The 50,676-nt window shown below is 60.9% G+C and carries 38 protein-coding genes and 1 tRNA gene; 21 read left to right on the top strand and 18 right to left on the bottom strand.

Going from position 1 to position 50,676, the window contains the following annotated elements; all coding sequences use genetic code 11:
- The first annotated feature begins 277 nt into the window (after positions 1 to 277).
- The 3 genes from IG627_RS06820 to IG627_RS06810 all read left to right on the top strand — a co-directional run bounded on the left by IG627_RS06820 (position 278) and on the right by IG627_RS06810 (position 3,259).
- Complete coding sequence (locus IG627_RS06820) at positions 278 to 979, top strand: YEATS-associated helix-containing protein (protein ID WP_193191495.1); 702 nt, start codon at positions 278 to 280, stop codon at positions 977 to 979.
- Between the two features lie 134 nt (positions 980 to 1,113).
- The gene (locus IG627_RS06815; protein ID WP_193191493.1) at positions 1,114 to 1,959 is read left to right on the top strand and encodes an AAA family ATPase; all 846 of its coding nucleotides are present in this window, start codon (positions 1,114 to 1,116) and stop codon (positions 1,957 to 1,959) included.
- A gap of 118 nt (positions 1,960 to 2,077) precedes the next feature.
- Positions 2,078 to 3,259: a vWA domain-containing protein gene (locus IG627_RS06810; protein ID WP_193191491.1), complete on the top strand. Its 1,182-nt coding sequence runs from the start codon at positions 2,078 to 2,080 to the stop codon at positions 3,257 to 3,259.
- A 142-nt stretch (positions 3,260 to 3,401) separates the two neighbouring features.
- On the opposite strand, the gene IG627_RS06805 is transcribed toward IG627_RS06810, so the two are convergent.
- Positions 3,402 to 4,880, bottom strand: coding sequence for a peptide MFS transporter (locus tag IG627_RS06805; protein WP_193191490.1), 1,479 nt, complete (start codon positions 4,878 to 4,880; stop codon positions 3,402 to 3,404).
- 304 nt (positions 4,881 to 5,184) lie between these two features.
- Between IG627_RS06805 and hrpA the strand changes: the two genes are divergently transcribed.
- The 7 genes from hrpA to IG627_RS06770 all read left to right on the top strand — a co-directional run bounded on the left by hrpA (position 5,185) and on the right by IG627_RS06770 (position 14,645).
- Positions 5,185 to 9,114: an ATP-dependent RNA helicase HrpA gene (hrpA, locus tag IG627_RS06800; protein ID WP_193191488.1), complete on the top strand. Its 3,930-nt coding sequence runs from the start codon at positions 5,185 to 5,187 to the stop codon at positions 9,112 to 9,114.
- Positions 9,115 to 9,334: 220 nt separating this feature from the next.
- Positions 9,335 to 9,667: an HvfA family oxazolone/thioamide-modified RiPP metallophore gene (locus tag IG627_RS06795; RefSeq protein ID WP_193191476.1), complete on the top strand. Its 333-nt coding sequence runs from the start codon at positions 9,335 to 9,337 to the stop codon at positions 9,665 to 9,667.
- Positions 9,668 to 9,738: 71 nt separating this feature from the next.
- The gene (locus IG627_RS06790; RefSeq protein ID WP_193191473.1) at positions 9,739 to 10,611 is read left to right on the top strand and encodes an HvfB family MNIO-type RiPP peptide maturase; all 873 of its coding nucleotides are present in this window, start codon (positions 9,739 to 9,741) and stop codon (positions 10,609 to 10,611) included.
- Positions 10,592 to 11,380 carry an HvfC family RiPP maturation protein gene (locus tag IG627_RS06785; RefSeq protein WP_193191471.1) on the top strand — a complete coding sequence of 263 codons (789 nt, stop codon included), beginning with the start codon at positions 10,592 to 10,594 and terminating at the stop codon, positions 11,378 to 11,380. Before IG627_RS06790 ends, IG627_RS06785 begins: the two co-directional genes overlap by 20 nt.
- A gap of 279 nt (positions 11,381 to 11,659) precedes the next feature.
- Positions 11,660 to 12,622: an MlaA family lipoprotein gene (locus IG627_RS06780; protein ID WP_226864800.1), complete on the top strand. Its 963-nt coding sequence runs from the start codon at positions 11,660 to 11,662 to the stop codon at positions 12,620 to 12,622.
- A gap of 39 nt (positions 12,623 to 12,661) precedes the next feature.
- Positions 12,662 to 13,843 carry a PP2C family protein-serine/threonine phosphatase gene (locus IG627_RS06775; protein WP_193191459.1) on the top strand — a complete coding sequence of 394 codons (1,182 nt, stop codon included), beginning with the start codon at positions 12,662 to 12,664 and terminating at the stop codon, positions 13,841 to 13,843.
- Between the two features lie 283 nt (positions 13,844 to 14,126).
- Positions 14,127 to 14,645 (top strand): STAS domain-containing protein, encoded by a 519-nt coding sequence (locus IG627_RS06770; protein WP_193191457.1) that lies wholly within the window; start codon positions 14,127 to 14,129, stop codon positions 14,643 to 14,645.
- A 64-nt stretch (positions 14,646 to 14,709) separates the two neighbouring features.
- On the opposite strand, the gene pelG is transcribed toward IG627_RS06770, so the two are convergent.
- From pelG to IG627_RS06710, 12 genes are all read right to left on the bottom strand, one after another.
- Complete coding sequence (gene pelG, locus IG627_RS06765) at positions 14,710 to 16,083, bottom strand: exopolysaccharide Pel transporter PelG (RefSeq protein WP_193191455.1); 1,374 nt, start codon at positions 16,081 to 16,083, stop codon at positions 14,710 to 14,712.
- A complete protein-coding gene (gene pelF, locus IG627_RS06760) occupies positions 16,071 to 17,588 on the bottom strand; it encodes a GT4 family glycosyltransferase PelF (RefSeq protein WP_319024515.1) in 1,518 nt (505 codons plus the stop codon). Before pelF ends, pelG begins: the two co-directional genes overlap by 13 nt.
- A 32-nt stretch (positions 17,589 to 17,620) precedes the next feature.
- The gene (locus IG627_RS06755; RefSeq protein ID WP_193191452.1) at positions 17,621 to 18,616 is read right to left on the bottom strand and encodes a tetratricopeptide repeat protein; all 996 of its coding nucleotides are present in this window, start codon (positions 18,614 to 18,616) and stop codon (positions 17,621 to 17,623) included.
- Positions 18,576 to 19,937, bottom strand: coding sequence for a PelD GGDEF domain-containing protein (locus tag IG627_RS06750; protein ID WP_226864799.1), 1,362 nt, complete (start codon positions 19,935 to 19,937; stop codon positions 18,576 to 18,578). The genes IG627_RS06755 and IG627_RS06750 overlap by 41 nt, the downstream gene beginning before the upstream one ends.
- A 9-nt stretch (positions 19,938 to 19,946) precedes the next feature.
- Positions 19,947 to 20,480: a hypothetical protein gene (locus IG627_RS06745; RefSeq protein WP_193191448.1), complete on the bottom strand. Its 534-nt coding sequence runs from the start codon at positions 20,478 to 20,480 to the stop codon at positions 19,947 to 19,949.
- Positions 20,481 to 20,495: 15 nt separating this feature from the next.
- Entirely contained in the window at positions 20,496 to 24,092 is a 3,597-nt protein-coding gene (locus IG627_RS06740; RefSeq protein ID WP_193191446.1) for a tetratricopeptide repeat protein, read from the bottom strand.
- Positions 24,070 to 26,829 carry an endo alpha-1,4 polygalactosaminidase gene (locus tag IG627_RS06735; RefSeq protein WP_226864798.1) on the bottom strand — a complete coding sequence of 920 codons (2,760 nt, stop codon included), beginning with the start codon at positions 26,827 to 26,829 and terminating at the stop codon, positions 24,070 to 24,072. Before IG627_RS06735 ends, IG627_RS06740 begins: the two co-directional genes overlap by 23 nt.
- Positions 26,830 to 27,309: 480 nt before the next feature.
- Positions 27,310 to 27,774 carry a tellurite resistance TerB family protein gene (locus IG627_RS06730; RefSeq protein ID WP_193191443.1) on the bottom strand — a complete coding sequence of 155 codons (465 nt, stop codon included), beginning with the start codon at positions 27,772 to 27,774 and terminating at the stop codon, positions 27,310 to 27,312.
- Complete coding sequence (gene tal, locus IG627_RS06725) at positions 27,755 to 28,750, bottom strand: transaldolase (protein WP_193191441.1); 996 nt, start codon at positions 28,748 to 28,750, stop codon at positions 27,755 to 27,757. The genes IG627_RS06730 and tal overlap by 20 nt, the downstream gene beginning before the upstream one ends.
- Positions 28,751 to 28,918: 168 nt before the next feature.
- Positions 28,919 to 29,896 carry a tRNA dihydrouridine(20/20a) synthase DusA gene (dusA, locus tag IG627_RS06720; RefSeq protein WP_193191439.1) on the bottom strand — a complete coding sequence of 326 codons (978 nt, stop codon included), beginning with the start codon at positions 29,894 to 29,896 and terminating at the stop codon, positions 28,919 to 28,921.
- A 292-nt stretch (positions 29,897 to 30,188) separates the two neighbouring features.
- Positions 30,189 to 31,397, bottom strand: a complete 1,209-nt coding sequence (locus IG627_RS06715; RefSeq protein WP_193191427.1) for a glycerol-3-phosphate dehydrogenase/oxidase — start codon at positions 31,395 to 31,397, stop codon at positions 30,189 to 30,191.
- Positions 31,381 to 32,070 carry a glycerophosphodiester phosphodiesterase family protein gene (locus IG627_RS06710; protein WP_193191425.1) on the bottom strand — a complete coding sequence of 230 codons (690 nt, stop codon included), beginning with the start codon at positions 32,068 to 32,070 and terminating at the stop codon, positions 31,381 to 31,383. Before IG627_RS06710 ends, IG627_RS06715 begins: the two co-directional genes overlap by 17 nt.
- Before the next feature lie 356 nt (positions 32,071 to 32,426).
- On the opposite strand from IG627_RS06710, the gene IG627_RS06705 reads away from it, so the two are divergent.
- Together IG627_RS06705 and IG627_RS06700 are read left to right on the top strand one after the other, a co-directional pair.
- Entirely contained in the window at positions 32,427 to 32,750 is a 324-nt protein-coding gene (locus IG627_RS06705; protein ID WP_193191423.1) for a hypothetical protein, read from the top strand.
- A 59-nt stretch (positions 32,751 to 32,809) separates the two neighbouring features.
- A complete protein-coding gene (locus tag IG627_RS06700) occupies positions 32,810 to 33,490 on the top strand; it encodes a fimbrial biogenesis chaperone (RefSeq protein WP_193191421.1) in 681 nt (226 codons plus the stop codon).
- Between the two features lie 43 nt (positions 33,491 to 33,533).
- Here the strand turns inward: IG627_RS06700 and IG627_RS06695 are convergent, their stop codons facing one another.
- From IG627_RS06695 to IG627_RS06675, 5 genes are all read right to left on the bottom strand, one after another.
- On the bottom strand, positions 33,534 to 34,568 hold the full coding sequence (locus IG627_RS06695) for a hypothetical protein (RefSeq protein ID WP_193191420.1): 1,035 nt from the start codon (positions 34,566 to 34,568) through the stop codon (positions 33,534 to 33,536).
- Positions 34,569 to 34,607: 39 nt separating this feature from the next.
- Positions 34,608 to 35,621, bottom strand: a complete 1,014-nt coding sequence (locus IG627_RS06690) for a hypothetical protein (RefSeq protein WP_193191418.1) — start codon at positions 35,619 to 35,621, stop codon at positions 34,608 to 34,610.
- A gap of 214 nt (positions 35,622 to 35,835) precedes the next feature.
- On the bottom strand, positions 35,836 to 36,861 hold the full coding sequence (locus IG627_RS06685; protein ID WP_193191416.1) for a hypothetical protein: 1,026 nt from the start codon (positions 36,859 to 36,861) through the stop codon (positions 35,836 to 35,838).
- Complete coding sequence (locus tag IG627_RS06680; protein WP_226864797.1) at positions 36,858 to 39,368, bottom strand: TcfC E-set like domain-containing protein; 2,511 nt, start codon at positions 39,366 to 39,368, stop codon at positions 36,858 to 36,860. Before IG627_RS06680 ends, IG627_RS06685 begins: the two co-directional genes overlap by 4 nt.
- 38 nt (positions 39,369 to 39,406) lie before the next feature.
- Positions 39,407 to 39,955 (bottom strand): hypothetical protein, encoded by a 549-nt coding sequence (locus IG627_RS06675; RefSeq protein ID WP_193191414.1) that lies wholly within the window; start codon positions 39,953 to 39,955, stop codon positions 39,407 to 39,409.
- Positions 39,956 to 40,263: 308 nt separating this feature from the next.
- Here IG627_RS06675 and gltX point away from each other — a divergent pair, with 308 nt between their 5' ends.
- From gltX to rfbD, 9 genes are all read left to right on the top strand, one after another.
- A complete protein-coding gene (gene gltX, locus IG627_RS06670) occupies positions 40,264 to 41,739 on the top strand; it encodes a glutamate--tRNA ligase (protein ID WP_193191412.1) in 1,476 nt (491 codons plus the stop codon).
- Positions 41,740 to 42,134: 395 nt separating this feature from the next.
- A tRNA-Ala gene (locus IG627_RS06665) sits at positions 42,135 to 42,210 on the top strand.
- A gap of 523 nt (positions 42,211 to 42,733) precedes the next feature.
- Entirely contained in the window at positions 42,734 to 43,525 is a 792-nt protein-coding gene (locus tag IG627_RS06660) for an ABC transporter permease (protein ID WP_193191410.1), read from the top strand.
- On the top strand, positions 43,522 to 44,232 hold the full coding sequence (locus IG627_RS06655; RefSeq protein WP_193191408.1) for an ABC transporter ATP-binding protein: 711 nt from the start codon (positions 43,522 to 43,524) through the stop codon (positions 44,230 to 44,232). The genes IG627_RS06660 and IG627_RS06655 overlap by 4 nt, the downstream gene beginning before the upstream one ends.
- A gap of 6 nt (positions 44,233 to 44,238) precedes the next feature.
- Positions 44,239 to 45,477, top strand: a complete 1,239-nt coding sequence (locus IG627_RS06650; protein ID WP_193191406.1) for a sugar transporter — start codon at positions 44,239 to 44,241, stop codon at positions 45,475 to 45,477.
- Positions 45,478 to 45,763: 286 nt separating this feature from the next.
- Complete coding sequence (locus IG627_RS06645; RefSeq protein WP_193191404.1) at positions 45,764 to 47,398, top strand: polysaccharide biosynthesis/export family protein; 1,635 nt, start codon at positions 45,764 to 45,766, stop codon at positions 47,396 to 47,398.
- Positions 47,399 to 47,630: 232 nt separating this feature from the next.
- The gene (gene rfbA / locus IG627_RS06640) at positions 47,631 to 48,569 is read left to right on the top strand and encodes a glucose-1-phosphate thymidylyltransferase RfbA (protein ID WP_193191403.1); all 939 of its coding nucleotides are present in this window, start codon (positions 47,631 to 47,633) and stop codon (positions 48,567 to 48,569) included.
- A 231-nt stretch (positions 48,570 to 48,800) separates the two neighbouring features.
- Positions 48,801 to 49,349, top strand: coding sequence for a dTDP-4-dehydrorhamnose 3,5-epimerase (rfbC, locus tag IG627_RS06635; protein ID WP_193191401.1), 549 nt, complete (start codon positions 48,801 to 48,803; stop codon positions 49,347 to 49,349).
- Between the two features lie 188 nt (positions 49,350 to 49,537).
- Entirely contained in the window at positions 49,538 to 50,410 is an 873-nt protein-coding gene (rfbD, locus tag IG627_RS06630; protein ID WP_193191398.1) for a dTDP-4-dehydrorhamnose reductase, read from the top strand.
- Positions 50,411 to 50,676 lie beyond the last annotated feature (266 nt).

The raw sequence follows: 50,676 nt of genomic DNA, 5'->3' as shown, positions 1-50,676 counted from the left end.
AATCGGGCCATGCCGCGTTGCTCGTCGTTCATTTAGCCAGCTAAACCACGCTCCTCGCGCCTTGCCTGGCCCGATTTGGGGCGGCAACGCGGCTATCGAATCTAATGTGAACAGGCCCTGAATCTCATTTCCTGATCAATGGCGCCGCATCCCCTCTCCGCTGTCGCTGCCAATCGTGACAGCTGCTATATCTATAAGGCTGGCTCCGCCATTGGCGCGGAGTTGATCAGAATAGATAGTTGCCAGTGCCAGGGCTGCGCATGGCAGAGGAACACGGATGCTCGACCATCTGCTTATTTTGACCGCGGTAATGCTGGTTTCCGGCGTTCTCGGCGGCCTGGTGAACTATTACCAGATGCTGTTTACCGAGGAGGACCCGGCCGGCCTGGCGCGCTGCCTGATCATGGGGCTGTGTGGCGCGCTGATGGTGCCGATTTTCCTTAAGTTCACCCAGAGCGACCTGCTGATCGAGATCCAGGGTGACCCCTCGCGCCTGCTGATTTTCACCGGCTACTGCCTGCTCGCCGCCATCGCCTCGCGCATGTTCGTTTTTAATGCGGCGCGCCGCCAGCTGCGCGATGCCAGCATCGCCCGCGCGCGGGTGGAGAACCTGGAGCAGGAGCTGCGGGCCATGCAGTTAGAGATGATGCCACTGCTGGAGCATGAGATAGAGGGCGATCCGGAGCAGGGGCCGACACTGGATTTCAACCAGATCCGTAAGCTGGATGAAAATGCGCTGCATGTGCTCAAGCTGTTGAACGATGGTGACTGCGTATTCCGCTCCCTGTCCGGCATGGTGCAGGAGGGGGGCATGGAGACCAACTCCGCCGCCCGCGCCCTCAACAGCCTGCTGGTGCTGGAGATGGTGGGCAAGATCCACAGCCACCTGGGTATCCGCTGGTATATCACCGACAAGGGCCGCCAGGTGGTGCATCGCCGCAGCACCCAGGCGGCCGATGGCCGCGTCGTGAGTGGTTAGTGGTCGGTGCGGGTGGTTGCTGGATAGAATACCGACTACCCACTGATCACTGAAAATGGTCGTTTCCGCCTTTGGCTCCCTTCCCTTAATCACTTACTATTTGCGTTTTCCCATACGCAAATACGAGAGTGACGATGAAATTTACCGGCACCGACAGCTATGTAGCCACCGAGGATCTGCAGATGGCGGTGAACGCTGCGGTCACCCTGCAGCGACCGCTGCTGATCAAGGGAGAGCCGGGCACCGGCAAGACACTGCTGGCTGAGGAAGTGGCACAGAGCCTCGGTCTGCCGCTGATCCAGTGGCATATCAAGTCCACCACCAAGGCGCAGCAGGGCCTGTACGAATACGACGCGGTATCGCGGTTGCGGGATTCCCAGCTGGGGGTGGACAAGGTTCACGATATCCGCAATTACATCAAGCGCGGCAAGTTGTGGGAGGCCTTCGCTTACGAAGAGCGCGCTGTATTGCTGATCGACGAGATTGACAAGGCGGATATCGAGTTCCCCAACGACCTGCTGGTGGAGCTGGATCGCATGGAATTCTTCGTCTACGAGACCGGCGAGACGGTCAAGGCGAAGCAGCGCCCGGTGGTTATCATTACCTCCAACAACGAGAAGGAACTGCCGGATGCCTTCCTGCGCCGCTGCTTCTTCCACTACATCAGCTTCCCCGACCGAGACACCATGCACAAGATCGTCGATGTGCACTACCCGGATATCAAGGACAGGCTTGTGGCCGAGGCGATGGATATTTTCTTCCAGCTGCGCGAGGTGCCGGGCCTGAAGAAAAAACCCTCCACCTCCGAGCTGATCGACTGGCTGAAGCTGCTGCTGGCCGACGATATTCCCGAAGAGGTTCTGAAAAACCGCGACGGCAGCAGCGCGATTCCGCCGCTCTACGGTGCCCTGCTGAAGAACGAGCAGGATGTGCATATGCTCGAGCGCCTGGCCTTTATGGCGCGCCGGGAAAACCGCTGATCGGGCACCGTTCCCCCTGTGGGAGCCAGCCCTGCTGGCGATTTATTACCGCCGACAGGCACTGTTATCGCCAGCAGGGCTGGCTCCCACAAAAATCTGCAAATATCTGTTCGTAACTATGCTGATCGGATTTTTCCTCAACCTGCGCCGCTACAAACTGCCGGTCGCAATCACCGAGCTGCTGGCCCTGATCGAGGCGCTACAGCAGCGCCTGGTGTTTGCGAATCTGGAGGAATTCTATTTCCTCGCCCGCACCTGCCTGGTCAAGGACGAAAAGCACTTCGACAAGTTCGACCGCGCTTTCGATGCCTACTTCAAGGACCTGGAAACCCTCGACGATATCCTCGAGCAGATGATTCCCGAGGACTGGCTGCGCGCGGAATTTATGAAGCAGCTCTCCGATGAGGAAAAGGCAAAAATCGAGAGTCTCGGCGGCCTGGAAAAGCTGCTGGAGGAATTCCAGAAGCGCCTCGAGGAACAGAAGAAGCGCCACAGCGGTGGCAACCGCTGGATAGGTACCGGCGGCACCAGTCCCTTCGGCAACAGCGGTTATCACCCCGAGGGTATCCGTGTCGGCGGCAGCAGCAAGAACCGCTCGGCGGTCAAGGTGTGGCAGAAGCGCCAGTTCAAGAATCTGGACGACAGTATTACCCTGGGCACGCGTAATATCCAGGTGGCGCTGCGCAAACTGCGCAAGTTCGCCCGCACCGGCGCCGCCGAGGAGCTGGACCTGGACGACACCATTTCCTCCACTGCGCGCAACGCCGGCCTGCTGGATATCAAGATGGTGCCGGAGCGGCACAATGCGGTGAAGGTGCTGATATTTTTCGATGTGGGCGGTTCCATGGACCCCTATGTGCGCGTGTGCGAGGAGCTCTTCTCCGCCTGTCGCTCCGAGTTCAAGCACCTGGAGTATTTCTACTTCCACAACTTCGTTTACGAGCATGTGTGGAAGGACAACCAGCGCCGCTATTCGGAATCGACACCGCTGCTGGAAGTGCTGCGCACCTATGGCAAGGACTACAAGGTGATTTTTGTCGGCGATGCCTCCATGGCGCCCTACGAAATTACCAGCCGTTACGGCAGCGTCGAGCATATGAACGAGGAGCCGGGCTCCGCCTGGATGGAAAGGATCACCGACACTTACGGCAAACTGATCTGGCTAAACCCCATCGGCGAGGAATACTGGCAGTACACCCCCAGTATCGGCCTCACTCAGCGCCTGGTGGACGGGCATATGTACCCGATGACGCTGGAGGGGTTGGATAGGGCTATTGCCTATCTGATTAAAGGCCGCTGAACTTGATTTCCGGTTTCGTCATACCGGCGCAGAGCCTGTGCCGGACTTGATCCGGTACCGGTATCCAGTATTGTGGCACTTCGCTGTCTGCAGGTTCCGCAGCTGGATCCCGGAACGAGTCCGGGATGACGAATACGGGATGTTACTCACTAAAGTGCCGCGGCGGCGTGCCCTCGTGATCGGCGGTGATGCTGATCTCTTCCCTGGTGGTATCGGCCAACTTCACGTGGATCTCTTCGGCTCCGTGCATCCAGTCCACCAGCTTGTTGCGCAGGAAGAACAGGATGATGCCGGCCAATATCGCCGCGATGGCCACGCCACCGAAGGTGGCCAGGGGACCGGATTCGCCCACCAGCTTACCGATTTCCGCCGCACCCTTGTTGGCGATACCGATAAACGCAAACCACAGCCCCATCATCAGTGACAGGTAGCGCAGCGGCGACAGTTTGGTGACCATCGACAGGCCGATGGGGGACAGGCACAGCTCGCCGATGGTGTGGAAGATATAGGCGAAGATCAGCCACCAGGGACTGGCCTTGATGGTCTCCGAGTCGCCGATCTGTATCGCCGCGCCGCACATGGCGACAAAACCCAGGCCGAGGAAAATCAGGCCCATGCTGAATTTCGCCGGCGAGTTGGGCTCGCGGTCGCCGAGGCCGATCCAGATGCTGGCGATGATCGGCGCCAGGATGATGATAAACAGCGGGTTGACCATCTGTAGCCAGCTGGCGGGAATCTCCCAGCCGAATACGTTCAGGTCGGTGTTGTACTTGGCAAACAGGTTCATCGAGCCCGCCGCCTGCTCGAAGCCGGCCCAGAAGATCACCGTGAAGACACCGAGAATCAGGATTACCTTGATGCGGTCGCGCTCCTCCGGTGTCAGCGGTTTGTGCTTATCCTCCTCGCTCAGTTTTTTCAGGCCCAGCTGTGCCGAGGGCTTGTTGCCTATCTCGCCCAGGTAGTGCCTGGCCTGGGTCATCTGCAGTATCAGGCCCAGTAGCATGCCGAGGCCGGCGACAAAGAAGGCCAGCTGGTAGTTCACCTTCTCACCGATCCAGCCGATTACCAGGTAGCCGAGGATCGAGCCCAGGTTGATACCCATATAAAAGATCGTAAAGGCGGTATCGCGGCGCTTGTCGCCCTCGTCGTAGAGGTCGCCGACCATGGTGGAGATATTCGGTTTGAAGAAGCCGTTGCCGACGATCATCAGCGCCAGGCCCAGCCACAGCATATAAATCTCGCTGCCGTCCGGTAGCCACTTGTGGGGGAAGCCGAGGGCAAACTGGCCCAGCATCATCAAAACGCCGCCGAACATGATGCAGCGGCGCTGGCCCCAGATATTGTCCGCCATCCAGCCGCCGATGATCGGCGTCAGGTATACCAGCATCGCGTACCAACCCAGGTAGCTCAGGGCCTTGGACTGCAGCTCCGTATCGGACAGCTGTTCCCAGCCGAACACCGCCGCGGTTGCGGCGGAGGTGAGATAGAAGACGAAAATACCCCGCATACCGTAGTAGCTGAGCCGCTCCCACATCTCGGTGCCAAACAGCAGAAACAATCCCTTGGGGTGGCCGAGCATTTCGCCGGCACTTGCCGGGGGCTTGGGTTTCAGATCTTGCATAGATACAGCTCGCAAGTGGTGGGGTGTCCGCTGCCGGTTTACTTTTCCTTAGTAGGAGCGGCCCATGGCCGCGATCAATCTATCCGGGAACGCCGATGCACCGATCGCGGCAACCGCCATGGATGGCGGGAATGCCGATTGTGCATGGAGCACACAATCGGCCATGGGCGGATGGCCGCCCCGCCGCTCCTACAGGCACTGGGCAGGGCAGTCGACCTCAGTATAGTTCAGCGCCAGATTGTTCAAGCCTGCGCCAACGCGATGGGGCGGGTATAATCGCCCGTTTGCAGTTTTCTCCCGAACCATGAGTCATACCGATACCGACAGCTCCGTGAGCGCCCTGGAACAGCAGATCACCCGGTGTATGGGCGGCGATCGCTATCGCCTGCGCAAAACGCTGAACAACCTGCGCCGACGGCTGAAGGAGGGCAAGCCGGCGGACCGCATGCTCGGGCAGCTAGTGGAGCAGGTGGACGCGTCCCAGGCCCTGGCGGAGGCACGCCGGCAGAAGCTGCCGCAGGTGCACTGGCCGGAAGGGCTGCCGGTGGTGGCGCGGCGCGAAGAGATCGCCGAGTTGATTGCCGAACACCAGGTGGTGGTGGTCGCCGGCGAGACGGGCTCCGGCAAGACTACCCAGTTGCCGAAGATCTGCCTGGAACTGGGGCGCGGTATATTCGGCCAGATTGGCCACACCCAGCCGCGCCGTATCGCCGCACGCACCGTGGCTAATCGCATCGCCGAGGAACTGCAGCAGCCCCTCGGTGAATCCGTGGGCTACCAGGTGCGCTTTACCGATCATAGCACCGAGCACACCCATATCAAGCTGATGACCGACGGCATACTGCTGGCGGAAATTCAGCGCGATCCGCTGCTGAACAAATACGACACGCTGATTATCGATGAGGCCCACGAGCGCAGCCTCAATATCGATTTCCTACTGGGCTACCTGAAAACCGTGCTGCCAAAGCGCCCGGACCTGAAGCTGATTATCACCTCGGCCACCATCGACCTGGAGAAGTTCTCCCGGCACTTCGGCGATGCACCGATTATCGAGGTGTCCGGGCGCACCTACCCGGTGGATATCCACTACCGCCCGCCGCTCGATAGCGACCAGGACCTGAACGAGCAGGTAGTGGCCGCGGTGGAGGAGTTGCTGCGCGAAGAAAAGTCCAGTGGAAAGCGTGGTGGCGATATCCTGGTATTTATGAGCGGCGAGCGCGAGATCCGCGAGTGCCACAAGGCGCTGCGCGATGCCCAGCTGCCGCAGCTGGAAGTGCTGCCGCTCTACGCGCGCCTGAGCCTCGCCGAGCAGGCCAGGGTGTTTCACGGCCACAAGGGGCGGCGTATCGTGCTCGCCACCAACGTGGCCGAGACCTCGATCACCGTGCCCGGTATCCGCTACGTCATAGATCCGGGTACCGCGCGTATCAGCCGTTACAGCTACCGCAGCAAGATACAGCGGCTGCCGGTGGAGGCCATCTCCCAGGCCAGCGCCAACCAGCGCGCCGGTCGCTGCGGTCGCGTCAGCGCCGGCGTCTGTGTGCGCCTCTACGATGAAAAAGATTTCGCGCAGCGGCCGGAATTTACCGATGCGGAGATACTGCGCACCAATTTAGCCGCAGTGATACTGCAGATGTTGCAGATGCGTATCGGCGATATCCGCGATTTTCCCTTCGTGGATCCACCGGACGAGCGCCTGATCAATGACGGCTACAAGCTGCTGCAGGAGCTGCAGGCGGTGGATGCGGGCGGCAAGGTGACCCAGCAGGGCCGCGCCCTGTCGCGCCTGCCGCTGGACCCGCGCCTGGGCCGCATGCTGATGGCCGCCGCCACTAGCGGCAGCCTGAGGGAAATGCTGATCATCGTCAGTGCCCTGGCGGTGCAGGACCCGCGCGAGCGCCCGGCGGAAAAGCGCCAGGCCGCGGATGAGAAGCACAAACAGTGGCAGCACGAGCAGTCGGACTTCCTCAGCCTGGTGCAGCTGTGGGATGCCTTCGAGACCCAGCGCCAGGAGCTGAGCCAGAACCAACTGCGCAAATGGTGCCAGAAAAACTTCCTCTCCTGGCTGCGCATGCGCGAGTGGCGGGACATACACCACCAGCTGCGCGTCGCCTGCCGCGAACTGAAATTGAAAGAAAATGCCGAGGTCGCCGACGATTCGTCAAAAAACTATGCCGCCGTGCACAGCGCCATAGTGCCGGGTCTGCTCGGCAATATCGGCGTGCGCGATGAAAACAAGGAATTTATCGGCTGCCGCAATCGCCGTTTCCATATCTTCCCCGGCTCCGGCCAGTTCAAGAAGCCGCCGCGCTGGGTGGTGGCGGGTCAGCTGCTGGAGACCAGTCGCCTGTTCGCGCACACGGTGGCGAAGATAGAGCCGGACTGGGTGCTGGCCGCCGCCGAACACCTGGTAAAGCGCAACTATTCCGAACCCCACTACGACGCCCGCGGCGGCCGGGTGATGGCGTTTGAGAAGATCTCCCTCTATGGACTGGTGCTGGTGGAGAAGCGCCGTATCCACTACGGCAAGCTGGATCCGCAAACCTCGCGCGAGGTGTTTATTCGCCAGGCCCTGGTGGAGCAGCGCTACCGCGGCAAAGGAAAGTTCTTTAAACACTACACCGACCTGCTGAAAGATCTCGAAGACCTGGAGGCCAAATCCCGTCGCCGCGATATCGTCGTCGACGACCAGGTGATCTTCCAGTTCTTCGATGAGCGGCTGCCGCGAGATATCGTCAATCTGGCCGGCTTCGAACACTGGCGCAAGCAGGTCGAGGCGAAGGACCCGCAGCTGCTGTTTATCCCCCGCGACCTGCTGATGCTCTCGAGCGCCGAGCACGTGGGCGAGGCGCAGTTCCCGGATGAGTTGCGGGCGGGGGGTATCGAGTTCCCGCTCGGTTACCATTTCGAGCCGGGAGCCATCGACGACGGCGTCAGCCTGCAGGTGCCGGTGGGCGCCCTGCACCAGGTGCCGGCAGCGCGCCTGTCCTGGCTGGTGCCGGGACTGTTGCGCGACAAATGCATAGCGCTGGTCAAGGCTCTGCCGAAACAGTGGCGCAAACATTTTGTGCCGGTGCCGGCGGCGGTCGACGGGGCGCTGCCGCGGCTGCAGCCGGACAAAGTGCCCCTGTGGCAGTCGCTGGCAAAAGAGCTCAAGCGGCAGACGGCCCAGGAGCTGCCGGATGCCGCCTGGGAATCGGCGGAGCAGTCCCTGGAGGATTTCTACCGCTTCAATATTCAGGTGCTGGACGAGGAGGGCAAACTGCTCGACCAGGGCCGCGACCTGCCCGGGCTGCAGACCCGCTACAAGGACCGGGTGCAGAAGGAACTGGCCAGTGCCGGCGATGACTTCGAGCGCGATGGTATCACCCGCTGGGATATCGGCGACCTGCCCGAGACCCACACGCTGCAGCAGGGCGCGCTCAAGGTGCGCGCCTATCCGGCGCTGGTCGAGGAGAGAGAGAGCGTCTCCCTGAAGTTGCTCGACAACCCTGCAGAGGCGCAGAGGCTCAGCCGCGCAGGTATCTGCAGACTGGCGCTGCTGCACCTGCCGGAGCCGGTCAAATACCTGCGCAAGGAGCTGCTGCGGGGCAAGGAGCTGGGCCTCTCCGCCGCCGACCTGGGCGGGCGCGAGGAGGTGGCCGACGATATCCTGCTGGCGGCCGCGCGCGAGGTCTTCTGGCCCGACGAACAGTGGCCGCGCACCGAGGCGGAATTTCTCGCCGCGCTGGAGAAGAGCGCTGAGCTGGTGGGGGTGGCCCAGGACATCGCCGAACTGCTGGTGAAGGCGCTGGCGCAGCTGGTGCCGCTGCGCAAGCAGATCAAACAGCAGAAAAGCCTCACTGTCGCCATGGCCGTGGGGGATATTCAGCAACAACTGGCCGGCCTCTTCTATCGCGGCTTCCTGTTCGATACGGGGCTTCTGTGGCTGCGCCAGTACGGCCGCTACCTGAAGGGCATAGTGTTGCGTCTGGAAAAGGCCGCGCTGGACCCGAACCGCGACCGCCGCCTGCAGGCGGAATTCCACCAGGCCGCCGAGCCCTACCTGGCGCTGGCGGAGCGCCGGGACTCCAGAAGCCTCGCCGCCGAGCCACAGCTGGCGCAATACCGTTGGTCACTGGAGGAATTCCGCGTCTCGCTCTTCGCCCAGACCCTGAAGACCCAGATGCCGGTATCCGCCAAGCGGTTGCGCAAGCTCTGGAGCGAGGTAGAGCAGTCCATCGCCCTGGGCTGAGTCACAGGGCATTGGGCCGGGGCTCTCCTCCTCCAAATAAACTGCTCTGGCGCTGTAACAATCCCGTCCCTACGGCGACGAACAGGGAGAGAAGGGCGCCGACCCTGGTCCCGTCTCAACTTTGTGACTGATTCCCTCTCTGGAGCGCTATACTCCTGCGGAAGATTGTCACGTCTTGACGTGTTTTTCATTACACAGGGTTTTTATCAGGAGAATTTTTATGAGCAAGAAGAATCTTTCCCCGGTAGCTGCGGCCGTTGGTGCTGCATTCCTGGCGTCGGCTGCGATGAATGTTTCCGCCTCTATGGACAGTGGCGCTAATCCATTCGCCGCCGAGGAATTGTCCTCCGGTTACAATCTGGCCATGCAGGATGATGAGGGCAAGAAAAAAGAAGGCAAGTGCGGCGAGGGCAAGTGCGGCGAAGACAAGAAGAAAAAAGAAGGTAAATGCGGCGAAGGCAAATGCGGCGAAGACAAGAAGAAAAAAGAAGGTAAATGTGGCGAAGGCAAGTGCGGCGAAGGCAAGAAGAAAGAGGGCAGCTGCGGTAATTAAACCGTTACCGGTGGGGGCGCTGTCTGCTGTATGACTGCGCCCCTGCCAATAAATTTACCTGAATATAATCTATGACGACTCCCGCCATACCCCATCATCCGGTCACAGGTGCCGGCCTCGGACTGCGCCGCTCGATGATGGGCGAAGACCTTGCCGACGACGCGGTGGATTTTCTCGAAGTGGCGCCGGAAAACTGGATAGGTGTCGGCGGGCGCCTGGGGCGCTGGTTTCGTCAACACACCGAGCGCTTTCCGTTTGTGATTCACGGCCTCTCCCTGTCGATCGGTTCACCGGCGCCACTGGACCTGGAGCTGGTCAGGTCCATCAATCGGTTTATCCGTGAGCACGATATTCGCTGCTACAGCGAACACCTCAGTTACTGCTCCGACCACGGCCACCTGTACGACCTGCTGCCGATTCCGTTTACTGCCGAGGCGGTGACCTATGTGGCCGGGCGTATTCGCAGGGTACAGGATATTCTCGAGCAGCGTATCGCCATGGAGAATGTCTCCTACTACGCCGCCCCAAGGGTTGACGGCCGGCAGGAAATGACCGAACTGGAATTTCTGAACGCGGTGCTGTGCGAAGCCGACTGCGACCTGCTGCTCGATATCAACAATATCTATGTCAATACCATCAACCATCGCTACGATCCGCTGGAGTTCCTGCGCGGCCTGCCGACGGAGCGCATCCGTTACGCCCATGTGGCCGGCCACTACGATGAGGCAGAGGACCTGAAGGTGGATACCCACGGCGCACCGGTGATAGACCCCGTGTGGCAACTGCTGGCGCAGGCCTACGCCACACACGGCCCGCTGCCGACGCTGCTGGAGCGGGATTTCAATATTCCGCCGCTGCCGGAACTGCTGGGGGAAGTGGACAGGATCCGGAGCCTGCAGGTCGATCAAACGGCGGAGGTGCTGCATGTCGGCAGCCGCCGATAAGACGATGCGCTTCCAGCGGCTACAGCAGGCCTTTGCCGCTCATTTGCGCGCCCCGGATCAATGCGAACCGCCGCCACATATCGAAGACAGGCGCATGGGCATCTACCGCGACCTGATCTACAACAATATCGAATCCTTTATCGCCGGCGGCTTCCCGGTACTGCGCAGTCTCTACAGCGACGAGCGCTGGCACCGGTTGGTACGGGACTTTGTCGGGCGCCACGTCTCCCGCAGCCCCTATTTCCTGCAGATCAGCGAAGAATTCCTGGCTTACCTGCAGAATGAGCGCGGTCTGGTGGCCGGCGATCCGCCTTTCCTGCTGGAACTGGCCCACTACGAGTGGGTGGAGCTGGCGTTGGATGTGCACGAGGCGGAGTTTCCCGCGGGCCTGGAAACTGAGGGCGATCCGCTGGCGCAGATCCCGGTGGTGTCGCCGCTGGTGTGGAGCCTCAGCTACCGCTATCCGGTGCATCGCATAGGTCCGGCGTTCCAGCCCCAGGAGCCGCCGCAAACCCCCACCTTCCTACTCGTTTACCGCGATCGTGACTATGAAGTCGGATTTATGGAAATCAATGCGGTCACCGCTCGGCTGCTGCAGCTGGCGGAGGGGGGGGAGCTCTGCGGGCGCCGGTTGCTGGAAAACCTGGCGGCGGAGATGCCCCAGGCCGACAGTAAAGCCCTGGTGGAATTCGGCCGCGGGCTGCTGCAGAAGCTGCTGCGCGCCGGTGTTATCGCCGGCCTGCGCCCCGAGTGTGGTGTAACGTACTAAATGTGGTTATCAGAGCCCCCCAAATTGTTCACAGTTAGGCGCCGCTCGCAGGGAATGGCGTGCCCTTTTCAAGAGCGGCAACGCCGCAGTGGACGATTTGGGGGGCTCCCTTCAGGCGGCCTGCTGATAACCACATTTAGTACGTTACACCACACCAGCCCTTGCCCGAATCTCCATAATCGTTGATCGAAAGCAGCTGCTATGCTGCCGAGGGTGGTTTACATAATGCGGGGGCGTTAGAATCCTTGCACTGTAAATTCATTAGAGAGGAGCAGGGTTTTGCTGGGACGCACAGTTATCTCGCCCTGGTTGATTGCCGCGACACTGGCCGCCGCGCCAGTGCTGTCAACGGCGGCGCAGGATCCTTTTGCGGAGACGGAACAGGAAGTTCCGGCGCCGCAGCAACAGGGTATTGACGCACCGCAGGCGCCGACCGAACAAAGTGGTTCCGGTGCCAGCGATGCTGCGCAGGCCGATGGCGGTGACCCCTTTGCCGAAGGTGGCGGGGAGGGCGACAGCGGTGCCGGAGAGACTTCGGCACTGGAAGACGAGTACGGCTTCGATCCGGCGGATGAGTTCGCCAGTGATGAAGAGCCGGCCGCGCGCGATCCCTGGGAGGGTTTCAACCGCGCCGTCTTCCGCTTCAACGACAGCGCCGACCGCTGGGTACTGAAACCGGTAGCCACCAGTTACCGGCAGATTACCCCCATCTTCATGCAGCACGGGATCAGCAACTTTTTCGGTAACCTGCGCGAAGTCACCAACACCTTCAACAGCGCCCTGCAGGGCAAGTGGGGCCAGGCGGGCAACGATGCCGGTCGCTTCCTGGTCAACAGCACTGTCGGCGTAGCTGGTCTGTTCGATGTGGCCGAGCATATGGGCCTGGATCCCAGCGACGGCGAGGATTTCGGCCAGACACTGGCGGTCTGGGGAGTGCCCTCGGGTCCCTACCTGGTACTGCCCTTTATGGGACCGTCCACCGCGCGCGATATTCCCGGCGAGGTAGTGGACTGGTATACCAATCCACTCACTTATGTCGATCATGATGCCACTCGCTATGCCCTGAAGTTCACCGATCTGGTGCAGACCCGCGCCAGCCTGCTGAAGGCGGAAACCCTGCTGCAGGGCGATCGCTATGTACTGTTGCGGGACGCCTACCTGCAGCGTCGGGAATACCTGATCAACGACGGCGAGCTGGAGGATGATTTCGGCGGCGACCTGGAAGATGAGTTCGACTTCTGAAGCCTGCGCAGCCCTCACCCATAATCAAAGAGCCGCTCAATGGCCGGCCGCAAAAGCCTGTTACTGATTGAGGAAGACCAGCGCTCCCGCGATTTCGTGCGGGGCGCCCTGTCGCGCCTCGGATTTGAGGTGGTGGTGGCGCAGAGCGGTGTCGAGGGCGTAGGCCGGTTTGCCCCGGGGTTGTTCAGCCTGGTGATCACCGACCTGCACCTGCCGGATATGGGCGGCCTGGAAGTGCTGCGCAAGATCAAGCATCTGTCGCCGGATACCGCGGTAGTGGTACTGGCCTCCGACAGCGAAGTCAGCGACGTGGTACAGGCGCTGCGCCTGGGTGCCAGCGACTACCTATTGAAACCCCTGCAGGACGCCGCGGTCATCGACCACGCCGTCTGTCGCATTACCAATGCCGAAACCCTGGAGCTGCAGAACCGCGAGTACCGGGAAGAGTTGGAGCGGCGCAACCGCGAACTGCGCGACCACGTAGAGCTGTTGCAGCGGGACCAGCAGGCCGGGCGCCTGTTGCAGCAGCATCTATTGCCGCGCACACCCTATCAATACCCGGGCGGTATAGAGGCCGCCTACCGCCTGAACCCCTCCCTGTATCTCAGCGGCGATTTTGTCGACTACGGACTCTTCGGCGAGCGCTTCGTTGCCTTCTACCTGGTGGATGTCTCCGGCCACGGCGTCTCCTCGGCGCTGGTCACGGCGCTGATCAAGCACAGCATCATGCACCTGCTGCGCGAAAAACCCCTGTTTGCGCAGTTGGACACTCTCGACAGCGACCTGTTGGATATCCTCGGCATGATCAACAGCGAGCTCCTCTCCACCCGCCTGGACAAGCACGCCAGTATGTTCGTGGGGGTGATCGACGGCCGTGCCCGGCAGCTGCACTACGCTGTCGCCGGCCAGGTACCCATGCCGGCCCTGATCACCGCCAGCGGCGCCGACTGGCTCCCGGGTAAGGGGCGGCCGCTGGGACTGTTCGAGCAGGGCAACTGGCAGGTCATGCGTGCGAGCCTGCCGCCGAGCTGGCGCCTGGTGGCCTGTTCCGACGGTGTGCTGGAGCTGCTCGAGGGGGACCTGCTGCAGAAAGAGGCCCGACTGTTGCAGGCGATAGATCACAGCCGCGGCGACCTGGACAGCCTCTGTACCGAGCTGCACGTGGACACCTCCGGGGCCCTGCCGGACGATGTCACTATACTGACCCTACGCCAAGGCTGAGCTTGCCCGGTTGGGCGTAGGGGGGCGCCGCGCGCACCACTGGTTTCACCACCGGGATCGAGGCGCACCCTGCGGACCGAACCTGAAATGACCGACCAGTCCCGCACTGCTGGCCCCGGTACCCTTGCCAGCCCCGACCGGCAGGAGTAAGCTCCGCCCACTTTACGCACAAACGTGAACGACGGGACCACCCTGCCGTCGGCAGTTGTGTTCTCTACAAGTGAACTTTCGCCATCCGCCCGCGCGCAGTACTTGCCGCAGCGCGGATGTGCCAGGGGTTGTTATGCAGTCCGGGCAAATTATGGTTGGCGCCCACGAGGGCATCTACGTCATCAAGCTGGTGGGTGATGTGCGCCTCAACCTGTGCACCTCGTTCGATAACTTTATCGACAATATGTTTACGCACGACGACTTCACCGACGTGGTGTTTGACCTGCACAGTGCTGAGGGCGTCGACAGCACCACCCTGGGGCTGATGGCCAAAATAGCCATCCGCGCCCTGGAACGGGGCTGCCAGAAACCCCTGGCACTGTCTGCCGACGAGGGTATTCGCCACCTGCTGGATGCGATGGGATTCGACGCCCTGATCGAGCTCAGCGACGAGCAGCGCGATTTCGCCGCCGAAACCAAGCCGCTGCAGTGCAAGACCCCGGATGAGTGCGCGGCGCGGGAAAAGGTACTGGAAGCCCACCGCGTGCTGATGAGCATGAACGAGCAGAATGCGGAGACCTTCCGCGACCTGGTACACACCCTCGAGTTGGAGTGCGAGCCGATGGGCAAGCCGTCGGCGCGGATGCACTGAACAATCTCCTCTTCCCCGATTGAAACCGCATGCGGCGGGCAAGCCCTGCTTGCTTCCGGGACAGTCAATTGCGCTGGAGCATGAAGGTTCTGTACTCGAGTTTGTCCATCAAGTTGGAAAGCAAATAGATCCCCAATATGCTGACCAGCGTCATGGAGAGTGCGAAGCCGTAGCCAAAAAAATCCACCCCGAGATGAATGCTGATATAACTCAGCAGGCCGTTGCTGAGCAGAAAGAGGCTGCAAAGGCCGAGCGCCATTTTACGGGCGTCCAGGTAGAAGAGCACATTGAGGATGGACAGGAAAAGCACCTGCATACCGACACCGACGATGTCAATGTAGAGCAGGGGCGCGTACAGGGTGGATATGCCGAATGCACGCAGTATCGACTCGCTCCACAGTAGCAGTAACACAATGGTCATGCCCTGCACCTTGAAAATCTCGTAAATCCCCTGCCGGGCGGTCGCGACCATCTGCTCCTTGCGATAGTAGATATACTGCAGCGTATCTCCCTCGCGAACCGCTCGGTAGAAGAGGTCGTACTGCTCGGCAAAATCTGTCTCCATGCGCACGAGAAATACCGCCATGCCGGGGATAATGGAGAGATAAGCGAGAAAAATGGGGAAATCGTATATGACCGATGCGCGCAGGGGGCCTATGATCGCCTGTGAGGTATCCGGGTGAAACCAGAAGATGAACTTGTCAATCCACACGCCGGCATTGAAGAAGAGCCCGGTAAATGCCAGGCTGACAAAAACCTGCCCCCCCTTGAGAAAGTCGAAGGCCACCAGCTGGTCGCCCGGATATTCCCTTACGATCAGAAACAGAAAACTGAAGAGCAGAAATCCGTGCCCCAGCAGTACGCCGCCCAATAGCCCCTCGAGCCCAAACCCTGCCAGGGACAGGGCGCCGATTACCGCGATGGTATAGCCGACAGAGAACAGCAGCAGTATCTGCGTGTAGGCCTTCATGCTGGACAGGAAAATCAGCACTATCCACAGGTTGCACAATACAAGAAAATTCGCGTGCATGAGCAGCACATACAGGGTCGACTGCCCTGTGAAGAGGCTGAGGATCGGTACGGCGATAATCGTCGCGGACACTGAGACCACCAGCAGCGCACCGATAATATTGGGCAGGATGATACTTTGCTTCTGCTCGTAAAGGCGGTCGGCGACGAATCGGGTAAACAGCAGTTGCAGCACACCGGTGAGCGTCAGTGAAGAAGCCATCAGGTAGGTCACTGACACCAGGAACTGGACGATGGCTGCGGATGGCACCACCAGCCCCAGACTGATCACGCCGATGACCATGACCGCCAGTATCGACAGCACCCAGGGGCCGGAACTGATAAGCCCGGCAAAGCCATAGGCCTGCAGTACAGAAAGGAAGGTATCCTTTTCCAGGATCTTGCGGATTTCAAACCCTATGCCGGCCATGACTGCTCCAGCGTTTGTCGATAGATTTCCCGGTAACTGTCAAACATCTTGCTCTGTGTGTAATAGCGCCTGACTCTTTCCAGGCCGGCGCTCTGTGCCTGGTGCCACAATTGATCGTCGCGCAGGAGCCGCAGTGCGGCGTCGGCAGTGGCATCCGGGTCGGCAATTGGTACCACTGCACCGGCCGGCCCCAGGCCCCTGTCCTCTTCATTTTGCCCCTCAATCAGTTCCCGGCAGGAACCGACATCCGTCGCCAGGCAGGGGAGACCCGAGGCGTAGGCTTCCAGGATCACCAGTGGCAGCGCTTCGCTAATCGAAGTCAGAACCATGAGACCCAGTTGCGGGATAATATCGGCAATATTCTGGAAACCGAGGAACTTGACCCGGTCCTCCAGTCCCAGGCTGGCCACCAGTTCCCGGCATTCCTGCACGTACTGCGGATCTTCGTCTTCCGGTCCGACTATCCATCCCTCCGCATCGGGCATTTCATTGCATATCGAGCGCATCGCGCGAATAAAGGTCTTGATATCCTTGATGGGAACCACCCGGCCGATCAGGCCGAGTACCTTGGGCAGGGTGGCCGGGCGCGCGGTGAGCACCGACTCGAAGCGCTCCAGGGAAATGCCGTTGGGCACAACCCGGGTGCGCTCCCGCTGCGCCCCATCCTGCACCTGCCGTTCGCGGTTGCCCTCATAGAGGGAAACGATCGGGTTGGCGGCCTGGTAGGCCAGGGTCCCGATGACTTCGTAGAAGCGAATCCACATCTCGCGGATATAACCCGAATCCGCGTGCAGGGTCACACTGAGTTCCTCCTGCGGGTCTTTGATCCAGCCGGCCTGCGCCAGGTCGATCTTGCGCTCCTTGGTATAGATGCCGTGCTCCGTCAGTACGTAGGGGTAATTCCGCCGCGACTGCAGTATCGAGCCCAGCAGGCCGGCGTAGCCGGTGGAGACCGAATGAATGGCGCGCACCGAAGGCATATGGTCCGCGATTTTCGCCAGGGTAAACAGGGGCGCATGCATGGTGCGGACCGTCCAGAAATAGTCGACGAAGGACGGCCCTGTACAGAATTTCAGGTACTTGTCGGTGATGACTTCCCAGGAGGCTTCGCTGTGCAGAAAGTCGGCATGGGTAATGCCGCCCTCTTTGCCCAGGTTTTCGAACACCCGCGCCAGCAGATCCCGCGGTACGGATGCGGCATCCCGCTTGAACTGTTCCTGCATGATGGAGACGTCAGCGAAGGCCTCGCGATTGCCCGCCCGTTTGACGGGCTTTGACTCCTGCCAGGAATCCATCAAGTAGTGGACTTCCAGATGTTTTACGTTCGGCGGCAGTTCATACTGCATCTCCCCGTAATCGGATTTCTGTCCGCCGAGGAACACCAGGGCAAAGGTGAATTCCGGCAGTCCGGTGATAATCTGGTGCACCCAGGAGGAGACGCCACCGCGGATATAGGGGTAGGTGCCTTCCAGCAGCAGGCCGATATCCGCAGTGGGCGCTTGCACGGGGCAATGGTTGCCTGATTCGTGTGAGCTAGTCATGTTAACCAATACTTTAAAATGGGTTGCATGGTCGGTGTCTGCTTGTCGCTGCGTGAGTAGATACGCAGGTAATCTTCCACCTGGTGAAAGTCCCCGGATATGAAAGCCACTTCCGCCAGATAGGGGGCGACTTCCGCCTCCGCCATGCCTTCATTGAGCGCCGCCTCAAACATGGCTTTCGACTCGCTGAGCTTGCCGGCTTCACCCAGAATCCTGCCGTAGAGTTTCAGCGCCGGCGCAGCTCTTTTGATCTCAAGTGACTTGGCGATATGCGCCTGCGCCTGATCCAGCATGTGCCGGCGCACACCTCCCTGGGCCAGGTCCAGGTAGACCAGTTCCCAGTAGTTGCTGGCGATCAGGTGGTGCAGGATGCGCTGGCGTTTCCTGCTAACGGTATTCCGCAAAACCTTCAGGTGTTGGTGAATGTTTTCGCTGATGCTCTTTTCCTTGGTATCCAGCATCGAGTAGGCCAGCAGGCGCACGTCGTCGACCGGATCCTTGAGCGCAAAGCGCAACAGGCTTATGGCCTGTTTCTCCGGCATTTGCTTCGTCGATAACACGGCCTTCAGTCGCTTCTCCGGGGTAGAAGCGTGCTTGATGATCTGGGCCAGGCCGCCGTGGCTGTAGATCGGGTAGCTATCCAGGTCCATGGGCTTGAACGGCAGCTCCGGAATGGTGGTGGTCTGCCAGGGGGGCGTCCGCTTCTCCCGTGGCAGGTAGAGCGCAAGCAGCATGGAGGAGGAGAGCCCGAGAGTGCCTATTGCCGGCATGCAGAACTGGAAGGAGAGCAAGAACAAGTAGCTTCTCGCCGCGGGATATCGAAAGCGGCGCGGCAGCAGTCGCCAGAGTAAAACGGAATACATGGCCGCGGCAGTGCCGTGCCCGATCAGGAATATCGGCAGGCGCATCCAGAGAGGCAGGGGGGATAGCAGGCCGCCGATGGCGGCGGATTCAAGCAGGCTCGCCTGAACGACTAACCAGCGGGTGTCCATCGACCAGTTGCTCCTGTAAAAATTCTGACAGCGTTTCGTGGCTGCCGATATTGCAGCGCGCGATTTTTATGCTGCCGTTGTTCAGGGGGTAACCCAGGCTGTGTTCGAAGGACTTTCCCAGGCGCGCGAAGAAACCGTCTACGCCGTCCGGGTCGGTCAATGGCAGAAGTAGCGCTATAGCGGGGTTCGTTCCGTCGTAAAACTCGTGAACGATATCCAGCCCCCGGCACAGCTGCCGGATGATACTGGACAGTTGCGCATTCTGGTCGACCTCATGGCACCGGAAGATTGCCAGCCCCGTGTCCAGGCCGAAGTGTTCGGCATCGTGACAGGCGCGCTCCAGGTTCAGTAAGAACTTGGTGGTGTTGGTGTCCTGCAGCTGCCCGAGCTTGCGGTGAGCCTGCACCAAATCGGCCAGGTGGCCCGCCAGTACCGCGAGCAGGCGCAGGGATGTAACGTGCAGGGAGAAAAACGGCAACGCCTTGACAGTGACGACGGCCACAAAGCGGCCGCTGGAATCGATAAATGGCACGCAAACCATGTAGCGGCTGTTGTATTTCTTGCCCTGCCGCTCATCTTCGGGGCGCACACTGGTGGTTTCGCCCGTCTCCAGGCAATGCAGCAGCAGTGGATCGTCGTCGACGAATTTGCTCTCTTCCCCGAGTTTTGCCAAACACTCTGGCTCGATCTTTTTGCCATCGGTCAGGTGCAGGCTGGCCTGCTGGACATTCCCGTATTCCGCGAAGAGCCCCAGTATTTTGCCCGCCACCTGTGGCGACAGGGACTCAGAGCGCGGCATGCCACCGATGGTCCTGCGCATGCTGACAAGCGCCTCGCGCAGGCTGAATGAATTTCCCACCAGGCGTTGCTCCAACCGGTCATGGGAGACCTTCAGCAGGTGGTAGCTGCGGGTGAATTCGTCCAGCCGCAGCTGCCGGTAGTTGTTGGCTTCCTGCAGGCGCACCAGCTGTCGCGCCCAGATATCGCGGAACTCCCCCACTATCATGGCCAGGATCAGCGTGCCCAGTGCATGTCCCAGTAGTGTTGCCTCGGTGTTCCATAGCCCCATGCGCTGACTCAGCTCCATGGCACCGACGAGCAACACCGCGCTGACCAGGCCGTGCTGGAAGCCGTAGTGCAGGCTCGCCAGCAGCGGAGCAATCAGCGGCCAGGGAAAGCCGCTTTCGACAAAAAACGGGTCCTGCGGATGGATATATATGGCCAGGGCGATGCCTGCGACCATTATCCCCAGTATTTCCGCCCAGGATTGCCAGCCCGGTGCTTTTTCTCGATTCGGGGTTAGGGTGGGACTGAATTCCATCGGGCGCGGTTACTCTTTTTCCAGTGGCAGATCATCGATCAGGTCTTCGATCAGGCGGTGCATGGCAACCGCCACGCCTTCGCGTCCCCAGCCGGTGCGCGCGCCGCTGGCGGACCAGAGGACTGCCTTGGTATCGGCGTCGATCACACGCAGGCTGAGACCGATGGCCGGCTCGCCGTCCAGGCCCGCCTTGTAGCGCCATTCGTCCACCGTGCCGGTCAACCAGTAGCGCGCCCGTTGCGTGCCGGCCCAGCCCCTGGCTTCCTCGAAGCGCTGCTGGTCGCTGTGCAGGCCGATGGCCTGCTGCGGCAGGTTTTTCGGGTACTCGGCGAGATTGGCCACGCCTTCGGCGCGCAGCTGCGACACCAGGATGGACTCGGTGCGCTCGCCCGCCAGGGGTGCCTGGGACAGGTTCACCACCGGGAGCAGCAGCCACTCTGCCTCTTCGTTCAGCGGCTGGGCGCGGTAGACTTTCTGCGTACTGCAGGCGCAGAGGCAGAGCAGAAGCGGTACTGCGAGAAGCAGTCGGGAGCGGATTGTCATCAGTGGTTTCCTCGGCTATCGACCAAAATACTTGCTGTAATTCAGATAAACGGAGCCCGCCTTATCGCCGCCGGCACGGGCATTGGAAAACTGCGCCTGCAGGCTCAACTCGTCATCGCCGAACAGCCGCCAGCCGACGCCAGCGCTGATCGCGAAGTCCATCTTGTTCTGCAGACAGTCCCAGCCACTGCTCAGGTCGGCAAAGTAGTGGGGGGAGGGGGCAGTCTGGGTGATTTCACCAGGGCGGCTTCGCCGCCAGCTGCTGCCGATGCCGATGCGGCAGTACTCGTCGGCAACCAGGGTGGCGGCGCTCGGGATTGCGGTGAAATAGGGATGCAGGCGCTCGCTGATCCTGTCCTCGAGCCGGTTGTCCATCCAGGTCAGGTCAGCGTGCAGGGACCAGTCGGGATCGGTGAATTGCAGCTGGTGCTGCCAGCCGAGCTGCAGCCGGTAGCCCTGCGCCAGGGCTGCGCCATCAAAACTCCGGTAGTCGCTCCAGCGCAGGCGCCCGAAGCCGCGATTGTGCCGGTCCAGTTGGTAGTCGAGGCCACCCTGCACGCCGCTCCGGTAGCCCAGCTGGTAAAAGCTGGCAGAGATGGCGTCCCGCTGGCCGTAGCCGATCTGCCAGTTGCCGCTCAGGCGCTGGTCGAATATCGAAGCGGATCCGGCCGCAAAGCCGTGGATATTTTTCGCGGTGCGATCGGAACCGGTCAGACGCCACCAGTATTTCTCCGCCCCATGCAAAGATTCGCCGTGCAGCTGCCAGTCGGATTCGGGTGCGAAGACATCCCGCAACAGCCGGCTGTCCGTGCGCGGCGTCAGCCTGTTGAGGTCGAGCTGTAGGAAGGCGTTGCCGCTCGCGCGCGCAAACCGCAGGGCACTCTCTCCCAGGTCGAGCTCGCCGATGGAACGCCGGCCGTGGCGCAGGCGCGCGCCGTTGGGCAATTCCGGGCGCAGGCCGGTCACCATCTGTCGCAGCTGTTGCCCGGTGGCCTCGCCGATGTGCGGGCCCAGCTGCGACAGGCCGAATTCCAGGGCCTGGCCGTTGAGCCCGAGTGCGCGCAGTGCGGCCACGCGGTCCGCCGGCGGCAGTTGTCGCGCGCTGAACACCAGCTGCTGCAGCGCATCGCGTTCGCGCTGCGACAGCGCCCGGCTCAGCTGCTGCCAGCCGGGCAGCTCGATCCGCCCGCTGTGGGCCCGGGCCTGCAGGATTTCCGCGTCCAGGGTGCGGCCGTCTCGAATACACCACTCCAGTAGCAGGGGAAGCCAGGCGGCGTCGACGGGCGCCGGACTGTCCGGCGGCGCCACCGATGCCAGCTCCCGCCAGGCGAGCAGCTCGCCCTCCAGTTCGGCCAGCAGTCGCAGGCGCAGTTGCCGCTCCTCGCCCCCGCCGCCGCCGGTATTCTCGAGGCGCGCCTGCAGCATACCCAGTATCCGCTGTTTGACCCGGTAGGCGTCGTTGTAAAGGCCGGCCTGTTGCAGCGCGTCGGCGTAGCCGGAGAGCCACAGCCAGTCCGACTGCTTTTCGGGCAGCGCCAGGCCGTACCAGTGGAGTGCCTCGGAGTAGCGTTGCAGACTGTGCCAGCCGGCGCCCATCACATGCCAGAGCTGCCGCTGCGCCACCGCGTCGGCGCCGGCGGTGCGCAGGCTGCGTTCGAGTTGCGGGCCAAAACGCGGACCGCTGTCGATCAGAAACCAGAGCAGCGCCTGTAGCGCTTGCGGGTTGTCGGGCTCACTGTGCACAGCTGCCTCGAGGTAGCCGAGCGCCCGAGTATCCATCCCGTGGTGCTGCGCGTGGCGGGCCGCCAGCAGCTGAAAACCCGAGCGCTCGCGCAGGGCATCGACCCCCTGTGCCTGGTGCATCAGCCCGTCGGCGATATCCCAGTGCTCGAGGGCGATGCTGTGCTGCAGCGCGGCCAGCAGGTACCTGGGGTTGCGGTGGTTTTCCCAGCCCTGCCGCGCCAGCCGCAGCCCCTGTTCGCGATCGCCCCGGTACTGCGCCAGCTGCAGGGCGCGTTCGGTGGCGGCGGCCGACAGCTGCGCCTCGCTATTCAGCAGCCTGCTGTAGGCCTGCTCCGCCAGCTCGATTTCATCCAGGACCCAGGCGATCTCGGCCACCATGCTCCAGTAGTCGTGATCCAGGTGATCGCCGCCGCCCCCGCGCGGGGACTGCAGCAATTGCAGTGCCTCTTCCGGTTGGCGGAGCTCCCACTGCAGCCGCGCCATATCCATCGTCTCCCCGACGGTGGGGCGGAACTGCAGGGCAAACTGCCGGTCCAGCGCGGTTGCCCGATCGAACTGCAGCGTGTCGACCAGCAGCTGTCGCCGCAGCCACCAGGCGTGCCGGTGCCGTGGATAGCGGTCGATATAAGCGGCCAGGGCCAGCTCCGCTTGGCCGGTGCCCAGTTCGGCGAGCAGCGCATCCAGGTAGCGCTGCAGCTCTTCGTCACTGAGTGGCCGGTGTCGGGCCAGGAGTCCGTAGGCCCTGATCTGTTCACGATGTCGCTGCAGCGAAACGGCCAGGCCGCTGGCCTCCTCGGCGGCCCTGGCATGTCGCGCCTGCTCCGCCAGTTGGAGCCACTGGTGCAGTGCCTTTTCCGGCTCGCCGTTCCAGCCGTAGAGTTGTGCCACCCGGACCTGCAGCTCCGGTGCCAGGGACTGTGCGCTCGCCGCCCAGGTGTCGGCAATTTCCTGCGCGGACACAAGGTCGCCGCCGGCGACCAGGATTTCAAAAAGCAGCAGATCGAGCTGGTGGTCTGCGGGTTCCTGGGCGCGCAGGGACCGCGCCCAGAGGCTCGCACGCTGCAACTGGCCGTTCTGTCGCCCGATATCTATGGCCAGGCGCAGCAGCGCCGGATTCTGCGGGAATGTCTTCAGGTAGGCCGCAACCTCGCGGTAGGCCCGTTGCGGCTGGCCGGCCTGCAGCAGTACGTGGACATGGGCCGCGGCGATATCGGCCGCTTCCTGCCCCGTGCCGCTGTGCTGGAAGGCCGCGCGGTAGAGGGTGACCGCTCGCTCGTACTGCTGGTCAGCCAGGTGGTTTTGCGCGGCCAGTATTCTCCAGTCGCGCGCCGTCTGCTGCTCGTCGAAGCTGTCGCTCAGAAGCGAGAGTGCCCGGGCTCGCAGGGCGGGCGTCGGCAGGCCGAGCAGTGTGTCCCGCAATGGCGCCGGGCGGACTTGCAGTGGACCAAGTTCGCGCAGGCGTTCAAGCGCACTGTTCAATTGTGCCGCCGCGCCGGCACCGCCGTATTGGCCGGCCTGTATCTGCCGCACCAGGATTTCCACGGCAACCAGCGACGCCTGCAGGCGATCCTGCGCATCTGCGCTCGCCAGCAGCGGGGGCAACAGTTCCGCTGCTTTTTCCAGCTCCCCAAAGGCGAACAGTTGCCGCGCCAGCAGCAGGCGCAGTTCGCGGTTGTCCGGCTCCGACTGCAGGCGGATCTTCAGGTACTCGATGGCCAGTGCGTCGGGTTGTGCATCTTCTTCCAGGGACTGGGTGGCCCTGTTCCTGGGAAACAGCTCGATCAGGGTGGCCACGACGACAATCACTATCACGACAATGCCGGAGGGGCTGATCAGGCGCTTGCCGCTATTCAGAGTTGCTACAGACAATGCGCGCCGCCCCCGCCGTTGGTTTGTCGAGCGCAAAGGCATGCCGATAACCCTCTGACACCGCCGGCACCAGGTCGTCGCCGATATGCAGGGCGCACTCGCCCCGCAGTTGGGCCACTGTCAGCCGCGTAGCCATCTCGGTTTGCAGTGCCAGTTCGATAGCATTGTCGCCGGCCTCCCAGGAGTGGATACGACCACCAAATTGCACCAGGTGCGGCTGGGCGGGCTGACTCCCCGTTGTGGTGAGCAGGGCTCGCGCCGCCGACAGGTGCAGATAGCGGCCGGCATCGGTATCCAGGTAGCCGGCGATGCCCCGGCTGGCGTCCATGTCCGGGTAGAGGCTCCTGTCGTCGATGCGCAGCGTGCGCAGTGCACCGGTATTGGCGATATGCCAGTTGCCGACCGTGTCCCTGCCCAGCGCCAGGCTGTAGAAGCCGCGCGCGCGTTTGGCGTAATCGCTGAGATACATGGGGTTGATGGGCTGGCCCTGCACATAGCGATAGACCTGGTGCAGTGCCCGCACTGCGGCCTTCTCGCTGCCGGAATAGAAGTGGTAGTAGATACCCAGCGGCTTCAGGCGACGCGGAGCGCTCAGTGCGCGGAAGGTGTCGATGACATTGCGGTAGCCGTAGTAGGGGCCCTGCCACAAATTGGTGTAGACATTTTCGTTCATCACCGGCGCGTAGATCTGGTATTCGCCGTCGAGGGGTCGGCCGACGGGCCAGACGCGACTCAGGGAAAAACTGCTGCGCAGCACCCGGTTGTCGGCGCCGTTGACATTGAACAGCCCGGCCTCGCGGGTCATGCGCACGGTCTTTGCCGATGGCAGCGCATCGCCGGACCAGAGGAATACCCGCACGCGCTTCTCCGGCGGCGCCAGCTCGCCGTTGATATAGGAGACGGAGCCGAGTACTTCCCGCTCCAGCTGTGGCGTTTCGTAGCCTGGAACTGGCAGGTGGGTGCCGTAGCCCAGGTCCTTGTCCACCGTCGGATTGTCCAGCACCTCCCAGAAATAGGGATGGCTGAAGCTGTGCGAGGCCAGTTCGACGTTGGGCTCGCGGAAGGCTGCGCGCGCGATTGCAATCGCCTGCGGCGACTGCTGCGGGTAGACGCCCGCGGGGCTCACTTCGCCCTCGATCACCGACACCGTCGTGGGCAGATCGTAGCCGCGGATAAACTGGTCGAGGATGACCTGACCGGCCAGCGGTTTTCCGGGCAGGTTACTACGGGATACCAGGCCGTCGCCGTCGATGTGCACTGTGGCGATTTGCAGGCCGTTCTCGGTGGTGAAGTCCGGCGCCGGTATATCTTCGAGGGCCAGGCTCTCGCGCAGGAACAGCTCCGGGTTCACCACCCAGTAGCTCATGTTCCCGGCGCCAGTGTCGAGGGCGAACTGGCCCAGCGCCATGCCCCCCCAGGGGCCGGTGAGCACCGGGTGCACTTCCATGCCCTCGCTGTCGCGCAGTATCAGCCAGGGCCTGTTTTCACCGGAAACGCTGCGGAAGGGCACCGGGGCATTGAGGCGCGGGCGTGCCTTGGTTTCATAGCCGATCGCCTGTGGACGCGCCTGTGCGACCGCAAACTTGCGCGGTTGGGCGGCGATGCTTTCCAGGCCCATCCGTTGCAGGCAGCTGGGATCATTTGGCAAATTGCCGAATATCGCCACCCGCAATCCCGCGCCGCCGACGCGGCGTTCGAGCCAGCGGCACAGCTGCGCACTGTGGGGAATATCCTCGCCGAGCCAGAGGGCAACACCGGCGTAGCGATTGGTCAGCGGATAGTCGGGCAGCATCTGGTGGTGCAGGTTCAGGTAGTCGAGCTGGTAGCCGAGATACTCCGCCGTCGACGCCAGGGACTGGTGCGGCCTGCTGTAGTAGGTGCCGCGATCGCGATCGTGATAGATGGCGAGAATACGCCGCGGTATCGGCACGACACGGTTTCGGCCCAGCAGCGTCAGGTGCCCATTGGTGATCCAGGGATTGAATCCCAGTGCGGCAATCCGCTCTGCCAGCGCCGCGGCGCGCTCAAATTGCGATTCCGGCAGATAGTCGATCACGGTGATCGGCAGCCGGTGATGTTCGCGGATCTCTTTCAGCCGGGCGATCAGCCACGCCTGCTGCTCTTCCGTAGTGTCGCCGTAACTGTCGCGCCCGGCGTCGAAGCGGGAGAAGAGCGACTCGGCCACCAGCTCGTCGATGACCGGCGCTACCTGCGGCATTATCTCGAAGCCGCGGTTCGCGATCAGGTACAGTTCCGGCCAGCGCGCGTGTATCTTGTGGATCAGCCGGGCGAGGCCTTCTCCGTAGTGCTCTGCCCGCGCGTCGGCCAGCAGGTAACTATCCAGGGTGTCGAGGAACAGGCCGCGGTAACCCTGTCGCACCAGCGGTGCCACCAACTCCTCGATAACAAACCTGTGCCACTCGGGGCTGGCCACGTCCATCACATGGCTCTGCCAGTTGGCGTTGAAGGCGATTTTCCAGTGTGGCTTTACGCGTTTGAAGTGATGCGCATTTTCCGCCACCTCACCGAGACTCAGATAGGCGATGACGGCGGTATCGCCGTTGAGCCAGTTGCGCTCCTCCGGTGTGTCCAGATTCTCAGGCAACACCACGGCGCGGCTGTACAGGCTCAGCTGGTCCACGGGCACTTTCTGGCCATAGAAAAACGCTGTGGAGGCGCTTGCGCCACCGACCGCGAATAGCCAGAGGAGAATGCAGCGCAGTAATGTGCTGAGCATTGACGACCCGACCCCGTTCAAGCTGTCCCTGTCCGGGACCCATTTATGATATTGAATATTTATTGGACGATATTCTGGAGGATGCGGGTTAGAATCGACCCACTATTGGCGTCCGACGAAAAATGTTAGTGGAAAAATTTAAAAAACCAATAGGTCACAATTTGCACAATGGTGCCAATTTGGGCGCAAGAGATTGTCATAATTTTGTCACAATTCTCAGAAGCCCTTATCACGTAAAGAGTTTTTCTATTAGGACGGCTTGATAAGTTTCAGTTTGTATTTAGGATATTAATATAAGAAATTCATGAGATTTATCATGAATCTGCCATTGAAGCTGCGCGGGGAGCCGAGTGCGCCGCCGGTGAGAGTTTGATAAAGCGTACGATTGGTGAAGGGCGAAACTCGTCGGTTCTAAAGAGGAAAGGTGTGAGATACGATTGGACGGCTGGTCTGCCCGCCCAATCGACAAGGGTCTGGGCGTCAGTCGGGTCGTTTCGGCAAATCGCGGGCTTCCGCTCGTGCCCGCGTAAACAGCCCGTGGGGTAGGTAAATAAGGTCCGCCACCCGGCGAATCAGGTGCTCCTCGAAGGCCTCGATCACATCGTCTGAAAAGGCCACCTGCCACATCTGTCGCACCAGCAGGTATTTGTCCTTCTCGCTGAACTGGTCGTTGACCGTCTGGGTAAACTCGTACAGGGAGGTGGCCTGTTCGCGGTGGGCGAGGGCGCTCTCTACCAGTTCTTCGGCGGCGCCCGCGTCGAGTTTGTAGTGCTCCTGCAGCAGGTTGGTCAGCGTGGCCCTTTCGCGCCGGTCCAGATTCTGGTCGACGGTGGCGACCTCCGCCAACAGGGCGGCGCTGATCATGCGTACGTCCTTCTCGTCGCGCACCTCGACGTCGGCGCCGCGGCCTATCTGCTCGAACAGCTTACGGATTTGTTGCAGCATCGGTTTCCCTGTGTCCCATCAGTTGCCCCTGTAGCAGAGTCTCCAGACGCTCCTGGTCCTGGACGAAATTGCGAATCCCCTCGGCCAGCTTCTCGGTGGCCATGGCGTCGCTGTTCAACTGGTAGCGGAACTCCGCCTCACCGAGCGCCGTGGCCGGACGCGGCTCGGATGCCACCTGTGTCGGCAGTCCCGGGGCCAGGTGTGCCGGGTCCTCTTCCAGTTCCTGCAACAGCTGCGGGCTGATGGTCAGGCGGTCGCAGCCGGCCAGCGCCTCAATCTCGCCCGTGTTGCGGAAGCTGGCACCCATCACTACCGTCTCGTAGCCGCGCGACTTGTAGTAATGGTAGATGCTGCGCACCGACAGTACGCCGGGGTCGTCTTCGGCGGTGAAGTCGTCACGGCCGCTGTCGGCCTTGTGCCAGTCGAGGATGCGGCCGACAAACGGCGAGATCAGGGTGACGCCCGCCTCGGCGCAGGCCACCGCCTGGCAGAAACTGAACAGTAGGGTCAGGTTGCAGCGAATACCCTCGCGCTCCAGTACCGAGGCCGCGGCGATACCCTCCCAGGTGGAGGCGATCTTGATCAGTACCCGCTCCCGCGGCACCCCCGCCTGGTCGTAGAGCGCAATCAGGCGACGTGCGTAATCGATGGTGGCGCGGGTATCAAAGGACAGGCGCGCGTCCACTTCGGTGGACACCACCCCGGGCACCAGCTGCAGTATCTCGGTACCTATGGCCACCGCCAGCTTGACTGCCGCCAGCCTGGCGGTTTCCGCGTGGTCGGTGTGGTTGTGGTGCTTCTCCGCCCAGGCCAGGGACTCGGCGATCAGCGCGCGGTACTGCGGTAGCTGCGCAGCCTTGAACAGCAGTGAAGGGTTGGTGGTCGCATCCTGCGGCCGGTAGCGGCGGATGGCCTCAATATCCCCAGTATCCGCCACCACCTGGCTGCGCTGTTTCAGTTGTTCCAGCTTGTTCATTCCTGTCCCTCGATTGCCTCGTATCAAATTCCGCGCCGGCCCCATGAGTTTGTCGTCATGCCGGCGCAGGCCGGCATCCAGTTTGGTGGCCCTGGGTTCCGGTACCGGATCAAGCCCGGCACAGGCTCTGTACCGGAACGACGACATCTACCCTTGCAGGACCCACGATCACGCCGCCTGGGTCACCAGCGCCAGCGCCTGCTCCACCACCTCGGGTCCAGCCCCATTCCTGTGCGCATTCTCACTCAGGTGGCGGCGGAAACGCCGCGCCCCCGGCAGGCCCTGGAAAAGCCCGAGCATATGCCGGGTGATATGGTTCAGCCGCTGGCCGCGCCCCAGTTCCTTTTCAATGTAGGGCAGCATCAACTCGACCACCTCGACCGCACCCGGTCCGGGTTCGCCGCCGAACAGCTCGCTATCGACCTGCGCGAGCAGCAGCGGCGTCTGGTAAGCCGCGCGTCCCAGCATAACACCATCCACATGGCGCAAATGTTGCCGGCACTCCTCCAGGGAATTGATGCCGCCGTTGAGCACGACTTCCAGCTGTGGGTAGTCCCGCTTCAGCTGGAAGACCATATCGTAATTGAGCGGTGGAATTTCGCGGTTTTCCTTCGGGCTGAGGCCATTCAGCCAGGCCTTGCGCGCGTGCACGATAAAGGTAGTGATACCCACGGCAGCCTGCGCCTCGACAAAGCGGGTCAGGCCGCTGTAGTCCTCCATATCGTCGATACCGATACGGTGTTTCACCGTCACCGGAATCGATACCGCCGCGCGCATGGCCGCCAGCCCTTCCGCCACCGTCTGCGGCTCGGCCATCAGGCAAGCGCCGAAGCGGCCGGACTGGACCCGGTCACTGGGGCAGCCGCAGTTCAGGTTGATCTCGTCGTATCCCCACTCTTCCGCAATACGCGCACACTCGGCCAGATCGCGCGGGTCGCTGCCGCCGATCTGCAGCGCCACCGGGTGCTCGGCCGCGTCGAACTGCAGGTGCCGCTCCCGGTCGCCGTGCAGGATTGCGCCGGTGGTCACCATCTCCGTATAGAGAAAAGCCCGCTTGCTGAACAGGCGCCACAGGGTGCGGCAGTGCCTGTCGCTCCAGTCCAGGAGTGGGGCGGTACAGAAACGGTGGGGGAGGGAATTGGACATAAACTGCGGGCCGGGTGTTCAGGCACTTAAATCAAAAGACCCGCGCATTATAGGGGAAGCGCCGGTGATGCCCTACTAGTCATACCGGCGCAGGCCGGTATCCAGCGTGGTGGCACCTGGATTCCGGCCTGCTCGGGAATGACGACATTTCTCCGTAGGAGCGGCGGGGCGGCCATCCGCCCAAGGACGCGATCAATCTCGCAGTGTGGCAGTGTTTTCTGTGGGAGCCAGCCCAGCAGACGAAATTGTCGAGACGCCGAATCTTTCGGCTGCTGAGCGTCTCCCACAAGGGTTAGAGATTGCGCTCTTTCTCGGAGAGGCTGGTTCGGCTCAGGCGCGCTGTTTCGGCAGTTCCCCCGGAATCGTCCGCATCCAGCGTAGGGCGCAATTTTTTCACAATCCTGCGTGCAGTGGCGCGGTAGGAAGTCAGTTTGCCCCCGGCCACCGCCAGCACCCGGGGTTTCCTGTCGTTGTCGCAGCAGAGCAGCGTTTCCCGCGGCCGGGCAAAGGGGCTCTTTTCCATCTGCGGCAGCACCCGCAGGCCGGCAAAGCTATCGCAGATATTGTGCACCTGCAGCGAGCGGGTCTGCGGGAAATAGCGCTGTACGGTGCGCAACAGGTAGCTCTCCTCCTCGATGGTGGGAGTCACATCGCGGGGATCCCCCCGATAGCTGCGCTCCGTGGTGCCCACCAGCGTCTTGCCCTGCCAGGGCATCACGAACACGGCGCGTCCGTCCTCCGCCTCCACGTAGAAGATCTTCTCCCCCAGGGACAGCGGCAGCTGTATATGGGTGCCAGCCACCAGGTCGATCGGCGGCAGTGGCGCCGGCGGCGTACAGCGTGTATTGGTATCGGCCACCCAGGGGCCGGAACAGTTGACCAGCGCGCGGCAGCGCAGGGTGTTCAGCTGGCCGTCGGCCACATAGTCGACCCGCATACCGTTTGTGGTCAGCTCCGCGCCGACGAGGCTGCCGGGGCAGATCAGGTGGGCGCCGCGGGTAATCGCAGACTCCACCACATTGCGCGTCAGTGCAGCGTCGTCGGTCTGCGCATCGTAGTAACGGTAGACCGCCACCAGGTCCTCGCGGTTGAGGCCGGAGAGATGGTCCCACGCGGATTTCGGTACCGAGCGGAAGCGCGAATAGCGGCTGGCAATGCCCGATAGCAGTGCGTAGAGGGTCAGCCCCAGGCGCACCATACAGGCGGGCCTCTTGCTGTGCCGGTAGACGGGAATATAGAAGGGCACCATGCGCACCAGCTGCGGCTTGTTCACCAGCAGCCAGCGCCGCTCGCGCAGGCATTCGTAAACCAGCTGGAACTGCCCGCTCTCCAGATAGCGCAGGCCACCGTGAATCAGCTTGGAGGAGCGGGAGGAGGTGGCGGCGGCAATACCCAGCTGCTCAAGCATGACCACCCGGTAGCCGGCCACCGCCAGCGCCTCGGCGGCGCCGGCTCCCTGGATACCCGCACCGACCACCAGGACATCAAAATCCGTAGACATCACTGGCTTCCCGGGAGCGCATCAACAGCGGCAGGTTGCCGGTGAGGATGTGGTGGGCACCGCGCCCGCGCCAGCGCACTGCCTCCTCGGCGGAGTTGATCTCATAGACCACCCATTGCCAGGGCCCCGGTGGCAACTCGTCGCGCTCCACACGGCTGTTGCGGATCAGCAGATAGTCTGGCGCCAGGGTCACGACCTCCGCCGACAGGCACTGGGTCACGCTGTCCACCTTCAGTGCCACCCGGTGACAGCCGAGGCTGCGCGCCATACGCAGGCTGCGGTGATCCCGGGTCAGCAGGGCAAAGGACTCGCACTCGTTGCGCATCAGGTCCACCAGGGTTTCCACCGCCCGTTCGGTGCCCATACCGGCCAGGCTCGCGGAGGAAAGCTCGATAAACCAATCCAGGTGGCGATGACAGCTGGCCCAGTCGACCAGCTGGGTAAAGGTATTCAGGGGGCGCTGGCGCAGCTCGCGGTTTTTGTACTGGTGAAAAGGCTTTGCCTCTCCATTTTCGGCAATCAGCAGTTCGTCATGGAAGCACCAGGGCGTGCCGTCGGCGCTGAAGCGCACATCGGCCTGAATGGCACAGGCTCCCAGCCCATGGGCGGCCTCGAAGGCGGCGATGGTGTTTTCCGGTTGGCGGATCTTGTCGCCTCGGTGCGCAATGAGCATGAGAGTCAGGTCCGGATAGCGGCGTTATTGTCATCATGACGCGAGTGTCTGAATACTCGCAGATCCACTGAATCCAGGTCCGGCACAAGCGGCCGGCCCTACTGGAAAAATAGACGCTGGGGCGGCGGTTGCAAGCTGGTGAGTGGGGAAAAGTTGGCACGGAATGGTGCTTTCAGTGGGCGACCGGAATTGTCTGTCTAGACTGTGTTATGGGCGCTTCACAAGGCCCTCTCCGTAGGGTGCGCCGAGCGCACCACTCCCCATCGTCGGTTAGGCGCTGAACGCAGGCGCACCCTACAGCAAGCAGCGGATTCTGTGCCCGGCACAGCCAGTGTTAGAGGTTAGAAGTAAGCACCATGGGATATGGAAAGCCCGCCGCCTGGGGCCTGCTGTGCAGTGTCGGCCTAATACCCGTTTGTGCCGGTGCAGCGGACAGCACCAGTGCCTCGGCCTCGGCCCGTATCACCCTGCAGATTGCGCCTCGGGTGCAGCTGCGCCAGGTGGAAGGCAGCAGTCGGCAGCAGCTGTGCCTGGGACATATTCCGGCGCGGCACTACTACCTCCTGGTCATCCGGGGCTCGAGTGATGGCGGCAGGCAACTGCCGGGGCGGGGCGGCAGCTTTTGCCTTCCTGTCTCGGTTACCGAGGGCGCCGGCGAGCTATTGATAGTGGCGCAGTAGTTGTTTCCGCGGGCTGGCGGCTTAGAATAGGGCCTTTCCATTCTCTGTCGCCGTACGCCATGAAAAGAATAATTCTCGGGTTCCTGTGTCTGATCGCCCAGCCGGCGCTGGCCGCCATGTCCCTGGACAAGATCATCGTCTACCTGGACGACTCCCCCAATGCCCGCGACGATATCGTGGTGACCAACCCGGACAAGGAAACCCTGTACCTGCAGACGGAGATCTATCGGGTCGACAATCCCGGGCTGCCGAATGAGCAACGCGTGCGGGTGGTGGATCCGAAGGAGTTCAAGCTGCTGGTCAGCCCTGCCAAGGCGGTGCTGACCACCGGAGAGCAGAAGCGCTTTCGGTTGATGTCGCTGGAGCGGAACCTGGAACGGGAGAAAGTCTACCGGGTGACTTTCAAGCCGGTCGTGGGCAAGATCAAAAGCGATCGCTCGGCGCTGAAGATTCTGGTGGCTTACCAGGCCCTGATTTTCGTGCAGCCGAAGGACGGGGGCTATAAGCTGGAAGTGGAGAAACAGGATGACCTTTGGGTGCTGAAAAACAGCGGCAATATCAATGTCGAGGTGTCCGATGTTCAGCACTGCCAGAGCGAGGCGGGTTGCCGCCCGTTGGAGTTGACCGGGCGTCTCTATGCCGGTGCCAGTATGCCTATTGGCCAGGAAGTCGTCGGCGGTAGGTTGGAGTTGCTGGCGCGCGGGCGGGAAACGGAGAAGTTGAGTCTGCCGTTGTTGTAGCCATTGCTGACGGCAGCCCCCTGGCCGCCGGTTTTCATGTCGGCTACTCCAATTCCACCGTCAAAGTCAGGGTATCTGTGTAGTTACTATCCTGGGCACCCTCGAGTGACGCCGGGTCTACGCGGATGGTGATCTGCATATTTTCCTGGCTCAGGTTCCGGCAGCTCCTGGAGTTGTGGCCCGGCCAGTTGTTGGTCGATCTCACCCCCTCTGTCAATGCTTCCACCCTGGCGCTGGGCAGGTGCTCGATTTCTGCCGAATAGGGCACCAGATCGATTCCCCGCAATAAGAACTGGCCACTCCCGTTCTGACTGTCGGCAGTGAGGCGAAACAGCGCGTCGCCGGTGGTCCAGACGCAGAATGTCTGGCTGCTTTCTGCCCCCTCGGTGGTCGCTGTCAGGAACATATCGTCGAGGCCGTGAATGCGTATTCTGGAGCGGATGCGCAGCTCGATATGGAAAGTCAGGTTGAGGAGTTCTGTGGTGGCGTAGCGGCCGTCGCAGGCTTCGGGGTCAACGCCCCAGGTATAGCTGCCGCCGCACTGGTCGATGGTCAGTTCGAAGGTGCCGCTGTAGATACCATTGCGCAGGTTGGTCCCCGGATCGACCATGGTCACAGTGATGCTCGCGGGCGTGTGTGCGCCATTGGCGGCGCCGGGAAAGAGCTGGCTGCCGTTCGTGGCTGGATTCAGGGTTTCAGTACTGCCACCGGAGGAATAGGCCAACCGTATCTCCGCCGTCTGGTTGCCCCTGTCCCGTCTCAGGATAAAGTTGTTGCCGTTGTTGTCGCCGGTGGTGGTCGCCGTATAGGGAATCGCGTGCTCGCAGATCTCTCCCCACCAGGTAGAGCAGCTGCGCACCGTAAACTGAATCTCGCCTTGTTGCGGCACCGTGTCATCGTAGGTGAAGGTGCTGGTGGAGCCCTCCAGGCGACAGACGCCGATAAAGCGCTCCGGATTATTGTCGGCGGGGTATGTGGCGCCATCGTCGCAATCGCGGATATTGGTGGATTGTGCCAGGGGCTGACTGCAGTACAGCAGGCACAATATCAACGCGGGCCTGGGCGTAATTAGGTACATCTCTGAAACACGGCTGCTGTCGTCTTGCGCTTAACAAACTTAGTCTAGCGTCACGGTCAGAGTCAGTGTGTCTGTATAGCTCGTATCCATGATATTCATCAGGGCGCTCTGCTGGATGCGGATATCCAGCAGCATATTCTCTCCTCCCGGACAATCGTCCTGCAAATGTCCGGCCCAGCTGAGGATGGATGGAATGCCCTCTGAAAGCTGCTCCGGGCTGCCGCCCAGTGAGTCGGCTATCCAGGTCTCGTATTCCACGGTGTCAATTCCTGCGAGCAGGAAGGTACCGCTCCCGGTGCCGCTGTGGGCAGTGATGCCAAAGGGTTGGGCACCTTGGCTATAGACACAGAAATACTGCTGCCCCTGCGACAGGCCGGTCAGGTTGGCGGCAATCTCCATATCCTCCAGGCCGCTGATGCGAATTCGATCGGGAATGATTAAGTCGACTGCAAATTCTATGGGGGATAGCGTGGCGTCTGAGCAAAATAAAATACCGCAGTGTTCCTGTTGTTCAAGGGTGAATTCGAATGTGTTGCTATACACGCCGGGAGCCAATGACGGCGCAGAAGGTACGGTCAATTCTAAGTAAGTAGAGGTCTGGTTGACTGATCCGGCAAATGCATAGCCGCCACCGCTCCACTGATTTGGCTGCAGTTGGATGGGGCTTCCGCCACTCCGTCTAAAAGAAAACCCTACCGGAACCGTGGTTCCGACAGAGTTGGTCAGTGTGAAACTTGTGCCGCTTGACGCGCTATCTATGACTTGTACACGGTAGGGCGTAGCTGTGGCACAGCTCCAGTCAAACCATCCAGACCCTCGGCCACAGCTTCGGATTCCGAATTCAATGCTACCTACAGGCGAAGTTGATGAGTCAAATGGAATGACTTGGCTGGTATCCTGAAGCTCGCAAACACCGATAAACCTGTCATATATATCGGCATTTGACCCATTTGAACATGGATCGCTATTATTCGAGTAATTCTGTGCACTGGCAGCAGTTGCAAACAGAGAGGCCAGTAAGATAAAAAATACTAAAAAATTAGTCCTCTGCATGGATATATTTACTCCCCTTGCAGCGAGTCGTCGTGACAATAAAAAATGTCACAATCAATGAGCTTTTCCTCGATATTTGATCTGAGCTACCTATTCCTATTTCTTTGTTTACTCGCATTCGTATTATGAATTTTTGTTCGCGGTGTATCTCTAGTTCCTGGATTACCGGAGTTGGCTCTCCACTTTTTATGGCTACAAAGTATTGTGGTTTTCACTATTCGGGTTCTACAGTCAGATAGAGGGTGCCCAGGTAGCTGCCAGATGTCGCGGTAGCCATGTCGCTGGCGAGCGTCGTTACTTGAACCGACGCATTGGTGTTGTTGCCTCCTCCGCAATCTTTGCTGCCGTGGCCCATCAATCCGCCCAGCCACTGGGCCTCCGTTACCGAGATAGGGTCCGGCATAGAGTCGTCCTTGAGTGCAACCTGGTAAGGAATCTGGCTGGTGCCATTTGACAGCAGGAAGGGGTCGCCGTCGCCGGGACCGCCATTGGCTTTGATACGGAAGTTACCGAAGCCGTTGCGGAAGATGCAGATGTCGTCACCCTCGATAATATCGCTGACGCCATCAAAGCTGCCTAGATCAATATTGTCCAGGTTTGTAATCTGCACCAGTTCCGGCAGGGTAACGGTAAATGACTGATAGATGGGCCCCGACGACGGGTAGCGACTGCCATCATCGTCAAATTGCCACGCATCGATCCTGAATGTGGCGGCATAGGTGCCGGCGGAGGCCGAGGCCAGGGTTGCAGCTGAGATATCGATACGAATGGTGGCAGCTGCATCGGAATCATTGCAGCGGACGGCACCGTTTTGCCTGCTCGTCACATCGCCGCTGGTTTCATTGGGGCGCAGGGTCACGAAGCTACCGCCGGTGGAGTTGCCCCGCCAGCTCAACGAGACTTTCAACTGTTCGCCCGACCCATTTTCCAAAGCGAAATCGCCATCGCCATCGATATAGGAGTCACCATAGGCCGCGACATCATAATCTCGCGGATAGCGTCCGTTTTGGGAGCCGTGGCCACGGATGCGCTCGAAGGATCTGATGCAGTAGTCATCTTCGCCAGTCAGGCCGCCACTGCCGTTCCAGGCGGCAATGTAAATCGGGTCGGCGCGGCGAATTTCCAATGTGCTTTCATCGTTGTGGTGCGCCCAAACAAACATTGGCCATGTGGCTGCCAGAAAAGCGCTGTTGATGATGACCCTGTTCACTTGCTTGTCGTTACCGCTGCCCACAATCATTGTTTTGCCGCATGAACAAGTTGATTCCCTTCACAGCGCGCCGCCGCCAGGTTGATATCCCCCAGATTCAGCCAGTGCTCCCCTGAGGTCTGTTCCACAATATCCACCAGGCAGTCGCCCCAGCGCACCGCGGGCGCGTTCAGGGTCTGGGGGTTAGCGTGCATCTCCATCTGGAAGATACCGAATTCGTCGGTGACCGCGGCGTATTCACCGATGGAGATTTTTGTGGCAGTGACCGGTTGATCGCCGCGTACTATACGGCCGATCACCAGAATGACTGGCTGTATCTCGTACTCGGTCGCGGCCACGTTACCCGGGTAAAGGGTGACCGTCTCCTGAATTTCCCGGTAGTCGTAGAAACCCGCTGCCAGCGGGCGCAGCTGGATGTCGTAGCTCTGGAAGGCGGGCAGGTTGATCAGTGAGCGGTCGCCGCCCCTGGCATAGCCGCGGCGCACACCATTGACCAGGATTTCAAATTCCTCATCTTCGCTGCCGGTGATATCTACCATTACCGCGCTGGTCAGTGAGCGCTCACCGCCCCAGGCGAAAGACTCTTCTGTCGTCATGAGGTTGGTGCTGAAGCTGCCCAGGTAGTTGAGGGAGCTCTGTTCATCGATGCTGCTGTTGCGATAGCCCAGGGTCGAACTGAGGTAGCCCCTGCGACCTGCAATCCGGGTCTGGCTGCCGAGATAATATTCATCCCTGGTCGATTCGCCAGAGAACTGCTGGTCAACTTCCGGGGCCCATAGGTCTGCGTCGCGCCAGCCGGAGTGAAAACCAAGCCGGGTATTCTGGTTGTCGCCGCGGCCGCTGTCAGTGCGGACGCTGGCACGGTGATCCCAGTGGTGGTCGCGGAAGCGGAAATTGAATGTGGCGCTGGTTAGCTGTTCGCCGTCGGCGTCACTGTGCGAGAGCGTCATTTCCCCGCGCCAGTGCCGGTTGCGGAAGAAGTCACGGCGAAACTCGAGGGTGGTGAGGGTATCGGCGCCACTGATCGCCGTATCCAATGCGAATTCGGCGGACTCGAAATAGAGATTGCGATCCCGCTGCGAGTAGCGCAGGGCAAGGCGCCCTCCAAACAGGGCGCTACTGAGGTTTGCGCTCCGCTGTCGGAAGCCTCGCCCGAGCAGTGAGAATTCATTGTACTCAGTCGGTTGCGCATCGTTTTCCAGGCGTGTTTCCGATGCACTGAGGTTGAACAGCGGTGTGTTCAGTGAGGCGAACAGGCGGTGGCCGCTGCGGCCGTCGCCGGAATGAATCAGGCTGGGAGAGAGTTCCAGGTATTCGCTGATCCAGCGCCCGCCGAGCTCGAAGGCCTGTTCATCTTCCGTTGCGGCGATATTGGCAAAGAGGCCGGTATCGTCAAACAGGCGGCGCGCGGCACCAGCCTGGAAAAAATAGTCGTCGTGCCGTTCGGGCAGTATTTCTTCCCGGTTCAGCTGGGCCGGCTGGCCGGCCTGGACGGCCCATCGCCACTCGCCGGGCGGCGGCAGTAATGAGTCCTTGGCGAAAAATTCGGTGTACTGGACCAGTGGCCTGCCGCTTTCATCGAAACTCTTGATCTCCACTTCGTAGGCGCCACCGGGCAGGCTCGAGGTATCCAGTAGCTGGTTGCCCGCCTCCAGCAGCTCGCTGTGGACCAGGCGGCCGTCCTTATGGATTTCCACGCGACCGCGCACCGGCATATTGATTTCCAGTGGCGCACCCTGGTTGTAGCGATTGTCCGTGCGGCTGTTGCTGGAACTCCGGTATTCCGCGCCGTACAGGGTTGGCGAGGGCACAAAGCCGGAAAAACTGCCCTGCGGCTGGATAAGCCCCGCCGAATAGGCGCGCCCCTGGTAGTCGCGCGCCCAGTGCAACTGGCTGACCTGGCTGTCACCGCCATCTGTGACGGACCACTGGCTGTGCAGGCCGCTCTCGCCGAAACTCAGGATCGACTGGCCAAACAGCGAGGCGCTCTCGCTGTTCGGGACATCACTCGACCGCACACCGGACCAGGTACCGGTGAGGTTCTGCACGAAAGAGAATCCCGAGCTGGCGTCGGGCAGGTAAGGATTGTCGATTGCGGCCTTCTGCGGCAGCAGTTCGGGTGCGAAAAACAGGTCGACGCGGTAGCGGCTGTCGTCGTAGATAAGCCCGAAGCTATCAGGAGTGATAAATCCGCAGTTGCGTTGCTGGCGCGAGAAGCACACCCGATCGGAATTGCGCGGGAGTGCCTGCTGTAACAGGGCGTATACCGCCTCAGGATCCAACGTGTCCGGCAGCAGTACCCGCACCGCGTCGGGGTCCAGGAATCGCAGGCTGTGCGGATCTATCTCCACCATGGTCGCGCCAATCTGGCGATTGCCGTAATAGAGGTCCGCCACCAGCTGCTGAGGTTCTGTGAGGTCGGCAAAGCCGTCTGGAGCCGCTGTATCCAGGGTGAAGGCCGCCGATGCCGCGGCGCCATAAGAATTGGTGGCGCAGCAGCACAGCGTCAGCAGAGTGGCCGCTATTGCGCGCTTCATGGAGGGAGGGGGCGGGGAGTCCCCCGCCCAATTCCAGATCAGCTACCGGAAACGGTAACGGTCAGCGTGTCGGTAAAGCTGGCAGTGGAGCTGATACCTTCCCACTGGGCGGCCGGAATAGAGATGAAAATCCGCGCGTTTTCAGAGCTGCAGCCCAGGTTGCCATTGTTGGTGAAGGTGCCGGGCACGGCGCCTGTGCCATTGGGGCTGGTGCCACTGCCGGCAGTTTCGTCATCGTCAAATGCGACGTCGTAGCTGATGGTCTCGGTGCCGTTGTCCAGCGTATAGGTGCCAGTGCCGGCAGTGCCATTGGCGCTGTCGAGCTGTACGGTGTAACCGGTAAAACCGAGGAAGCCGATACAGATCTCTTCGGTCTGGGTGATGGGGCTGCCGACGGTAGCGCCATCAGTGGTGAGGCCGATGTCGCCGAACATGCGCGCAACGATCAGGTTGCCGACGGTGAGAGTGATTTCGCTAGTGCCAGTGGAGCTGACGCTGTCGACAGTGCCGTCAGATGCGGCAAACACTGAGAAGGAGGTCGCCATCGCAGTGGCGGCGATCAGAGAGCGAATGATATTTTTTTTCATGGCGTATCTTCCTGGGACCATAAGAAAGCTGTTTTTTAATGTGGTGGCGATTTTACAGGTAAAGACCCTACGTCGACTAATGTTATTGGTTTAGTCAAGGCTTTCCATGCAATTGGTGCCAATGATACCGAATTCGTGATTTCTGTCACGATTTTCATGGCTTTTTTCTTGTCATTTGATGCATGAGTGGAACCTTGTGCTAGAAAGTCAGGTTTTCGCTCCTCCCTGTGCCGGAAGCGTCACCAGCGCTATAATCGCGCGCCTCAAAATGATTAACCGTGATCCAGATCAATCCAGCCAGGCTTGCCATGACCGTAAGAACCCGAATCGCACCTTCCCCCACCGGCGATCCCCATGTGGGCACCGCCTATATTGCCCTGTTTAACCAGTGCTTTGCCCGCGCCCAGGGCGGCCAGTTTGTGCTGCGGATCGAGGATACCGACCAGCAGCGCAGTACTCCCGAGTCGGAGAAGGCCATCCTCGACAGCCTGCGCTGGCTGGGCCTGGACTGGCAAGAGGGGCCGGATGTGGGCGGCCCCCACGGCCCCTATCGCCAGAGCGAGCGCGGCGACATCTATAAGAAGTACTGTGACGAGCTGGTGGAGAAGGGCCACGCCTTCCACTGCTACCGCACCGCCGAAGAGCTGGAGCAACTGCGCGAACAGCTGCGCGAAGCCGGCCGCACCGCGCTGAAGCCCAGCGACCTGGCCCTGCCGGAAGCCGAAGTCGAGAAGCGCCGCAGCGCCGGCGAGCCCTATGTGGTGCGCATGAAAGTGCCGGAAGAGGGCGCCTGCGTAGTGGAAGATCTGCTGCGCGGCCCGATTGAAATCGAGTGGGGCCAGGTCGATGCGCAGATACTGCTCAAGTCCGATGGCATGCCCACCTACCACCTGGCCAACGTGGTGGACGATCACCTGATGGAGATCACGCACGTGCTGCGCGGTGAGGAGTGGATCAACTCCGCCCCCAAGCACAAGCTGCTGTACGAATACTTCGGCTGGGAGATGCCGGTGCTCTGCCACCTGCCGCTGCTGCGCAACCCGGACAAGACCAAGCTGTCCAAGCGCAAGAATCCCACATCCATCCTCTATTACCAGCGCGCCGGATTTATGCCCGAGGCGCTGCTGAACTACCTGGGCCGTATGGGCTGGTCCATGCCGGACGAGCGCGAGAAGTTCTCCCTGGACGAGATGCTGGAGCACTTCGATATCCACCGCGTATCCCTCGGCGGCCCGGTGTTCGACGTGGAGAAGCTGTCCTGGCTGAACGGCCTCTGGATTCGCGAGCTGGAGAACGAACAGCTGGCCGATCGCCTGACCGAGTGGATGTTCAACCGCGACAACCTGCTCAAGGTGCTGCCCCACGCCCGCGAGCGCATGGAGACCTTCGGCGACTTCGCCCCCTTGGTCAGCTTCCTCGCCGCCGGCCAGCTGCCGCTGACCGAGGCCAGCTTTGCGGACAACAAGCTGGAGCTGGATGAGCAGAAGAAGCTGCTGCAGTTCGCCCTCTGGCGCCTGGAGGCTCTGCGCAGCTGGGACCGCGACAACATCTTCCAGACGGTGAAGTCCCTGGCCACATCGATGGAGATCAAGCTGAAGGACTTCAACGCGCCGCTGTTCGTTGCCATCAGCGGCACCACCGCGTCCTTCTCTGTAATGGATGCCATGGTCCTGCTAGGTCCCGATCTCAGCCGCGCCCGCCTGCGCCACGCTGTGGACGTACTCGGCGGTGCCGGCAAGAAGGTGCTGAAGCGTTGGGAGAAGGAGTTTGCGGCGCTGGTCTGACGCCATTTGTGGGAGCCCGCCCGGCAGGCGATTCTGGAGGTCCCTCGGAAGCCCCCCGCAGAGTTTTTTCCGCCATTCCGGCGCAGGCCGGAACCCAGTTACCACCGAACTGGATCCCGGCCTGCGCCGGGATGACGGTTGGGATATAGGAAAGCTTGAGTTCCAGCGCCAGGGATTTTTCGCCTGCTGGGCAGGCTCCCGCCCCAGTGTTTCTATCGCCATTCCGGCACAGGCTCTGCCCCGGGATGGCGACTGGAGTCGCGGGCGCGAAACCCTTGGAACCAAATGCGACGCCCCAGTCGCTAACTATTTGATTAAAAAGTTATTTTTCTTGTTGACAGGGGGCGGGGCGCTGTTAAAATGCGCCCCGCTTTCGACGGAAAGCCACCCAATTCGGGGCCTTAGCTCAGCTGGGAGAGCGCAACACTGGCAGTGTTGAGGTCAGCGGTTCGATCCCGCTAGGCTCCACCAATTTCTTAAGGGGCCGTGCTCAATAGAGCGCGGCCCCTTTTTTTGTCAGTTGATAATCTGTCGCCACTATCCAGTGATGATGACCTGCAGTTGCAGTCTGGGTTTTCTGAGGGTGTGGCGATCAGGGTTTCGAGTTCACATTGGCCCTTTTATTGCTTTTCCGTTACACGGCACCGCTAAATTTCTTCTGCACTACAGCCTCTACCCGACTCGATGCTCCCGTCGTGTAATGCTGTGTAATGACGCTGGGAATGAATACCTGGCCACGCTTGGGTAGAATTCGCTCGGATTTCAGGGGCGGGAAGTTTCCACTGCAGTCAATAGCTAATGCGCTGGCAGATTATTTAGCTTGACTCAGTGTTCGAAAAAATTGAGACTTCCGTCACGTTTTTCTCGTGGTCTGCTTGATCGCGGCCGTTTAGGGGCTTTCCGTACTGTCTGGCGTTTCCAGTCTGGCTCAATAGGCTACTTTTCAATCAGCTTGGTTGAACAAACAACACTCAATTGAAAAAACAATTTCGACATGGGCCCGACTGCACAACGCACAGCCTGGCAGATCCAGTGCGACGTCATTCACGCGTTGCTGGTGCGCGAGATGAAAACCCGCTTTGGCAAGTGGAAGCTGGGCTATGCCTGGGTGTTGCTGGAGCCGGCCATGCACATCATGGTGTTGGCAACCATCTTCAGCTTTCTGGGGCGGGAGTTCTATCCCGGCATTCCGACAGTGCTGTTTATGCTAGCGGGTATTGCCCCCTTCCTGTTCTTCACTCACAGCTTTAGCAAATCCCTGGCGGCGGTGGAATCCAATCGCGGCCTGTTCAACTACCGCCAGCTGCGCCCCTTCGATGCGGTGGTGACCCGGGTGCTGCTGGAGTTTGCCATCTACCTGTTCAGCCTGGTGGCCCTGCTGGGAATTCTCGCCTGGTTCGGCATAGCGGCCACCTTTAATGACTTCCTGCTGCTGGTAGCGGTGAATATCCTCTACCTGTGTTTCTGCCTCGGCCTGAGCCTGGCCCTGTGCGTGGCCGGTGCGAAATACCCGGAGGCGGCCAAAATGGGGCCCATGATCCAGCGGCCCCTGTACTTTATGTCCGGGGTCTTCTTCTCCTTGGAGCAGATTCCCGAACAGTACCACCCCTACCTGGCCTGGAACCCGCTGCTGCACGTGATTGAGCTGACCCGAGAGGGCCTCTTCGCCAGCTACCACGGTATGTTTGCCAACCTGCCTTACCTGGCCTTCAGTTCACTGGCCATGCTCGGCTTTGGCTTGCTGGTGTATCGGGCCAGCTGGCGAGACCTGGTGCGCAGCCAATGATAGAACTGCGCAACCTTACCAAGTCATTCCGCACGCCCCACGGGCGCAAGGTACTGTTCAAGGATGTGAACGCGGTTTTCCCGGAAGGAAAGAATATCGGCATCCTCGGCCGCAATGGTGCCGGCAAGTCCACCCTGTTGCGCATTATGGGCGGCATAGACTACCCGGATTACGGGCGGGTGATTACCAACGAGCGCATCTCCTGGCCTATGGGTCTCGCCAGTGGCTTCCAGGGCAGTATGACCGGTCGCGAGAATGCCGAGTTTATCTGCGGCATTCACGGTATCTGGGGGCGGGACCGGCGGAAGGTGCTGGACAGGGTGCAGGACTTCGCCGAGATCGGCGACTACTTCGATGCACCGGTAAAGACTTACTCTTCCGGTATGCGCTCCCGCCTGGCCTTCGGCCTGAGTATTTCTGTGGACTTCGATTGCTACCTGGTGGACGAGGTGATGTCTGTCGGGGACGCGCACTTCAAGCACAAGTGTGAACAGGTTATCGCCGAAAAACGCAAGACAGCCAACTTTATTATCGTTGCCCACGCCATGCCGCAACTGAAAAAGAATTGTGATGTCGGAATCTACCTGGGGCCGCAAGGGCTGCAGATTTTTGATTCTGTGGAAGAGGCGATAGAGCTGTACCAGCAGGGACTCCCCAAGCCCAGGGCACAACAACAGAATCGAGCCGCACAGGCCCTCAACGCATAAGTGAACATGGAAACGAATACACCGCTCGCCGCAGAGCAAAATAAAAAGCCCGACAGCGGCGCGCTGAAAAAAGCTTCTGACGCGGTAAAAGGTATGGTGGCAGGCTTCGCCGCCAACGAACCGCGCGCAGGGCAGGGTGCCCGTGGCTCCGCGCTGCGCCGCTGGCGCGGCCTGGTGTTGTGCGTGGCCCTGCCACTGATGCTGGTGAGTGCCTACTACCTCTTCGCCGTTTCCGACCGCTTTGTCAGCAGCACGCAGCTGATCGTGAAAGACAACAGCTCCAGCCAGGGCATGTCGTCCACCCTCGGGTTCCTGATGCCGGGAGTGGGTGCGGACAACCAGGATGCCTTCCTGGTGGTCAACTATATCCAGTCCCTCGATATGGCCCTGTACCTGGATGAGACACTGCAGCTCGCCGACTACTACAAGAGCGATCGCTACGACCTCTTCTCGCGCCTCGCGGCCGATGCCACCCAAGAAGGCTACCTGGAATACTACCGAGAGCATATTGCCATCGGCCACGACGAAGCCACAGGCATCATCACTATCGAGATGCAGGCCTTCGAGCCGGAATTCGCGCGCAGGCTGATTGAGACGGTCACGCAGAAATCCGAGGATTTCGTCAACGCCATCAGCAATCAGCTGGCGGACAAACAGGTGGCCTTCGTGCGCAGCGAGCTGGAACTGGCACAGGGCAAGCTGCGCACCGCCAAGCAGGAAATCCTCGACTTCCAGAATCGCAACAAGGTGGTCAGCCCGGAAGAACTCACCAAGGGTATCAGCGGCATCATCCAGGGGCTGGAGGCCAAGCTGGCCGAGCAGCGCGCCAAGCTCACCGCGGCCAAAACCTATTTGAATCCCGGTTCATCCCAGGTCGTCTCCATGCAGGCGGAAATCGATGCGTTGGAAAACCAGATAGCCGCGGAGAAAGAGCGCCTGGTAGGCGTCTCCGATACCCAGGGCGAACAGCGCCTCAACAGCCTCAGCGCCCACTTCCAGAACCTGCAACTGGACCTGCAGTTCGCCACCGACGCCTACGCCGCATCGCTCAAGGCACTGGAAACCGCGCGCATGGAGGCCTCCGGCAGGCTCAAACACCTGATGGTGGTAAGCCAGCCCTCCCTGGCGGAGGAGGCCGAATACCCGCGCAAGCTGTATAACCTGGCCAGCCTGGCCGTGATTTTGCTACTGATTTACGGCATCGGGAAAATGCTGGTATCCAGCATCCGCGACCACAGGATTTAGAACTTTTGTCATTCCGGCGCAGGCCGGACTGCGAAGGCATGGATGCCGTAGCGAGCATTCGCGCAGCGAATGGCCCGAAGGGCGTGGCGCAGGAGCGCTACCTTATCCAGGTGCCACCGAACTGGATACCGGTACCGGATCAAGCCCGGCACAGGCTCTGCGCCGGTATGACGAGCTTCAGAGCGTAGGATGGGCAAAGGAGCGTAGCAACGTGCCCATCACGATCGGAGCGATGGGCACGCTTGGCCCGGAACACAAACAATTACGAATTAATAGATCGACACAGATGATCGCAAAAAAACTAAAAACCTACGGGGGATTACTGGGGCTGATGAGTGCCCTGGTATGGCCAAATGCCCAGGCCCTGGAAACCCAACTGCTGGATAAAGAAGAACAGACGGAGATCCTGCAATCCGGCGTCCCCGTCTTTGGCCAGTCCCTGTTCCAGGGCGCCTTCAAGGACCAGCCTTTCAGCGGTTTCAACCCCGACTACCGCATCACCGTCGGCGACCAGGTCAACCTGCAGCTGTGGGGCGCTTACAGCTTCAGCGCCACGCTGCCGGTGGACCCCCAGGGCAATATCTTCGTACCCGAAGTCGGCCCGGTGCACGTGGCCGGCGTGAATAACGGCGAGCTCAACGAATTCGTACTGCGCCATGTCAAGCGCGTGTTCAAAAACAACGTGCGCGCCTATGCCAACCTCGAAGCCAGCCAGCCGGTAAAGGTTTTCGTCACCGGCTATGTCAACAACCCTGGCCTGTACAACGGATTTTCCTCCGACTCCATTCTCTACTACCTCGACAGTGCCGGCGGCATCGACCGCGACAGCGGCAGCTTTATCGATGTGAAAGTGCTGCGCGGTGACCAGCTGCTGCAAAAGGTCAACCTATACAATTTCCTGGTCGAAGGCAGTATGCCCGCACTGCAGCTGCGCAATGGCGACGCCATAGTGGTCGGTGCGCGCAACGGAGCCGTTTCCATCGAGGGCGCGGTACAGCAGGCCGCGCAGATCGAATTTATCGGCCCCTACACCCAGCTGGGTGAAATGCTGCTGGTGGCCAAGCCCGATCCGCAGGCCAACTTTGCCCGTATCACCCAGGTGATCGACGACCGGCAGCAGGCCAGCTACCTGCCGCTGGAAGAGGCCCTGACCACGCCGCTGTATCCGGGCGCCCGGGTGGAACTGGTACGCGACAACGACATCCAATCAATTTCCGTCAGCGTCAGCGGTGAACTGGATGGCCCCGCCAGCTATGTACTGCCCTACGGCGCTACCCTAGAAGACCTGCTGTCGCAGCTGAATTATCGCGACAACGCCGATCAATCCGCCGTGCAGCTGTACCGCAAGAGTGTGGCCGACAAACAGCGCGCTGCACTGGAGCGCTCGCTGGATGCCCTGCAGATGGAAGTCCTCACCCGCCAGCCGAATACCGAACTGGAAAAGGGCGCCCAGTCGGAAAACGCCGCCATGATCCAGAAATTTATCGCCCAGGCGCGCAAGGCCCAGCCGCGTGGCCAGGTAGTGCTGGCCAACAATCCCAATGCTGCCAGCATGCTGCTGGAGGACGGCGACGAACTGGTGGTGCCGCTGAGGAACTCCACTGTCTCCGTGGTGGGCGAAGTGATATTCCCGACCTCGCTGGTATTCAACGAGCGCCACACACTCGAAGACTACATCGAGATGGCCGGCGGTTTCGCCAACAACGCCAACCAGGACGAGCTGGTGATACTGCACCTGGACGGCACCATCAGTCGCATAGACGACAGCAAATTCGATAATCGCCTGAAAGGCGAGTTGCGCCCGGGCGACGAAATCATGGTGATGCCAAAAATCCAGTCCAGCGAACTGCAGGTCACCAAGGATGTCACAGAAATTCTCTACCGTATCGCAGTGGGGACAGCAGCAGTACTGTCCTTCTAACCGCGCCCCTCTCCCGCTTGCGAGAGAGGGGTTGGGGGAGAGGGGACATTGGCAGGCAAACAGGGGTAAACGGCGACTAAACGGCAGTGGATGCTCGCCAGCCGCAAAAAAAATGGGGACGCCCAAACGGCGCCGACAGTTTCCGGCAAATGCAGCACACCCTTTGGGGAGGGTGGTGCCGGAAATGGCGGTCGCTGTGCAGGGCAATTAATCTAGGTTCCAGGGGGACACAATGATTGCGAAAGGATCTTCAACCAGAAAGGGAATCATTCTCGCCGGTGGTTCCGGCACGCGCCTGTACCCGCTCACCAAGGGTGTCAGCAAACAGCTGATGGCGGTGTACGACAAACCGATGATCTACTACCCGCTCACCACACTGATGCTGGCGGGTATCCGCGATATCCTGATCATCACCACGCCGGAGGAACAGTGCCTCTACCAGCGCCTGCTGGAATACGGCTCCCAGTGGGGCATTAATATCAGCTACGCGATACAGCCGAGCCCGGATGGTCTGGCGCAAGCGTTCCTGATCGGCCGCGAGCATGTAGGCAACAACAGCAGCGCCCTGGTGCTCGGCGACAATATCTTCTATGCCCAGCACTTCAGCCAGATACTGCAGCAGTCCGACGCCCGCCATGACGGCGCCACCGTATTCGGCTACCGCGTCGCCGATCCGCGTGCCTATGGCGTGGTGGAGTTCGACAAAGCGGGCAGGGCAGTAAGCCTGGAAGAGAAACCGGCACAGCCGAAATCCAACTACGCCGTAACCGGTCTCTACTTCTACGACAACCAGGTCTGCGACCTGGCGCGGGAGATCAAACCCAGCCCCCGCGGCGAGCTGGAAATCACCGATATCAACAAGATCTACCTGGAGCGCGGCCAGCTCAACGTGGAGCTGATGGGCCGCGGCAGCGCCTGGCTGGATACCGGTACCCACGACAACCTGCTGGAAGCCGCGCATTTTGTACAGACCATCGAACGCCGCCAGGGCCTGAAAATCGCCTGCCCGGAAGAAGTGGCCTACCGCAAGGGCTTTATCTCGGCGGAACAACTGGAAAAGCAGGCCCACCCGCTGCTGAAGAGCGGCTACGGAGAATACCTGCTGAACCTGCTGCTGGAAACCGGCGAAAGCTCGCCCTTCAACCAGCAACGCTTCGCCGCCGCCCTCTGAAACCCGTAGGGGCGAACCTCGTGTTCGCCCGAGAAAGGTCGGCAATACTCCGAAGCAATTTCGCTGGCAGAAAAAATTGGCAACCTGTCGTCATCCCGGCGAATGCCGGGATCCAGTCGAACCACTGGATTCCGGTACCGGATCAAGTCCGGCACAGGCTCTGCGCCGGAATGACACCTGTAGGGGCGAACCTCGTGTTCGCCCAACAAAACAAAACGAACACAAAGCAGCATGAACGTAATAGAAACCGCCATCCCCGACGTAAAAATCATCGAACCCAAAGTCTTCGGTGACCACCGCGGCTTCTTCTTCGAATCCTTCCGCCAGGACGTATTCAACAGAGAGTGTGCAGAGCGCGTGTTCGTCCAGGACAACCACAGCAAATCCACCCAGGGCATACTGCGCGGCCTGCACTACCAGACAAAGCAGACCCAGGGAAAATTAGTGCGAGTGACCAAGGGCGAAGTCTTCGACGTAGCGGTAGATATTCGCAAAAGCTCCCCCACTTTCGGCCAGTGGGTAGGCGTCACCCTGTCCGCAGAAAACAAACGCCAACTCTGGGTCCCGGAAGGCTTCGCCCACGGCTTCTACGTCACCAGTGACGAAGCCGAGTTCGTGTACAAATGCACAGACTACTACGCCCCTGAGCACGAACACAGCATCCGCTGGGATGACCCGGATCTGGCGATCGAATGGCCCCTGGTAAACAACGAAGCTCCCAACCTCTCCGCCAAAGACACGGAAGGAAAGCTCCTGAAGGACGCAGTCACCTTCGACTAGCCCGGGACCGCGGAGCTCCAGCTCCGCAAAAGCGGCGAAGCCGCCCCAGGGAACGCCGAGCTCCGGTTCGGCAACGGGCCGCAGACCCGAAAAAAGCCGTAGGAGCGGCCCATGGCCGCGATCAATATCGCCGACAACACCAAACCCGGCCCGAAACAAAGAACGACCAAAGTTACCGAATTCGACCAATGAAAATTCTCATAACCGGCAAAAACGGCCAACTGGCCCAGGAGCTGCATAAACGCAAACCAGCCAATATCGAGCTGGTAGCCCTGGATCGCAACGACCTGGACATCACCAACGCCACCCAGGTCACGCAAGCCATCGCCGAACACAAACCGGAAGTTGTCATCAACGCCGCCGCCTATACGGCAGTAGACAAGGCCGAATCGGAAAAGGAACAGGCCTACGCCGTCAACGCCACAGGCCCAGAAAACCTGGCCGCAGCCTGCAAAGAATTCGGCATACGCTTGATCCACGTCTCCACAGATTTCGTCTTCGACGGCCAAAGCTCCACCCCCTACCAGCCACAGCAACCGGTGCGCCCCCTAGGCGTATACGGCGAAAGCAAGGCTGCCGGAGAGGCGGCCGTCCAGTCCCTGTTGCCCGAAGCCGTAATACTCCGCACCGCCTGGGTCTACAGCGCCCACGGCGCCAACTTCACAAACACCATGCTGCGCCTGATGAACGAGCGCGACCAGCTGGGCGTAGTCGCCGACCAAATAGGCACCCCGACCAGCACCCACACCCTGGCCGAAGCCATCTACACGCTGATAGAAAAGCCGCAAGCAAAAGGCACCTACCATTGCACCGACGCCGGCGCCGCCAGCTGGTACGACTTCGCCGTAGCCATCTACGAAGAGGGCAAAGAAGCGGGTCTGCTCCCAGCAGAAAAGCAGGTACAGATAAAACCGATCGCCACAGCCGACTACCCAACCCCGGCAGCAAGACCAGCCTACAGCGTCCTGGACAAAACCAGCTTGGTAGCAGAAGTGGGAATAGAACTAAAACACTGGCGCCAGGCACTGCGCCAAGTTTTAAAAGAAAAAGCTGCCCCGTAGGGGCCGAAGGCGCCGTGAATACCTGGAGCGGCCGGAACGAACCTTGTGTTCGCCCTTCGTAGCTAGAGCCCGCGAAGAAACGAGAAAAAAATGATGTAGGAGCGGCCGGTGGCCGCGATCAACCCGGGACCGCGGAGCTCCAGCTCCGCAATACGGCAAAACCGCAGCTGGGATCACCGAGCCCCCCCCCCCCCCCTTCCGGGGGGGGGGCGGGGGGGGGGGGGGGGGGGGGGGGGGGGGGGGCCGCCCCCCCGCCCCCCGGCAAG

This window comes from Microbulbifer taiwanensis, assembly GCF_014904815.1.
Lineage (GTDB): Bacteria > Pseudomonadota > Gammaproteobacteria > Pseudomonadales > Cellvibrionaceae > Microbulbifer > Microbulbifer taiwanensis.
This window is presented reverse-complemented; position numbering and strand designations above follow the sequence as displayed.

What these genes read in the sequence shown, in the direction of transcription:
- IG627_RS06770 (WP_193191457.1), top strand. Translation starts at nt 14,127, where the DNA reads ATGCAGTCCGGGCAAATTATGGTTGGCGCCCACGAGGGCATCTACGTC.
- IG627_RS06750 (WP_226864799.1), bottom strand. Translation starts at nt 19,937, where the DNA reads ATGGAATTCAGTCCCACCCTAACCCCGAATCGAGAAAAAGCACCGGGC.
- IG627_RS06745 (WP_193191448.1), bottom strand. Translation starts at nt 20,480, where the DNA reads ATGACAATCCGCTCCCGACTGCTTCTCGCAGTACCGCTTCTGCTCTGC.
- IG627_RS06655 (WP_193191408.1), top strand. Translation starts at nt 43,522, where the DNA reads ATGATAGAACTGCGCAACCTTACCAAGTCATTCCGCACGCCCCACGGG.
- IG627_RS06785 (WP_193191471.1), top strand. Translation starts at nt 10,592, where the DNA reads ATGTCGGCAGCCGCCGATAAGACGATGCGCTTCCAGCGGCTACAGCAG.
- IG627_RS06810 (WP_193191491.1), top strand. Translation starts at nt 2,078, where the DNA reads ATGCTGATCGGATTTTTCCTCAACCTGCGCCGCTACAAACTGCCGGTC.
- IG627_RS06795 (WP_193191476.1), top strand. Translation starts at nt 9,335, where the DNA reads ATGAGCAAGAAGAATCTTTCCCCGGTAGCTGCGGCCGTTGGTGCTGCA.
- IG627_RS06710 (WP_193191425.1), bottom strand. Translation starts at nt 32,070, where the DNA reads ATGCTCATTGCGCACCGAGGCGACAAGATCCGCCAACCGGAAAACACC.
- IG627_RS06755 (WP_193191452.1), bottom strand. Translation starts at nt 18,616, where the DNA reads ATGGACACCCGCTGGTTAGTCGTTCAGGCGAGCCTGCTTGAATCCGCC.
- gltX (WP_193191412.1), top strand. Translation starts at nt 40,264, where the DNA reads ATGACCGTAAGAACCCGAATCGCACCTTCCCCCACCGGCGATCCCCAT.
- IG627_RS06680 (WP_226864797.1), bottom strand. Translation starts at nt 39,368, where the DNA reads ATGAAGCGCGCAATAGCGGCCACTCTGCTGACGCTGTGCTGCTGCGCC.
- IG627_RS06675 (WP_193191414.1), bottom strand. Translation starts at nt 39,955, where the DNA reads ATGAAAAAAAATATCATTCGCTCTCTGATCGCCGCCACTGCGATGGCG.
- IG627_RS06735 (WP_226864798.1), bottom strand. Translation starts at nt 26,829, where the DNA reads ATGCTCAGCACATTACTGCGCTGCATTCTCCTCTGGCTATTCGCGGTC.
- tal (WP_193191441.1), bottom strand. Translation starts at nt 28,750, where the DNA reads ATGAACAAGCTGGAACAACTGAAACAGCGCAGCCAGGTGGTGGCGGAT.
- rfbA (WP_193191403.1), top strand. Translation starts at nt 47,631, where the DNA reads ATGATTGCGAAAGGATCTTCAACCAGAAAGGGAATCATTCTCGCCGGT.
- IG627_RS06815 (WP_193191493.1), top strand. Translation starts at nt 1,114, where the DNA reads ATGAAATTTACCGGCACCGACAGCTATGTAGCCACCGAGGATCTGCAG.
- IG627_RS06790 (WP_193191473.1), top strand. Translation starts at nt 9,739, where the DNA reads ATGACGACTCCCGCCATACCCCATCATCCGGTCACAGGTGCCGGCCTC.
- IG627_RS06715 (WP_193191427.1), bottom strand. Translation starts at nt 31,397, where the DNA reads ATGTCTACGGATTTTGATGTCCTGGTGGTCGGTGCGGGTATCCAGGGA.
- rfbD (WP_193191398.1), top strand. Translation starts at nt 49,538, where the DNA reads ATGAAAATTCTCATAACCGGCAAAAACGGCCAACTGGCCCAGGAGCTG.
- IG627_RS06700 (WP_193191421.1), top strand. Translation starts at nt 32,810, where the DNA reads ATGAAAAGAATAATTCTCGGGTTCCTGTGTCTGATCGCCCAGCCGGCG.
- IG627_RS06650 (WP_193191406.1), top strand. Translation starts at nt 44,239, where the DNA reads ATGGAAACGAATACACCGCTCGCCGCAGAGCAAAATAAAAAGCCCGAC.
- hrpA (WP_193191488.1), top strand. Translation starts at nt 5,185, where the DNA reads ATGAGTCATACCGATACCGACAGCTCCGTGAGCGCCCTGGAACAGCAG.
- IG627_RS06660 (WP_193191410.1), top strand. Translation starts at nt 42,734, where the DNA reads ATGGGCCCGACTGCACAACGCACAGCCTGGCAGATCCAGTGCGACGTC.
- rfbC (WP_193191401.1), top strand. Translation starts at nt 48,801, where the DNA reads ATGAACGTAATAGAAACCGCCATCCCCGACGTAAAAATCATCGAACCC.
- IG627_RS06645 (WP_193191404.1), top strand. Translation starts at nt 45,764, where the DNA reads ATGATCGCAAAAAAACTAAAAACCTACGGGGGATTACTGGGGCTGATG.
- IG627_RS06695 (WP_193191420.1), bottom strand. Translation starts at nt 34,568, where the DNA reads ATGTACCTAATTACGCCCAGGCCCGCGTTGATATTGTGCCTGCTGTAC.
- IG627_RS06820 (WP_193191495.1), top strand. Translation starts at nt 278, where the DNA reads ATGCTCGACCATCTGCTTATTTTGACCGCGGTAATGCTGGTTTCCGGC.
- dusA (WP_193191439.1), bottom strand. Translation starts at nt 29,896, where the DNA reads ATGTCCAATTCCCTCCCCCACCGTTTCTGTACCGCCCCACTCCTGGAC.
- IG627_RS06775 (WP_193191459.1), top strand. Translation starts at nt 12,662, where the DNA reads ATGGCCGGCCGCAAAAGCCTGTTACTGATTGAGGAAGACCAGCGCTCC.
- IG627_RS06730 (WP_193191443.1), bottom strand. Translation starts at nt 27,774, where the DNA reads ATGCTGCAACAAATCCGTAAGCTGTTCGAGCAGATAGGCCGCGGCGCC.
- pelG (WP_193191455.1), bottom strand. Translation starts at nt 16,083, where the DNA reads ATGGCCGGCATAGGGTTTGAAATCCGCAAGATCCTGGAAAAGGATACC.
- IG627_RS06685 (WP_193191416.1), bottom strand. Translation starts at nt 36,861, where the DNA reads ATGATTGTGGGCAGCGGTAACGACAAGCAAGTGAACAGGGTCATCATC.
- IG627_RS06805 (WP_193191490.1), bottom strand. Translation starts at nt 4,880, where the DNA reads ATGCAAGATCTGAAACCCAAGCCCCCGGCAAGTGCCGGCGAAATGCTC.
- IG627_RS06690 (WP_193191418.1), bottom strand. Translation starts at nt 35,621, where the DNA reads ATGCAGAGGACTAATTTTTTAGTATTTTTTATCTTACTGGCCTCTCTG.
- IG627_RS06705 (WP_193191423.1), top strand. Translation starts at nt 32,427, where the DNA reads ATGGGATATGGAAAGCCCGCCGCCTGGGGCCTGCTGTGCAGTGTCGGC.